At 59.6% G+C, this 54,125-nt stretch carries 62 protein-coding genes (1 of these 62 running past the window's edge); 38 read left to right on the top strand and 24 right to left on the bottom strand.

The annotated features are described in order from the left end of the window. Nucleotides 1-252 precede the first annotated feature (252 nt). The 3 genes from FHS72_RS15410 to FHS72_RS15400 form a co-directional block, all read right to left on the bottom strand. Nucleotides 253-564: a DUF2933 domain-containing protein gene (locus tag FHS72_RS15410; RefSeq protein ID WP_037953520.1), complete on the bottom strand. Its 312-nt coding sequence runs from the start codon at nucleotides 562-564 to the stop codon at nucleotides 253-255. A gap of 119 nt (nucleotides 565-683) precedes the next feature. Beyond that, nucleotides 684-1,226: a hypothetical protein gene (locus FHS72_RS15405; RefSeq protein ID WP_009824478.1), complete on the bottom strand. Its 543-nt coding sequence runs from the start codon at nucleotides 1,224-1,226 to the stop codon at nucleotides 684-686. Between the two features lie 97 nt (nucleotides 1,227-1,323). Then, nucleotides 1,324-1,770: a DUF411 domain-containing protein gene (locus FHS72_RS15400; protein WP_183530524.1), complete on the bottom strand. Its 447-nt coding sequence runs from the start codon at nucleotides 1,768-1,770 to the stop codon at nucleotides 1,324-1,326. 125 nt (nucleotides 1,771-1,895) lie between these two features. Between FHS72_RS15400 and FHS72_RS15395 the strand changes: the two genes are divergently transcribed. The 10 genes from FHS72_RS15395 to FHS72_RS15350 all read left to right on the top strand — a co-directional run bounded on the left by FHS72_RS15395 (nucleotide 1,896) and on the right by FHS72_RS15350 (nucleotide 9,939). Beyond that, the gene (locus FHS72_RS15395; protein WP_183530523.1) at nucleotides 1,896-2,615 is read left to right on the top strand and encodes a response regulator; all 720 of its coding nucleotides are present in this window, start codon (nucleotides 1,896-1,898) and stop codon (nucleotides 2,613-2,615) included. After that, nucleotides 2,612-4,054, top strand: coding sequence for an ATP-binding protein (locus tag FHS72_RS15390; protein ID WP_183530522.1), 1,443 nt, complete (start codon nucleotides 2,612-2,614; stop codon nucleotides 4,052-4,054). Before FHS72_RS15395 ends, FHS72_RS15390 begins: the two co-directional genes overlap by 4 nt. Nucleotides 4,055-4,071: 17 nt before the next feature. Further along, nucleotides 4,072-4,665, top strand: a complete 594-nt coding sequence (locus tag FHS72_RS15385; RefSeq protein ID WP_005619183.1) for a L,D-transpeptidase — start codon at nucleotides 4,072-4,074, stop codon at nucleotides 4,663-4,665. A 128-nt stretch (nucleotides 4,666-4,793) separates the two neighbouring features. Further along, a complete protein-coding gene (locus tag FHS72_RS15380) occupies nucleotides 4,794-5,366 on the top strand; it encodes a L,D-transpeptidase (RefSeq protein WP_183530521.1) in 573 nt (190 codons plus the stop codon). After that, a complete protein-coding gene (locus tag FHS72_RS15375) occupies nucleotides 5,366-5,824 on the top strand; it encodes a c-type cytochrome (RefSeq protein ID WP_183530520.1) in 459 nt (152 codons plus the stop codon). The genes FHS72_RS15380 and FHS72_RS15375 overlap by 1 nt, the downstream gene beginning before the upstream one ends. A gap of 20 nt (nucleotides 5,825-5,844) precedes the next feature. After that, nucleotides 5,845-6,429, top strand: coding sequence for a c-type cytochrome (locus FHS72_RS15370; RefSeq protein ID WP_037953571.1), 585 nt, complete (start codon nucleotides 5,845-5,847; stop codon nucleotides 6,427-6,429). 4 nt (nucleotides 6,430-6,433) lie between these two features. Beyond that, nucleotides 6,434-7,324 (top strand): c-type cytochrome, encoded by an 891-nt coding sequence (locus FHS72_RS15365; RefSeq protein WP_183530519.1) that lies wholly within the window; start codon nucleotides 6,434-6,436, stop codon nucleotides 7,322-7,324. Between the two features lie 16 nt (nucleotides 7,325-7,340). Beyond that, complete coding sequence (locus tag FHS72_RS15360) at nucleotides 7,341-8,729, top strand: multicopper oxidase family protein (RefSeq protein WP_005619171.1); 1,389 nt, start codon at nucleotides 7,341-7,343, stop codon at nucleotides 8,727-8,729. After that, the gene (locus FHS72_RS15355; protein WP_183530541.1) at nucleotides 8,726-9,220 is read left to right on the top strand and encodes a c-type cytochrome; all 495 of its coding nucleotides are present in this window, start codon (nucleotides 8,726-8,728) and stop codon (nucleotides 9,218-9,220) included. Before FHS72_RS15360 ends, FHS72_RS15355 begins: the two co-directional genes overlap by 4 nt. Next, a complete protein-coding gene (locus FHS72_RS15350; protein ID WP_183530518.1) occupies nucleotides 9,220-9,939 on the top strand; it encodes a DsbA family protein in 720 nt (239 codons plus the stop codon). Before FHS72_RS15355 ends, FHS72_RS15350 begins: the two co-directional genes overlap by 1 nt. 8 nt (nucleotides 9,940-9,947) lie before the next feature. Here the strand turns inward: FHS72_RS15350 and FHS72_RS15345 are convergent, their stop codons facing one another. After that, nucleotides 9,948-10,142 carry a heavy-metal-associated domain-containing protein gene (locus FHS72_RS15345; RefSeq protein ID WP_043847225.1) on the bottom strand — a complete coding sequence of 65 codons (195 nt, stop codon included), beginning with the start codon at nucleotides 10,140-10,142 and terminating at the stop codon, nucleotides 9,948-9,950. A 149-nt stretch (nucleotides 10,143-10,291) separates the two neighbouring features. Here FHS72_RS15345 and FHS72_RS15340 point away from each other — a divergent pair, with 149 nt between their 5' ends. From FHS72_RS15340 to FHS72_RS15325, 4 genes are all read left to right on the top strand, one after another. After that, on the top strand, nucleotides 10,292-12,802 hold the full coding sequence (locus FHS72_RS15340; RefSeq protein WP_183530517.1) for a heavy metal translocating P-type ATPase: 2,511 nt from the start codon (nucleotides 10,292-10,294) through the stop codon (nucleotides 12,800-12,802). Nucleotides 12,803-12,811: 9 nt separating this feature from the next. Beyond that, entirely contained in the window at nucleotides 12,812-13,201 is a 390-nt protein-coding gene (gene cueR / locus FHS72_RS15335) for a Cu(I)-responsive transcriptional regulator (protein ID WP_005619161.1), read from the top strand. Between the two features lie 119 nt (nucleotides 13,202-13,320). Next, nucleotides 13,321-14,271, top strand: coding sequence for a DUF305 domain-containing protein (locus tag FHS72_RS15330; RefSeq protein WP_183530516.1), 951 nt, complete (start codon nucleotides 13,321-13,323; stop codon nucleotides 14,269-14,271). Nucleotides 14,272-14,283: 12 nt separating this feature from the next. Further along, complete coding sequence (locus tag FHS72_RS15325) at nucleotides 14,284-15,051, top strand: MauE/DoxX family redox-associated membrane protein (RefSeq protein WP_183530515.1); 768 nt, start codon at nucleotides 14,284-14,286, stop codon at nucleotides 15,049-15,051. Nucleotides 15,052-15,053: 2 nt separating this feature from the next. Here the strand turns inward: FHS72_RS15325 and FHS72_RS15320 are convergent, their stop codons facing one another. Next, nucleotides 15,054-17,144 (bottom strand): protein-disulfide reductase DsbD family protein, encoded by a 2,091-nt coding sequence (locus FHS72_RS15320; protein WP_183530540.1) that lies wholly within the window; start codon nucleotides 17,142-17,144, stop codon nucleotides 15,054-15,056. A 432-nt stretch (nucleotides 17,145-17,576) separates the two neighbouring features. Between FHS72_RS15320 and FHS72_RS15315 the strand changes: the two genes are divergently transcribed. The 19 genes from FHS72_RS15315 (at nucleotide 17,577) to FHS72_RS15230 (ending at nucleotide 31,454) form a co-directional block, all read left to right on the top strand. Then, nucleotides 17,577-20,129: an NAD-dependent epimerase/dehydratase family protein gene (locus tag FHS72_RS15315; RefSeq protein ID WP_009824495.1), complete on the top strand. Its 2,553-nt coding sequence runs from the start codon at nucleotides 17,577-17,579 to the stop codon at nucleotides 20,127-20,129. Nucleotides 20,130-20,217: 88 nt separating this feature from the next. Further along, nucleotides 20,218-20,646 (top strand): Cu(I)-responsive transcriptional regulator, encoded by a 429-nt coding sequence (gene cueR, locus FHS72_RS15310; protein WP_009824496.1) that lies wholly within the window; start codon nucleotides 20,218-20,220, stop codon nucleotides 20,644-20,646. A 502-nt stretch (nucleotides 20,647-21,148) separates the two neighbouring features. Continuing rightward, the gene (locus tag FHS72_RS15305) at nucleotides 21,149-22,600 is read left to right on the top strand and encodes a multicopper oxidase family protein (protein WP_009824498.1); all 1,452 of its coding nucleotides are present in this window, start codon (nucleotides 21,149-21,151) and stop codon (nucleotides 22,598-22,600) included. Between the two features lie 20 nt (nucleotides 22,601-22,620). Then, the gene (locus tag FHS72_RS15300) at nucleotides 22,621-23,553 is read left to right on the top strand and encodes a WD40/YVTN/BNR-like repeat-containing protein (protein ID WP_246414759.1); all 933 of its coding nucleotides are present in this window, start codon (nucleotides 22,621-22,623) and stop codon (nucleotides 23,551-23,553) included. 11 nt (nucleotides 23,554-23,564) lie between these two features. Continuing rightward, nucleotides 23,565-24,062, top strand: a complete 498-nt coding sequence (locus FHS72_RS15295; protein WP_244269032.1) for a DUF411 domain-containing protein — start codon at nucleotides 23,565-23,567, stop codon at nucleotides 24,060-24,062. A gap of 4 nt (nucleotides 24,063-24,066) precedes the next feature. Further along, nucleotides 24,067-24,195: a hypothetical protein gene (locus FHS72_RS18580; protein ID WP_280137093.1), complete on the top strand. Its 129-nt coding sequence runs from the start codon at nucleotides 24,067-24,069 to the stop codon at nucleotides 24,193-24,195. Further along, entirely contained in the window at nucleotides 24,192-24,677 is a 486-nt protein-coding gene (locus FHS72_RS15290) for a c-type cytochrome (protein WP_009824502.1), read from the top strand. Before FHS72_RS18580 ends, FHS72_RS15290 begins: the two co-directional genes overlap by 4 nt. Continuing rightward, the gene (locus FHS72_RS15285; protein WP_009824503.1) at nucleotides 24,674-25,246 is read left to right on the top strand and encodes a DsbE family thiol:disulfide interchange protein; all 573 of its coding nucleotides are present in this window, start codon (nucleotides 24,674-24,676) and stop codon (nucleotides 25,244-25,246) included. Before FHS72_RS15290 ends, FHS72_RS15285 begins: the two co-directional genes overlap by 4 nt. Continuing rightward, nucleotides 25,243-25,767 (top strand): TlpA family protein disulfide reductase, encoded by a 525-nt coding sequence (locus FHS72_RS15280; RefSeq protein ID WP_037953538.1) that lies wholly within the window; start codon nucleotides 25,243-25,245, stop codon nucleotides 25,765-25,767. Before FHS72_RS15285 ends, FHS72_RS15280 begins: the two co-directional genes overlap by 4 nt. 3 nt (nucleotides 25,768-25,770) lie before the next feature. Then, the gene (locus tag FHS72_RS15275) at nucleotides 25,771-26,043 is read left to right on the top strand and encodes a hypothetical protein (protein WP_050766202.1); all 273 of its coding nucleotides are present in this window, start codon (nucleotides 25,771-25,773) and stop codon (nucleotides 26,041-26,043) included. A 35-nt stretch (nucleotides 26,044-26,078) separates the two neighbouring features. Then, nucleotides 26,079-26,360, top strand: coding sequence for a hypothetical protein (locus FHS72_RS15270; protein WP_009824506.1), 282 nt, complete (start codon nucleotides 26,079-26,081; stop codon nucleotides 26,358-26,360). A 52-nt stretch (nucleotides 26,361-26,412) separates the two neighbouring features. Further along, on the top strand, nucleotides 26,413-27,168 hold the full coding sequence (locus FHS72_RS15265) for a DsbA family protein (RefSeq protein WP_074637436.1): 756 nt from the start codon (nucleotides 26,413-26,415) through the stop codon (nucleotides 27,166-27,168). Further along, entirely contained in the window at nucleotides 27,158-27,799 is a 642-nt protein-coding gene (locus tag FHS72_RS15260) for an SCO family protein (RefSeq protein WP_027263682.1), read from the top strand. The genes FHS72_RS15265 and FHS72_RS15260 overlap by 11 nt, the downstream gene beginning before the upstream one ends. Before the next feature lie 17 nt (nucleotides 27,800-27,816). Then, a complete protein-coding gene (locus FHS72_RS15255; protein ID WP_009824510.1) occupies nucleotides 27,817-28,251 on the top strand; it encodes a copper chaperone PCu(A)C in 435 nt (144 codons plus the stop codon). A 5-nt stretch (nucleotides 28,252-28,256) separates the two neighbouring features. Then, entirely contained in the window at nucleotides 28,257-28,817 is a 561-nt protein-coding gene (locus FHS72_RS15250; RefSeq protein ID WP_009824511.1) for a TlpA family protein disulfide reductase, read from the top strand. Nucleotides 28,818-28,837: 20 nt separating this feature from the next. Beyond that, on the top strand, nucleotides 28,838-29,338 hold the full coding sequence (locus FHS72_RS15245) for a hypothetical protein (RefSeq protein ID WP_005613354.1): 501 nt from the start codon (nucleotides 28,838-28,840) through the stop codon (nucleotides 29,336-29,338). Continuing rightward, nucleotides 29,332-30,066, top strand: coding sequence for a cytochrome c biogenesis CcdA family protein (locus FHS72_RS15240; protein WP_009824512.1), 735 nt, complete (start codon nucleotides 29,332-29,334; stop codon nucleotides 30,064-30,066). Before FHS72_RS15245 ends, FHS72_RS15240 begins: the two co-directional genes overlap by 7 nt. A gap of 6 nt (nucleotides 30,067-30,072) precedes the next feature. Beyond that, entirely contained in the window at nucleotides 30,073-30,687 is a 615-nt protein-coding gene (locus tag FHS72_RS15235; protein ID WP_074837410.1) for a class I SAM-dependent methyltransferase, read from the top strand. 107 nt (nucleotides 30,688-30,794) lie between these two features. Then, nucleotides 30,795-31,454, top strand: a complete 660-nt coding sequence (locus tag FHS72_RS15230; RefSeq protein WP_009824414.1) for a cation diffusion facilitator family transporter — start codon at nucleotides 30,795-30,797, stop codon at nucleotides 31,452-31,454. Here FHS72_RS15230 and FHS72_RS15225 read toward each other — a convergent pair. The 5 genes from FHS72_RS15225 to FHS72_RS15205 all read right to left on the bottom strand — a co-directional run bounded on the left by FHS72_RS15225 (nucleotide 31,438) and on the right by FHS72_RS15205 (nucleotide 36,096). After that, nucleotides 31,438-32,685: a cytochrome P450 gene (locus FHS72_RS15225; protein ID WP_009824415.1), complete on the bottom strand. Its 1,248-nt coding sequence runs from the start codon at nucleotides 32,683-32,685 to the stop codon at nucleotides 31,438-31,440. The two genes, FHS72_RS15230 and FHS72_RS15225, sit on opposite strands and share 17 nt — an antisense overlap. Before the next feature lie 128 nt (nucleotides 32,686-32,813). Then, on the bottom strand, nucleotides 32,814-34,187 hold the full coding sequence (locus FHS72_RS15220; RefSeq protein WP_009824416.1) for a TRAP transporter large permease: 1,374 nt from the start codon (nucleotides 34,185-34,187) through the stop codon (nucleotides 32,814-32,816). After that, nucleotides 34,177-34,698, bottom strand: a complete 522-nt coding sequence (locus tag FHS72_RS15215) for a TRAP transporter small permease subunit (protein WP_232279250.1) — start codon at nucleotides 34,696-34,698, stop codon at nucleotides 34,177-34,179. Before FHS72_RS15215 ends, FHS72_RS15220 begins: the two co-directional genes overlap by 11 nt. A 37-nt stretch (nucleotides 34,699-34,735) precedes the next feature. Next, on the bottom strand, nucleotides 34,736-35,245 hold the full coding sequence (gene lspA / locus FHS72_RS15210) for a signal peptidase II (RefSeq protein ID WP_009824417.1): 510 nt from the start codon (nucleotides 35,243-35,245) through the stop codon (nucleotides 34,736-34,738). Continuing rightward, a complete protein-coding gene (locus FHS72_RS15205; protein ID WP_009824418.1) occupies nucleotides 35,242-36,096 on the bottom strand; it encodes a cation efflux transmembrane domain-containing protein in 855 nt (284 codons plus the stop codon). Before FHS72_RS15205 ends, lspA (FHS72_RS15210) begins: the two co-directional genes overlap by 4 nt. A gap of 56 nt (nucleotides 36,097-36,152) precedes the next feature. Here FHS72_RS15205 and FHS72_RS15200 point away from each other — a divergent pair, with 56 nt between their 5' ends. Further along, complete coding sequence (locus FHS72_RS15200; RefSeq protein WP_005613345.1) at nucleotides 36,153-36,503, top strand: ArsR/SmtB family transcription factor; 351 nt, start codon at nucleotides 36,153-36,155, stop codon at nucleotides 36,501-36,503. Nucleotides 36,504-36,938: 435 nt separating this feature from the next. Continuing rightward, on the top strand, nucleotides 36,939-37,604 hold the full coding sequence (locus FHS72_RS15195; RefSeq protein ID WP_005613343.1) for a L,D-transpeptidase: 666 nt from the start codon (nucleotides 36,939-36,941) through the stop codon (nucleotides 37,602-37,604). A gap of 39 nt (nucleotides 37,605-37,643) precedes the next feature. Here FHS72_RS15195 and FHS72_RS15190 read toward each other — a convergent pair whose 3' ends face one another. Next, a complete protein-coding gene (locus FHS72_RS15190; RefSeq protein ID WP_005613342.1) occupies nucleotides 37,644-37,913 on the bottom strand; it encodes a hypothetical protein in 270 nt (89 codons plus the stop codon). Between the two features lie 169 nt (nucleotides 37,914-38,082). On the opposite strand from FHS72_RS15190, the gene FHS72_RS15185 reads away from it, so the two are divergent. Both FHS72_RS15185 and FHS72_RS15180 read left to right on the top strand, forming a co-directional pair. Then, nucleotides 38,083-40,479: a heavy metal translocating P-type ATPase gene (locus FHS72_RS15185; RefSeq protein ID WP_221235443.1), complete on the top strand. Its 2,397-nt coding sequence runs from the start codon at nucleotides 38,083-38,085 to the stop codon at nucleotides 40,477-40,479. A gap of 66 nt (nucleotides 40,480-40,545) precedes the next feature. Continuing rightward, nucleotides 40,546-41,055, top strand: a complete 510-nt coding sequence (locus FHS72_RS15180) for a L,D-transpeptidase family protein (RefSeq protein ID WP_037953501.1) — start codon at nucleotides 40,546-40,548, stop codon at nucleotides 41,053-41,055. Between the two features lie 3 nt (nucleotides 41,056-41,058). On the opposite strand, the gene phnE is transcribed toward FHS72_RS15180, so the two are convergent. From phnE to FHS72_RS15160, 4 genes are read right to left on the bottom strand one after another with little or no spacing between them, the layout of a single operon-like run. Further along, entirely contained in the window at nucleotides 41,059-41,817 is a 759-nt protein-coding gene (phnE, locus tag FHS72_RS15175) for a phosphonate ABC transporter, permease protein PhnE (protein WP_009824422.1), read from the bottom strand. Further along, entirely contained in the window at nucleotides 41,817-42,599 is a 783-nt protein-coding gene (locus tag FHS72_RS15170; protein WP_009824423.1) for a phosphonate ABC transporter ATP-binding protein, read from the bottom strand. Before FHS72_RS15170 ends, phnE begins: the two co-directional genes overlap by 1 nt. After that, nucleotides 42,596-43,471, bottom strand: a complete 876-nt coding sequence (locus tag FHS72_RS15165; RefSeq protein WP_183530512.1) for a phosphate/phosphite/phosphonate ABC transporter substrate-binding protein — start codon at nucleotides 43,469-43,471, stop codon at nucleotides 42,596-42,598. Before FHS72_RS15165 ends, FHS72_RS15170 begins: the two co-directional genes overlap by 4 nt. Beyond that, entirely contained in the window at nucleotides 43,471-45,351 is a 1,881-nt protein-coding gene (locus tag FHS72_RS15160) for a cytochrome c peroxidase (protein WP_074637767.1), read from the bottom strand. The genes FHS72_RS15165 and FHS72_RS15160 overlap by 1 nt, the downstream gene beginning before the upstream one ends. Before the next feature lie 94 nt (nucleotides 45,352-45,445). Here FHS72_RS15160 and mntR point away from each other — a divergent pair, with 94 nt between their 5' ends. Then, the gene (gene mntR, locus FHS72_RS15155) at nucleotides 45,446-45,916 is read left to right on the top strand and encodes a manganese-binding transcriptional regulator MntR (RefSeq protein ID WP_009824427.1); all 471 of its coding nucleotides are present in this window, start codon (nucleotides 45,446-45,448) and stop codon (nucleotides 45,914-45,916) included. Between the two features lie 239 nt (nucleotides 45,917-46,155). Here the strand turns inward: mntR and FHS72_RS15150 are convergent, their stop codons facing one another. The 9 genes from FHS72_RS15150 to FHS72_RS15110 form a co-directional block, all read right to left on the bottom strand. After that, the gene (locus tag FHS72_RS15150; protein WP_009824428.1) at nucleotides 46,156-47,148 is read right to left on the bottom strand and encodes a cytochrome c oxidase assembly protein; all 993 of its coding nucleotides are present in this window, start codon (nucleotides 47,146-47,148) and stop codon (nucleotides 46,156-46,158) included. Continuing rightward, a complete protein-coding gene (locus FHS72_RS15145; protein ID WP_009824429.1) occupies nucleotides 47,145-49,064 on the bottom strand; it encodes a penicillin acylase family protein in 1,920 nt (639 codons plus the stop codon). Before FHS72_RS15145 ends, FHS72_RS15150 begins: the two co-directional genes overlap by 4 nt. Nucleotides 49,065-49,088: 24 nt before the next feature. Next, nucleotides 49,089-49,256: a hypothetical protein gene (locus FHS72_RS15140; protein ID WP_005641387.1), complete on the bottom strand. Its 168-nt coding sequence runs from the start codon at nucleotides 49,254-49,256 to the stop codon at nucleotides 49,089-49,091. Beyond that, nucleotides 49,256-50,758 carry an apolipoprotein N-acyltransferase gene (gene lnt / locus FHS72_RS15135; protein WP_422802553.1) on the bottom strand — a complete coding sequence of 501 codons (1,503 nt, stop codon included), beginning with the start codon at nucleotides 50,756-50,758 and terminating at the stop codon, nucleotides 49,256-49,258. Before lnt ends, FHS72_RS15140 begins: the two co-directional genes overlap by 1 nt. Nucleotides 50,759-50,823: 65 nt before the next feature. Beyond that, nucleotides 50,824-51,318: a signal peptidase II gene (gene lspA / locus FHS72_RS15130; protein ID WP_009824431.1), complete on the bottom strand. Its 495-nt coding sequence runs from the start codon at nucleotides 51,316-51,318 to the stop codon at nucleotides 50,824-50,826. Then, on the bottom strand, nucleotides 51,302-52,084 hold the full coding sequence (locus tag FHS72_RS15125; RefSeq protein WP_009824432.1) for a ZIP family metal transporter: 783 nt from the start codon (nucleotides 52,082-52,084) through the stop codon (nucleotides 51,302-51,304). The genes lspA (FHS72_RS15130) and FHS72_RS15125 overlap by 17 nt, the downstream gene beginning before the upstream one ends. A gap of 22 nt (nucleotides 52,085-52,106) precedes the next feature. Continuing rightward, a complete protein-coding gene (locus tag FHS72_RS15120; RefSeq protein ID WP_005647566.1) occupies nucleotides 52,107-52,565 on the bottom strand; it encodes a DUF411 domain-containing protein in 459 nt (152 codons plus the stop codon). A gap of 3 nt (nucleotides 52,566-52,568) precedes the next feature. Further along, on the bottom strand, nucleotides 52,569-53,942 hold the full coding sequence (locus FHS72_RS15115) for a M23 family metallopeptidase (RefSeq protein ID WP_037953506.1): 1,374 nt from the start codon (nucleotides 53,940-53,942) through the stop codon (nucleotides 52,569-52,571). Next, nucleotides 53,939-54,125: the final stretch of an SCO family protein gene (locus tag FHS72_RS15110; protein WP_183530511.1), read on the bottom strand. It continues 440 nt past the right edge of the window; only the last 187 of its 627 coding nucleotides appear in the window; its start codon lies off the right edge, out of view; the stop codon is at nucleotides 53,939-53,941. Before FHS72_RS15110 ends, FHS72_RS15115 begins: the two co-directional genes overlap by 4 nt.

Here is a 54,125-nt window from a genome sequence, read left to right as displayed (position 1 = left end):
GAATGTGAGGCAGGATCAAGGTTTGGCGCTTAATCGAAAGCCCATCCGGTCCGGCCGTCGTCACAGACTATTTCGTGGGTAGTACCTTCAGACTGACCGACCAAGCGACATCCTACGGGAAGCATGACGTCGTGTGCCGCATCCCGTGTCACGGAAGGGGGCTCAAGTGGGCAAAGCTTGCCCGAGGCCGACTGGGCACAACCGCCGAGGGCCAGAATACCTGCAATCGGAATTCCGATTGTCAGCCGCGTTCTAGCGGGCGCGTACCAGTTCTCGTTCGGGAGCTTGGCCATCTTCAAATTCTGCATCCACAGTCGCCTCGTTCGCCTGTTCAACTCTTGACCCGTGACACGACTTTCCCATCATCCTGTGCATGACGACATGCGCACCAAGACAAAGTGCGAGCGGCGCAAAAAGGCCGACGTTGCCCCACAGACCCGCGATCGTGCCGCCTGCAATAAAGAATGCGGCGACTGGAAACAACATAACGGCACAACAGGCCATCATACCATACTGCATCAGTTTCGATGAACCGGTGGATTTTTGACTTTGATTGTCAGACATGTAGCTCTCCAGAATATGCTCGTGTTCTTCTGCGACATTCCAGTGAGGCAAGGTCAAGGGTACATTCGGATACAATTTGATCAGATGACAGCCTGCGGGTCGTTGACCAAGTTGGCCCGTCAGGTTGCCAGATCCAACGCATAGGATAGGAATGTGACGAGGGGGATCGGGGTCAGGCTGAACAGCAAGGCCATGCTCATTGTCCTGAACATGGTAGGCTTCGATGCCTCGCCAGAAGGTTCTGTCAGAACCACCAGAAGCGCGATGAAGGTGCCGGGCGCCAGGGCATAGAGATATACGCCCGAGATGTTCCCAAACATGAACGACCGCTCGAGCGTTGGTCCGACCACGCTCAAAGCTGTTGCACGGCTGCCGTTGAACGAGCCGAACAGATCGGCCGACATCACATAGGCGGCAATGTGAACCCCAATGAATGCGACACTCCGCAGCGGGCCATCTAAAACCAGGTAAACAATCGGCCGATGCTGGTACTGCTTCAGCGCGACCGATGCGGAAACGAACCCCAAGTAATTCACGAGGAAAACGACCACAAACCCATTGGTAAAGACCTGCCGGAGGAAGCGCGAGAGCGCGGTCCCATTCGTCAGCAGCAGCGTCGCAAAACCAGGCGTTGCGAGGATGTAGACAAGCAGGAACGGCAATATGCTTGCCAAGCTCAGAACGGATACGTTCCAACAAAATCTGCCGAATGGTAAGGTCGGCGAAAAACTTTGTCGGAACGTATCGCGGGCAAACACGTCAGCCGTGGGTTGCGAAGACTTGCGTCGACCCATCCATCAGTACAAGCAGCACATCATAGGGATCACCTTGGGGGCCCATGCCGGGCGAACCCATGGGCATTCCCGGTGCTGTCAGTCCGCGCGCGACAGGTTTTTCGCTTAGCAACCGCCCGATGTCAGCCGCAGGCACGTGACCCTCGACGAAATATCCGCCCACGGACGTAGTGTGACATCCTGCCAGTTCCGGCGCGATGCCGTGTTTCTGCTTCAGAACCTGAAGCGTGTCGTAATCCACGTCCTCGACCGATGCCTTGAAACCGGCAGAGATCATCTCATTTACCCAAGCGCCGCAGCAGCCGCAGGTCGGTGTCTTTGTCACCTGCAACGTCGGTGCGGCGGTTTGCGACAAAGCAGGCCCGGCCAGGACCATGCTGAGTGCCGTAAGGCCAAATTCACGTCGGTTCATTTAAAACTCCTCGATGTTCTGCCTTAAATAGTTGCTCGTTATCCCGGAGTCGACTGCCCGCCCTGTTACATTTGGCTACAAACACGGGATGGGCGTCCCTTGGTGAAAATGACTATGTTGGCGGCATGAGCGATCTGCCACGCATCCTTGTCGTCGATGACCATTCAGAGATCCGGAAATCCGTCACCAGTTATCTGGAACGCAACGGCATGCGTGCTTCAGCGGCGGAAAATGCAGTAGAGATGGACGCAAGGCTCGCGGAAGCGCGGTTCGATCTGATTGTTCTCGATGTCATGATGCCGGGGGAAGACGGACTTTCTGCGTGCAGGCGATTGCGCAAGGAAGGGCACACCCCGATCCTGATGCTGACCGCATTGGGTGACGACGAAGACCGCATCGCTGGTCTCGATGGCGGCGCTGACGATTATCTCGCCAAGCCGTTCAATCCCCGGGAACTGGTGGCGCGGATCAACGCGATATTGCGTCGGACGCAGATGATCCCAAAACCGGATGATTTTGCGGGAAAAACGTTGAAGTTTGCACACCTAAAGCTGGATTTCGATGGCCGTACACTGATTGACCAAGGCGGTTCGCGCACGCAACTTACATCCGGTGAACTCAAACTCCTGACCCTGTTCCTGCAAAGGCCAAGGACGGTCATTGGCCGCGACGAACTTCTCAAACTCAGCACTGGCAGGGTCGCCGGTCCATTGGACCGAACCATCGACAATCAGGTGAGCCGGTTGCGCCGGAAGATGGAAGAGGACGTTTTGCGCCCGAAGATCATCGCGACTGTACGGCATGGGGGGTATAGTCTTTCCTGCGATGTCGAGATTTGCGAATGAAGCTGCTTCCACGGACGTTGCGTGCACAGATTGCCCTTCTGGTTCTCGGTGTCTTGATCCTCGCGCAAGCTCTGAGTCTCTGGTTCTTCGTTGATGAACGCTCTTTGGCTGTTCAGGCCGCCATCGGTGCCGAAGCCGCCGGACGCGCCGCAAATGTCGCACAGTTGATTGAAGGCGCACCCCCGGAATTGCATGCCCAGATCGTCCGCGCTGCAACGTCTCCGCTCGTACGGTTCGACCTTACAGACGAGCCGTCGGTCGCACACGGACAACACGATGACGGTGGAGCGGTCGAAGCGCGGATACGGGCACTGCTTCAGGAAAGCTACAGCCGGGATATTCGGGTTGAGGTCCATGAAATCGAGGGAGGTCTGCTGCCCCTTCCGAACCTGTCACCGGAAATGGCGCAAATGCACGCCGAAATGATGCAGGGCAGCCTTGCGGCCATCGAGATGGAGCTGTCCATTGCGCTGTCCGGTGGGAATTGGCTCAACATCGAGACGCGGTTCGAACGGCCGCCTCTGCAAAGGTCGCTGGCGTCCAACATATCCTTTGCACTGACTGCGGGACTTCTGCTGGTTGCAAGTTTCTGGTTTCTCCTGTCCCGACTGACCGGACCACTCAACGATCTCGCGACTGCGTCCGAACGTCTGGGTCGCGGCGCCGCCAAGGGCGATCTGCCGGTCGTAGGGCCGAAGGAAGTTCGGGATCTGACCCGATCATTCAACATCATGCAGGATCGCCTGACGCGATTTGTCAGTGACCGGACCCAGATGCTTGCAGCGCTTGCGCATGATCTGCGCTCGCCTTTGACGGCGCTTAGGGTGCGGGCCGAAATGGTGGACGACGAAGACACGCGCACTTCCTTGGTGGCGTCAAGTGAAGAGATGCAACGGATGGTCGATGCGACCCTCGATTTCGCGAAGGGCGTCGGACAGCATGAAGAGGTCCAATCGGTTGATCTGCACGATCTGATCACTGGTATGGGCTTGGACAAGGTTCAGGTGACCAGCCAAGGTCCACTCATCGTAACCGTGAAACCAAGCGCGATGGGGCGCGCGTTGAGAAACCTGATTGAGAACGCGATCCGCTACGGGAGTGAGGCCAGGGTTTCGTGGCAACGCATGGGCAGTGAGGTAGTGGTCGCCATCGACGATCAGGGGCCCGGTATTCCCGACAATCAGCTGGAGGCTGTTTTCGGACCCTATGTCAGGCTCGAGACGTCGCGATCACAGGATACCGGCGGTCATGGCCTGGGGCTGTCGATTGCGCGCAGCATCATCCTTGAGCACGGTGGTTCTATCGAACTGAAAAACCGCACTGATGGGGGTCTGCGCGCTGAAATCACGCTGCCCGTCAAACAAAGCGCCGAGTCAGCCCCGAAAGAGGAAGGCTCGCCACATATGGCGCGGGTTGTTCGTCACCTCAAACCCGACTAGTTTAGTGAGGCAAGTATATGAAACGAAGATATTTCCTGACTTCTGTTGCAGCTCTTTCGGTGAGTGGAAAAACAGCATTCGCGCATAGTGACGCAGAGCACGACCGGCGCGTCGGGCCATCTGTGGTGCCCCCGGAGCAGTTGCCGCGCCAGGTTCCGTTCACCGAGGCAGACAAACCGGGAGAAATACATGTCGATCCGAACCAGTTCGCTTTATTTTGGACTTTGCCGAACAATCGGGCAATCAGGTATACCGTCGGAATTGGCCGGGAGGGGCTCTATGAATCCGGCGAGTTCTATGTCGCGCGCAAGCAAAAGTGGCCGCGGTGGACGCCCACACCCGCCATGATAGCCAGAGATCCTGACCGATATCTTCGTTTTGCGGGCGGTGTGCCCGGTGGGCTGAACAATCCACTCGGTGCCCGCGCCTTGTATCTTTACCAGCCAGGGCGTGGGGACACCTACCTGAGAATTCACGGCACAACGGATCCGAAGACGATTGGTCGACGTGTCTCAAACGGCTGTGCAAGGCTTACCAATAATCAGATCATCGAACTCTATGAGAAGGTCCCGCTCGACACGCGTGTTGTCCTGAAACCCATCGAGGTTTGAGGCAGCAGCGCGAAGACGTGTCCGTTGGCCGGGATACATATCGTTACATAAAACCAGGCCCCGGACTGTTCATGAAATGCCACCAGGCGGCTAGTCTAGCGGATAGGCAGACAACAACATGAGGCCATATGATGACCCGCAAGCAAACACCTGTAACGCGACGTGCATTCACAGTAGGCGCAGCATCGGCAGCTTTGGCAACACCATCCATCTTGCGTGCGCAGGAGGATCAAACCGGTGTCCGAAGGAACATCTCATCTTTTCGCACCCATGCATGGCAGGACAGCTTTGACACCTTGGGCAAGGGCATCATCATTGCGGATACCAATACCCGCGTGATGCAACACTGGACGGCCGATGGCGAGATGCGAATTTATCCCACATCGGTTCCCCTGACCGACGAGCTAACAAGGCGCGGTTACACGACAGTCACGTTCAAGGACCCCGAACCTGACTGGACCCCTACACCCTCCATGCGCGAACGTGACCCGTCATTGCCAGCCTATATGCCGCCCGGGCCGGATAACCCGTTGGGCGCCCGTGCCCTGCACCTGAGCTGGCAATACTACAGGATCCACGGCACCCATGATACACGCAAGATCGGGAGGCGCTCTTCAAGCGGGTGTATCGGCCTGTTCAATGAGCAAATCATCGAGGTGTTCGACAGGACACCGGTCGGCACGCAGGTCCGATTGATCTGATGTCGAAGTCCGGCATTCTGATTGCGGCGTTTTTTGTCGTCGGTGGCGCGGTTGTGATCTGGCAGCAATTGCAGCCATCGTCTTCGATGCCCGGCCACACGATGACGACGCCGGATCTTTCTCAGACGGAAGATGGCGCGCCGATTGCAGACGTGGTTGTACCTGCTGAATTTTCAGCAAATGCCCAATTGGGAAAGCGCATTTTCGATGGCGCTTGCGCCGCTTGTCACGGTGCGAATGCCGCTGGGCAAAATGGTGTGGCGCCGCCGCTTGTCCACAAGATCTATGAACCGAGCCATCATGGCGACGCCGCTTTTTTGCTTGCCGCGAAACAAGGTGTCAGAGCGCACCATTGGAAGTTTGGCAATATGCCGCCAGTTGAAGGCGTAACACCCGGCGATGTGAAGATGGTTGTTGCATATGTGCGGGAACTTCAGCGTGCCAACGGGATCAACTAACAGCAATGACCAACATGAACATGAAGATATGGATCACTGCCATTGCTATTGGGACGACCGGCGTTGCTGCCTTGGCGCATTCCGGAGCAACCGGCGTGGTGCTGGAGCGGATGCAGGGCATGTCCGCGATGGCCAAAACACTCAAGACGCTATCACCCATGATGCGGGGTCAGGTACCTTATGACGCCGATGTCGTCCGCAGGGAAGCTGGCGCGATGATCGGCCATGCCGGTGAGCAAATGACGCGACTGTTTCCTGAAGGCTCGGGTGGCGGAGTGTCCAAGGCGTTGCCGTCGGTCTGGGAAAACAGCGAAGAGTTCGCGGCCCTTGCGCAAGAGTTGAGAACAGCCGCCGAAGGATTGAAGTTGAGCGCAGGCAATGGGTTGGCCGCAGCACAGGGCAACGGTAGCGAATCAATGATGGGCGGCGCCACTGACGGGATGATGGGTGGCGGGTCCGCGCCTGCAATGGGAGGGGGCATGATGGGATCGGACCTTCCCATGACGACCGAGATGTTTGCGGACATGCCGACCGACCGTGCGTTCGCGATGGTCGCCCAGACCTGTTCGGCCTGCCACCAGAAGTTCCGCAAAGAGGACAAGTGATCAGATGCGGTGGTGGCGTTGGATCATCGGTGCGGGGGTCGTCGGCGGCATCGGCGTTGTCGCGGCAACGATAGCCTGGCCGATCGGTGCGCCAGTCTCGGACCTGACCCTGCAAGGCGATGCCCAGCGGGGGTCGTATCTGGCGCGCGCCAGTGGATGCATTGCGTGCCACACCAACTTTGAAGCTGGCGGGGCGCCATTGGCAGGAGGAGCGCCGCTCCGGACCGATTTCGGTACGTTCTATCCGCCAAATCTGACCACCGATGTCGAACACGGAATGGGGGGCTGGACCGTAGAAGACTTTGCAAGGGCCGTCCGGCAGGGTGTTTCCCCGGATGGTGATCCTTATTATCCGACCTTCACCTATCCGTTTTACGCGAACTTCACGGATCAAGACATTGCCGATCTGTGGGCCGCGTTCCAGACCGTGCCAGCCGTGAGCGTGTCGGCCCCGGCGCACGAGGTGCCATTCCCGTTCGATCAGCGATGGGGAATGAAACTTTGGCGGGCGGCTTTTCTAACGAAGCCTGATACAAAACCAGTGGCGGACAAAAGCGATGCATGGAACAGGGGCAAGCTGTTGGTCAACGGGGCCGCGCATTGCTCTGCCTGCCACACGTCGCGAAACTTTGCAGGTGCGCGCATCGTGGCGGAACGGTTTTCCGGCAACGACGCCTTGCCCGGAGGCGGCAAAGCGCCTTCGATCCGGTCACGCGACCTTTTGTCAGAAGGCTGGACGGTGGACGATATGGCTTATGCTTTGCGATCTGGAATAGCGCCTTCCGGCGACGTCTTTGGTGGTTCAATGGCCGAAGTCGTGCGCTATGGCACAGGCTTTCTGAGCGATGCGGACTTGAACGCGATGGCCACCTACCTGCTGGACAACAAATCATAATCTTGGGAACCCACGAATGATCACGCTCAATCGCCGCCAGTTTCTGGCAACATCTGCTGCGTTCAGTGGTCTGTCGGCCAGCACTGGATTTGCGGGCACGCCATTCGCGACCCTGACAGCCCAGCAAAGCGACGTGCAGCTGCTGCCCGGCGACTATGGCAAGACATCGCTTTGGTGCTTTGACGGCGGCTCACCCGGTCCGGAGATTCGCGTGGCGCAGGGGGGGCGTGTCCAGCGCAGGTTGGTCAACCGGTTTTCTCAGGGAACGTCGACGCATTGGCACGGCATCCGAATCAACAATGCAATGGATGGCGTTTCCGGCCTGACCCAGGACGCGGTCCAGCCGGAGGAAACATTCGACTATGATTTTACCGTCCCGGACGCCGGGACCTATTGGTACCATGCCCATAATAGGTCGTTCGAGCAGGTGGGCAGAGGGCTTTACGGTGCACTGATCGTGGAAGAGGCCGAGCCTCTCGACATTGATCGCGAGGAAGTCCTGATCCTGGATGACTGGCTTATTGATCCCGAAACCGCGCAAATCAAGGACGACTTCGGCGCGTCTCATGATCTTAGCCACGCAGGGCGCATCGGAAACCTGCTGACGACCAATGGAACCTTCAATCTGGGCCTGCGTGCCCGAAAGAACGAAAGACTGCGTTTGCGGCTGATCAATGCTGCCAATGCGCGCAATTTCCAGCTGGGCCTGGAAGGCCTGGACGGTTGGGTGGTCGCGCTGGACGGCATGCCCTTGACGGCACCCGTGAAGGTGACAGAGGCGATGATCCTCGCTCCGGCACAACGGATTGACCTGATCGTCGATGTGGTCGCGGATGTTGGTGAAGCGGCTCATATTCTTCAGTTCGGCCGGGAAGAAGCCTTCAGCCAGGTTGCATTCGAGGTTGTTGAGGGGGGCACGACAAACCGTCGCGACGCGCCCTTGGCCTTGCCGCCGAACGACCACAGGATGGTCGACCTGAAAGAAGCCACGACGCTCAGCCTCAGCATGGAAGGCGGTGCCATGGGTCGCATGAGGTCCGCCTCCCTAGGGGGTGAGCTCAAGCCGATTGGCGAGATCGTCGAGGCCGGGTATTTCTGGTCGTTCAACGGCAGAGTGGATGGCATCAACGGTGATCCCCTTGCGCGGCTGGACCGCGGCCAGAATGTACGGTTGAAGATGGTGAACGACACGGCGTTTCCGCACGCGATGCACCTGCATGGCATTCACTTCCACGAGGTCGCCGAAAACGGCACCCTTGGGCCACTGCGTGACACGACCCTTCTTGAACGGGGTCAGACGCGCGAGATTGCCTTTGTGGCGGACAACCCGGGCCAATGGCTGCTACATTGCCACATGCTGTCGCATGCGGCTTCGGGCATGATGACCAAGATCGTCGTTGGATGACCCCGCGATCCCTCTACCTTGCGTTGGGCGTAGTTACCGTTGCGGTGGCTACCATATTCCTGTGGACCCGGTCCGGCGGAACCGACCATACGGCGGAAAACCTCATCAACTCCTCAGCCGATGTGGCCGCGGGCGAAGTTCTCTATGCCGAAAATTGCGCCGCGTGCCATGGCGCAAATTTGGAAGGTGAAGAAAACTGGCGCAGTCCGCGTGATGACGGAAGCCTGCCCGCACCGCCGCATGATGCAAGCGGCCACACTTGGCACCACGCGGACAGCATGCTGTTCGCCTACACCAAGCTGGGGGGCGCCGAGGTTCTCGCGGCGCAAGGCGTTGACTTCAACAGCGGCATGCCCGGTTTCGGCGACCAACTGAGCGACGGGGAAATCTGGGACATCCTCGCATACATCAAGTCAACATGGCCGGAGCGTGAACGCGCCACGCAAGCCGAGCGCACGGCCCAGGATATTGCCTCACAAGGAGACGGATAATGAAAAGATTCTTGGCTACCACCGCACTGTTAATGCTTCCCATCGCTGCGACGGCAGACGGCATGGACGAAGACCGGATCAAGGAACTGGTGCTGGAAGCCATCCGCGAGAATCCGGGCATCGTGTTCGAGGCCGCGCAGTTGTTCGAACAGCAACAGCAGGCGTTGCAGGCGCAAGCCGCAGCGCAGGTTCTCGATACGGAAAAAGCCACGCTTGAAAATGATCCCAATGCGCCCGTCCTGGGCAATCCGGATGGCGATGTCACGGTTGTCGAATTCTTCGACTACAACTGCCCCTATTGCCGCCAGGTTAAACCTGAAATGGAGGCCCTGCTCGCTGCTGATCCCAACGTCAGGGTCGTTTACCGGGAATGGCCCATTCTGGGGGACGGGTCGGTTTTTGCCGCCCGCGCGGCGCTGGCGTCCCGAAACCAGGGCAAATATGAAGAGTTTCATTGGGCCATGATGCAACTGAAGGAACGCGCAGAGGAAGCATCGATTCTCCGCACTGCGGAAGACATCGGCCTCGATGTTGCACAGTTGCGTCGCGACATGAACGGACCGGAAATCGAAGAACACATACAGACTTCCATGCGGCTTGCGCAATCTCTGGGGTTCAGTGGCACACCTTCATTTGTGATCGGCGACAGTCTTGCGCCGGGCCTGATCCAGGCGGACCAGATGATCGAGCTTGTCGATCAGGCACGGGCCGCCGAATAAGGACAATCCTACGCGGCTGAAGCGTCGTAGCCAGCGTCAGCGATGGCTTGCCGCACGGTCGCCTGTTCCAATGTGCTTTGGACAGTGACAAGGCGAAGGTCCAGATCGGCCGTGACAACGGCTGATGGATCCTTTGCCTTGATGCCGCTTTCGATAGCGGATGTGCAGTGTCCACAGCTCATTTTCGGGACGGAAAAAATCATGAAGGCCTCCATTTTTGGTACAACCTCAGACTTGGGCGTTCCATCGGGAGGAAGGTCAAGCAAATATCAGAAAAATAAATGAGATACTCTCTTGAGCTTCCAGCAACTGGAAGCCCTATATCAGGGTAAGTTCAACCGAGGAGTCTCTCATGACCGAACCCAATACGATACGTCTGTCCGTTTCCGGCATGAGCTGCGCGTCCTGTGTGGGCAGGGTTGAAAAGGCTCTCGGCGAGGTTCCAGGCATTTCGAACGTCAGTGTCAATCTGGTGAGTGAAACGGCACAGTTTCAGACGGATGATGCAGCCACGACGGGCGCAGCGGTTGCGGCACTGTCGCAGGCCGGCTACCCGGCAAGCACGGCGCGCGTCACGCTGAACGTAGACGCCATGTCCTGCGCGTCCTGTGTCGGTCGGGTTGAAAAGGCGCTTGTACGGACACCCGGCGTATTGAATGTGGCGGTCAATCTGGCAACCGAAACGGCTGTGGTCGAATATTTCTCAGACACCATTACCCCGGAAGAGATTGCCCGGATCAGCACGGAGGCAGGATACCCGGCCGAGATCAAGCAAAGCGATGCGCAAGCCGACCGGTCGCACCGCAAGGCCGAGGAAGCCGACGCTCTGGCGCGTCGTGTCATACTTGCCGCGATCCTGACCGTTCCGGTGTTCGTTCTGGAAATGGGAAAACACACCATACCCGGCTTTGAGGGCCTGATTGAGAGCACAATCGGCATTCAAACGTCGTGGCTGATCCAATTCGCGCTTGCCACGGTGGTTCTGTTCGGACCGGGTTGGAGGTTCTTTGCGAAGGGCATTCCGGCGTTGATCAAGCGTGCTCCGGATATGAACAGCCTTGTCGCGCTGGGAACCGGGGCGGCGTGGACTTATTCCGTAGTCGCGACCTTCCTGCCACAGGTGCTGCCTGACGGTGTGCGCGCCGTCTATTTCGAAGCAGCGGCGGTTATTGTCGTTCTGATCTTGTTGGGTCGCTGGCTTGAAGCGCGGGCCAAGGGCAAGACCGGTGCAGCCATTCAGGCCCTTCTTGGTCTGCAGGCAAAGACAGCCAGGGTCCTGCGCGAGGGGCAGGCGACCGAGGTTGACATCAAGGAACTTCGGATCGGCGATCAGATCCTCGTGCGTCCCGGTGAAAGGCTGCCTGTCGATGGCGAGGTCACAGAAGGATCAAGCAACGTCGATGAAAGCATGATCACCGGTGAACCCCTCGCCGTGCCAAAGGCTGCTGGCGAACCGGTGACCGGCGGCACGGTGAACGGCACCGGGAGCCTGACCATAACGGCGACGCGGGTCGGGGCGGATACCACGCTGGCGCAGATTATCCGCATGGTCGAAGATGCTCAGGGGGCCAAGCTGCCGATCCAAGGCCTAGTGGATCGCGTGACCATGTGGTTCGTGCCTGCCGTTCTGGTTCTGGCGCTTGCGACTGTGGTTGTCTGGCTGCTGGTCGGTCCCGATCCGGCTCTGACCTTTGCGCTTGTGGCGGGTGTCTCCGTTCTGATCATTGCGTGCCCCTGCGCCATGGGGTTGGCCACGCCCACCTCGATCATGGTGGGGACAGGACGCGCGGCCGAGATGGGGGTGTTCTTCCGCAAGGGAGATGCGCTGCAACATCTGGATGAAGTTGGCGTTGTCGCATTGGACAAGACCGGGACGGTCACGCAAGGGCAACCCAGTTTGACAGACCTCATCACGGCCGACGGCTTTGACCGGGCAGAGACACTCGCCCTCATCACATCTGTCGAGGCGCAGTCTGAGCACCCGGTGGCAGAGGCCATTGTGCAGTCCGCAAAGAGCGAAGGCCTGTCCTGGCCCGATGCGACGGAATTCCGGTCCGTGACCGGCTACGGTGTCGAGGCGCTTGTCCAGGGCCGCAAGGTTCATGTCGGTGCGGATCGCTTCATGGTGCAGCAGGGCATTGACACCAGCCCGCTGGAAGACCGCGAAAGGGCCTTGGCCGAAAAGGGACGCACCGCGCTTTATGCTGCGGTGGACGGATCCCTGGCGGCCGTGATTGCCGTGGCAGACCCGGTCAAATCCTCCAGCGCCGAAGTGATCGCAGCTCTGCATGATCGAGGGATCAAGGTCGCGATGATCACCGGAGACAAGAAGGCCACGGCAGATGCCATCGCCCGCGAGGTCGGGATCGACCATGTCATTGCAGGGGTGTTGCCGGATGGAAAAGTCGCCGCCCTGGACGAATTGCGGCAAGGGAACAGCAAGATCGCCTTTGTCGGAGACGGCATCAACGACGCGCCAGCGCTGGCCCATGCCGATGTCGGCATCGCCATCGGAACCGGCACGGATGTCGCAATCGAAAGCGCCGACGTGGTGCTGATGTCGGGCGACCTGCGCGGCGTGGTGAATGCCATCGACGTGTCGCGCAAGACCATGCGCAACATACGGCAGAACCTTATCTGGGCCTTTGGCTATAACGTCGCGCTGATCCCTGTGGCGGCGGGCGCGCTTTACCCGGCCTTTGGATTGCTCCTGTCGCCGGTGTTTGCCGCCGGGGCCATGGCGCTGTCCTCCGTGTCGGTTCTTACCAACGCGCTGCAGCTGCGACGGATCAAGGCGACGATGTCGGAACAGGATCCGCCCCACGACGCGGAGACGGAATTCGCAACGCAGCCCGCAGAATAGGAGACAGGTGTGAACATCGGAGAAGTATCAGAACGCGCGGGTTTGCCAGCGAAGACAATCCGCTACTACGAAGACATCGGCCTTGTCCGGCCTTTGCGCAGCGACAACGGCTATCGCGCCTTTCGCGACAGCGACATCCACAAGCTCGCATTTCTCGGTCGCGCCAGGACGTTCGGGTTCTCGATCGAAGACTGCCGCACGCTGCTTGATCTCTATGAAGATGAGACGCGGGAAAGCGCACAGGTCAAGGCTGTCGCTCAAGAGCATCTGGCCGCCGTTGACGAAAAAATCGCCCAGCTCAAGTCGATGCGAGAGACCCTGGCTCACCTCGTTGACGCTTGCCAGGGCGATCACCGCCCCGATTGTCCAATCCTGAAAGATCTGGCCAAAGACCCGTAACGCACGATGCCTGGGCCAGACATTTATGGGGTTTCATGCCGTTTCGATATATCGTCTTGAAACCCTCCAGCGCTGGAATGTTGTTCCTCCACAAATAGAATCCATGATGGAGGGATCAGATGTCTGAAGATGCGACCGGGAAATCTCGTGGCGGGTCCGACACCCGTTCAAGTGAAGGTGCAGCACATTCGGGGGGCCATTCAGGTTCATCCTATGGCCGGTTTCTGGCGATGGTCGGCACATCGACTGCGATCATGTTCGGCCTGATGTACATCAACTCGTACTCGATCGAACATGTCTACTGGAGCGAAACGCGCTTTTACATGATGTTCATCATGGGCGCGACGATGGCAACCGTCATGCTTCTGTTCATGTTGAACATGTACAAGAACAAGGGCGCCAACGGCGCGACCATTCTGGGTTCTGTCGTGATGTTTGCCGGCGCGCTCTGGCTCGTGAGAAGCCAAAAGACCATTCAGGACGAAAGCTGGATGAGCGCGATGATTCCGCACCACTCCATTGCGATCATGACAAGCGAACGGGCCGAGCTGACAGATCCAAGGGTCGAGGCGCTGGCTTCGGAAATTGTGACGGCGCAAAACCGCGAAATCTCCGAGATGCGCTTTCTCATGGATGACATTAAGGCAAATGGCGAAGCCGGTCCTGAATGGCCACTTGGTGAAGCGGACGGTCCGGCTGAAATGGAGGGGCTTCAGGAAGCGATTTCAACCCCGGTGATTGCCGGGATACGTCCTGCACCGCTCAAAGCCGAAGAAATAACACGCGCACTGGGGTCCGACGGACAATGCCGTTTCATTCGCGCGGTGAACGCCGATCCCATCCTTGTCACGGACGGGTCCGGGATGGGCGTCGCGAAGATATCCGGATCGCTGGTCAACTTCACGGCTCAAGGCACAGCGACGTCCGGTGGCGTCCTGTCTGCCGATGGTGGCCGATTCACGCTGGCGCCGGGTGACGCGGACGGTGAAGACGCCACCCTGCTGTTTGAATTGACGGGAGAGACGCCTCTGGCTGTCGGATTTACCGGATATTGGACCTGCAACGGTTAAAAGGAACCCATCATGACGAGAGACACAAACTCCACCCCGAAGACGGCAGTTTTGTACCGGATGGTGATGGAGGAGCATGTCTGTCCCTATGGCCTGAAATCGAAGGACCTGCTTGAGCGGGAGGGATATGCGATTGACGACCGGCCTCTGAAAACCCGCGAGGAAACAGAGGTTTTCATGGAAGAATACGGTGTCGAAACGACACCCCAAACGTTTATAGATGATGAAAGAATTGGTGGCTATGACGCGCTGAGGGAGTTTTTCGGCCAGGACGTAAAGGATGATGACGAGACGACTTATCAACCGGTCATCGCGATATTCGCGGTCGCATTCCTTATGGCGCTTGGTCTCAGCTGGGCGTTTTACGGGTCCATTCTCACGCTGCGGGCATTCGAGTGGTTCATCGCGATCTCGATGTGCTTTCTTGCTGTTCAGAAACTTCAGGACGTCGAGACGTTTTCCACGATGTTCCTGAACTACGATCTGCTTGCCCGGAAATGGGTGCGATATGGCTATGTCTACCCCTTCGGCGAAGCACTTGCCGGTATTCTCATGGTCGCCGGTGCGCTGGTCTGGATCAGCGCGCCTGTTGCGTTTTTCATCGGGACGGTCGGAGCGGTTTCTGTTTTCAAGGCCGTCTACATCGACAAGCGCGAGATCAAGTGCGCCTGCGTGGGGGGCGGTTCAAATGTGCCGCTGGGCTTCGTGTCCCTGACCGAAAACCTGATGATGATCTTTATGGGCATCTGGATGCCGGCGCGCGCGATGGGTCTCTTTTAGACCTATCCATCCGTTTTCTGGGCGGTCACAGGGTCGCCAAGCGCGGCCCTGTTCAGCGCGTCCAGAACCGCTTCGGACGTCAGAACTTCGGACAGGATGATCCCGTCGGGCGCGTTTGGTCCGTAGACGATATTGAACGGGATACCAAACCTGTTGTGGCTTTCCAGATACCGGGAAATGTCAGTGCTGGGCCTAGTCCAGTCTGCCCGCATCGCAACGACATTATCACCCCGCAGTTGGTCGACCACGGGCGCACGGTCCAGCACCAGCGTCTTGTTGGCCTTGCACGTCAGGCACCAGTCTGCGGTTACGTCGACAAAGACGGTTTTTCCCTGCGACACCAGTTTCGGTATCTCGGAGCGATCGAACGCGACCCAGTCCTGGCCCACCGCTCTCGTCTGCGGCGGGATTGTCAGCGCCGTCGGCACCAGAAGGCTGAGAACAGCAACCACCACCAGCGCTGTCGGGCGCGTCAATCTGCCCGGCAAACGTATTGTTGCGAGAAGAATGAAAAGGCTCGTCATAAGCAGCACGGTCATGGCCACCCGGCCACCCGCCACCCCTATCAGTACCCAGAGCAGCCAGATCGCGGTCCCGGCCAGAAGACCGGCAAGCACCCATTTGACGACAACCATCCAACGTCCCGGCCTGGGCAACAACCGGACCAGACCAGGCTTCCCCGCCAGAACCAGATAGGGCAGGGAGAGCCCAAGCCCCAGAGCCGTGAAAACGAGAATGACATCAATCGGGCGCCCGGACAGGGCAAAGGCAACCGCTGTCCCCAAAAACGGGGCCGAGCAGGGCGTGGCCAGCACCGCCGCGAAGGCGCCTGTTGCAAAATCTCCGCCATACCCGTCGCGACCGCTTGATCTGGCCAGCCGTGACTGCAACCCGGAGGGCAATGAAACTTCGAACACCCCGAACAGATTGGCAGAGAACACGGCAAGCACCAGAAACATGACGGTCAGGAAAACAGGGCTTTGGAATTGCAGGCCCCACCCAACGGTGACGCCGACGGATTGCAGAACCAGAATGATTGCGGCGAGGGCCCACATGAACACCAGAACGCCAAGCGCCGACATCAGGAACCCATTCCGGACCTCGTGCGCTGGCTTGTTTCCATGATTGAGAACCGATGTCAGCTTGATGGACAGGACAGGCAGAACGCAGGGCATGACATTCAGGATCAGACCGCCAAGAAAGGCAAAGGCCGCAATCGCCAGGATTTGCGTCAGATCCGGCAGGTTCGCCATAACCTCGAATGGCGCACCCGGGATGCGTTCTGACCATGCGGGCTGCGCTGTCACCGCGCGTGATCCATCGGTCACAGTCAGCTGCAGGGGCGGCGGATCCTCCCCTTGCGCGAGAAGAGGCAGTTTGGCCCAAAGGGCCGTTCCCGCATCATCCGTTCGGATGTCCGGTTTGCCAAAGGTGAATTCCGGCCCCAGTTCCGGAAAGACATCCGGCTTCACAAAGGCATTCGCACTGCGCGCTGTCACATAAAGCGCATCATCCGCGATCACCGCCGTTTCGACAATGATGTCGCTCTCTTCGGGCCCAAGCGGCACCCGCTGGGCATATTCCGAAATCAGACCCGCCGCCTGCGCGTCAATCCCGGAGCCTGCCGGAATTGTCAGGGCGAGATTGAAATCATGCGGCACACACACAGTCGAGCACGCCAGCAATGAAACACGCGCCTGCAATGTTGCGGACTGGCCCGCAGTTTCGAGAACTGCCTGAATGGGCAGGACGACACGGGTCTTGTAGCCAAAATTCTCGATGCCGAATGCCGTGAAGCGCTCAGGCGCGGGCCAGAGCATCTGTGCGCTCACCAGATTTTCCGATCCATCCCATGAAATTTCAGGCGGCAGACCCACCTCGCCGGGCGAACGCCAATAGGCCTTCCAGCCCTCGGCCAGCTCGACATCCAGGCCAAGGGAAAGGGTTCTGGAGGTTTCCGCGACGCCATTTTCAACGGAGATGAGCCGGGCCGTGATTGCTGAATTCTCGTAGGTATCGCTCGACGCAGCAAAGCCCATGGAGGCCCAAAGGCAAGCCATGAGAAGGAAGATTAGGCGCAACGTGTTTCGCATCATCTTTTGGCTCGCTTCCACCCTTGTCCCGAGATCGAAATCCGAAGCACCTCTATGGCTGCATCTCCCGGTTGGTCAACTTTACAAACGGATACAATATCGTTTGTGAAGCCATCCCGCTGCGAGAATAAAGCGACGAAGTCCGCGTTCGCAGCAGGAAGGCCAATAGAAGCTTTTTTCTTTTTAAACATTTCAATCGCAACCGCGGCCTCCAACCTTCCAGCGCTGGAAATTGAAACCAGATGCGAATGACTTAGTTGAACCGGTAGCAATTGAGAGAAGGAAGAAGATCATGATGGATGGTGGAATGATGGGCGGCGGTATGATGATTGGCATGGGACTTGTCTGGCTCCTTATCATCGTGGTGCTGATTCTCGCGGTTATTGCGCTGGTGAAGTACCTGCGCACGTAACGTAAAGCCGGAGTGTCGCCTTGGCGGATGAAAGCAAACCAGTCGTCATTGTCACGGGGTCGAGCGGATATCTCGGATCCGCGGTTGTGCGTCGGTTACACGGGTCTTACCGCGTCGTCGGACTTGACCGGTATTCGCCGCCCCATCCGCCGCATCAGGCCGAGTGCGTCTGCTTCGACATCACCGATCAGGCAAGTGTCGATACCGCGCTTGATCGTGTGCGGCTGGCTTACGGCGACAGGATTGCCGCCTGCATTCACCTTGCGGGCTATTTCGATCTCAGCGGCGAGGATGATCCGGCGTATGATGCCGTTACGGTCGAAGGCTCGAAACGGCTGCTGAAAGGCCTTCAGGAATTCAAACTGGATCAGTTTGTGTTCGCATCGACAATGCTGGCGCATGCCGCGACCGAGCCGGGCCAGCCGATAAGCGAAGATCATCCTTTCGATCCCAAATTGCCTTACCGGGCGTCGAAGGTGCGTACCGAAAGTATGCTGCGCGAAGAACGGGGTGACGAGAAACTCGTGCTGATGCGCCCCGCCGGAATCTACGATGACAACGGGCAGTCGACTTTTCTGACCCACCAGATCGCCCGCATTCACGAGAAGCGGTTCAGTGGCAAGGTCTATCCTGGCGATCTGTCGCGCGGGCAGGCGTTCCTGCATCTCGACGATTTTCTCGACGCGGTGGAACGTATCGTTGATCGGCGCGCCAAGCTGCCGGACGTCTTTCCGGTGCTTCTGGGCGAGAGCGACCCGATACCCTTCGGAGAATTGCAGCGCCTGATCGGGCGCGAGCTGCACGGTGAGGACTGGATTACCTGGAACGTGCCGCCCCAACTGGCCAAGCTCGGCACCTGGACGGAAAACAAGGTATTTGGCGAGGATGCTTTCATCCGGGCGTGGATGGTCGATATTTCCAGCGATCATTATGAGCTCGACCTGTCCGCCGCGAAGAAGCTTTTGGGCTGGGCTCCTCAGCACAGCCTGCGCGAGGACATGCCGGGCATCCTTCAGCGCCTGAAGGACGATCCCTACGAATGGTACGAAGCGAACGGGTTGAACGCGGCGCGGGTCTCGGCGGCCAAGGTCGAGAACGCCGTGGCTGAAGAGGCTGCCGAGAAGGCACCGACCGAGGCCGAAGCGAACGCGAACAGGCGCGAGCACGATCAACACATGCGGCAGATGCATTTCTCGATGCTCTGGGTGCATTGGCTGGTCATGGCGCTCGGCCTGTGGCTGGCCACCGCGCCATCGGTTTTCGGCACCTTCGATCAGGCCGAATTCAGCGCGGCGGTCCAGCGCGTGACGGAGGATCGCGGGCTCTGGGCCGCTGCCACGCGCAGTTGGCTGACCGCGTGGAACGATGTCTTCACCGGGCTTGCCATCATGGTCTTTGCCGCCCTGTCGCTGCGCCATGGTAACGGCTGGGCGCAATGGGCGAATGCCGCGCTCGGCGTCTGGCTGCTGGCCGCGCCGCTGGTGTTTTGGACGCCGGACGCGGCCGTCTATGCCAACGACACGCTGATCGGCGCGCTGGTGGTCGCGCTGACGATCCTTATCCCGATGATGCCGGGCATGTCGCGCGAAGGGATGATGGACGATACCGATATCCCGCCCGGCTGGAGCTACTGCCCTTCCACCTACGTCCAGCGCCTGCCGATCATCGCGCTCGGTGTCGTGGGCTTTATCCTGTCGCGCGTCCTGTCGGCCTACCAGCTCGGCCATGTAGACGGCGTGTGGGAGCCGTTCTTTTCATCGCCGGTCGCGCTGAATGGCACCGAATACATCATCACCTCCGATGTCTCGAAAGCCTGGCCCATTGCCGACGGCGGCCTTGGCGCAATGAGTTATATGTTTGAGATCATGATGGGCGTGATGGGCAGCCGCCTGCGCTGGCGCACGATGCCCTGGATGGTCGCACTTTTCGGCATCGTTGTCGGGCCGCTTGGCGTGATCAGCATCTATTTCATCATCATTCAGCCGATTGCCATTGGCACCTATTGCACGATCTGCCTGATGGCGGCGCTGGCCATGCTGATCATGATCCCATTCTCACTCGATGAAATCGTCGCGATGGTCCAGTTCATGGTCTGGAATACGCGCCGGGGCAGACCGTTCTGGCGCGCGTTCTTCAGGGGCGATGCTTTGCCCGGTGGCACGACGGGGGGCGAAATGAGCTTCGACGCGCAACCGATGCAGATCTTCCGGCAAAGCGCACGCGGCGTCACCGTGCCATGGACACTCGGGCTGAGTGCTGCGATCGGGGTCTTCCTGATGTTGTCGCGCGCGATCTTTGGCAATGAAGCGGCCATGGCGAACAGCGATCACCTGCTGGGCGCACTGGTCCTGACCACTGCGGTCATCGCCTGGGCCGAGGTCGCGCGCCCGTTGCGGTTCCTTAACATCCTCTTCGGCCTCTGGCTCCTCATCGCACCCTGGTTCCTGGGCGGAGGCACGGTGGCAGGCAGCCTTGTCGGTATCCTCGCCGGGATCGCTCTCATCGCGCTCAGCCTGCCGCGCGGGAAGCGCAGCGAGGAACACTATGGGAGTTGGGACAGGTTCATTATTTGAAGGGGCGTCACAAAAAGATTGCCAAGCGTCCTTGACCTTCCAGTAGGTGGAAGGACTATCTGATGTTTCAAGGAGAGGATTGCCAGCCATGAACATTGGAAATGTTTCGGAACAGAGCGGATTGCCGGCGAAAACGATCCGGTATTACGAGGATATCGGACTCGTGCAACCGTCGCGGCGTGATAACGGGTACCGCGATTTCGCTGTTCAGGATCTGCACAAGCTGGCGTTTCTCGGTCGGGCGCGGTCGTTGGGTTTCAGCATCGAGGAATGTCGCACGCTGTTATCGCTGTACGAGGATCACGAGCGTTCCAGCGCCGACGTCAAGGACATCGCACAAAGTCACCTCGCGCGGGTGGATCGGAAAATCGAGGAGTTGCAGGCGCTGAGCGCGACGCTTCGCGATCTTGTCGTTCGGTGTCATGGCGATGATCGTCCCGACTGCCCGATAATGGATGATCTGACGCGTTCCGACCTCGCGGAGATGCGAAAACATCCCGCTGGAACGACCCTCTGAACACTGGTAAATTAGCCGCATGCACTTTGTCGCCCGCCTCATCATGATAGTCGTCCTTGCCGCCTTCGCGGTAAGCTCGGTTGCGCATGCGGCCGGCTCGGCCAGGATGGCATCTGAAATGATTTCAGCCGGAGCTGAGATGGCAGGTGCCGGCTGCGAGGCATGCGATGACGATACGGCGGGAACCTTGGGCGTCGTATGTGATTTCGTCTGCAACTCAGCGGCCGCCGCCGCGATGGTGGAAGCGTCGGCGGAATTTGGTCCACTTGCAGTTTCGAGCGCTCATCGACTGCCGATCCCGCGGGATTTTTTTGGTCTGAGCAGTCCGCCTGCCAAACAGCCTCCAAGATTCCTTCTCTGATCTGACACGCGCCGCGGTTTCGCGGCCGCAGTGTCATGCCGTGACGCCGGAGCAATGCCGCTCCGCGCTGCGGGTATTCTCCAACCGCAGTTGCCGCTTTGGCTCCAGCGGAGGACCGAATTATCAGAGAGCCCCAGTCCGATGTCTTTCAAATATAAACCTACCGTCACGCGCCGCGCCTTTGTCGCGTCGTCGCTCGCGGGTGTGATGTCCACCACTCTGCCTATTCCGGGGATGGCAGAAGCCGCGACTCGGAAATTCTCGCTCCGAGCCGCTCCGGGAAGGAGACGGCTTGTTCCTGAGCCACATCCCGACACCGCGGCCTGGTGCTACAACGGTAAGATTCCGGGCCCGGAGATCCGCATCCGGCAAGGTGATCGCCTGCAGGTTGAGGTTACCAATGACCTTGCGGAGGAAACCACCGTGCATTGGCATGGCATCCGGCTTCCGAACGCGATGGACGGGGTGCCGCACCTGACACAGGCGCCGATCGCCCCTGGCGACAGGTTCGTCTACGAATTCGATGCAGTCGATGCCGGCACCTTCTGGTATCACCCGCACCAGCGCAGTTTCGAGCAGGTCGGGCGCGGTCTCTACGGCCCGCTCATCATCGAGGAGGCCAATCCACCTTGGGTCGACCGCGACGTCATCTGGGTGCTGGACGACTGGCGTCTGGCGGAAGATGCATCGATTTCGGACGACTTCGGAAATGCCCATGACCTGAGCCACGCAGGCCGCCTCGGGAACACCGTGACGATCAACGGTCATGTGCCGGAAATATTCGAGGTGGCATCGGGGGAACGGATCCGCCTCCGCCTGATCAACGCGGCGAATGCCCGGATCTTCGCGCTCGATTTCGGAGACCATACACCGCGCATCATCGCGCTCGACGGGCAGCCCGTCACGCCACATAACCCATCGGACGGTCTTGTCGTTCTTGGGCCCGCAATGCGCGTCGATGTGATCCTGGATTGCAACGGTGAACCAAGTGCACGATCGCAGCTTGTCGATCGTGCCTACCGCGGGAACGATTTTCGGGTTCTCGATTTCACCTACGCTGAAACCGCCCTGCGAGAGGCCACACCCGACTGGCCGATCGCATTGCCTGCCAACCCCATTCCGGAACCAGACCTCAGTTCTGCGCAGCGTCATGAGGTGACGTTCACCGGCGGGATGATGGGCATGATGGTGGAGCGGGAGATGGGCCTGGAGCGGCGTGGCGGCATGATGGGCGGCGGAATGATGGGCATGATGCATGACGGGCGCGGCATCTGGTTTGTTAACGGAAAAGCCGCCGAGGGTCACGTGCTGGACCCGTTCCTGACGCTGGAGCGTGGTGCGAGTCATGTCTTGGCCATGACCAACGCGACCGCATTTCACCACCCCATCCACTTTCACGGCCATTCTTTCCGAGTCGTAAAACGAGATGGCGTAAACACTGCACATCAGGAGTGGCAAGACACCGTGCTGATGGCGCCTCGCGAGCGGGTCGAGATAGCATTCGTCGCCGATAATCCCGGCGACTGGATGTTCCACTGCCACATTCTCGAGCACCAGGCCGCAGGAATGATGGGCGTGATCCGCGTCGCATGAGCCTAGGAGAAGGACAAGAGATGACAAACAGAACCTTGAATTTTGAGCCGGACAGACGCCACTTCCTGGCACTGGGTATGGGTGCAGCCGCAGTGCTCGTGTTGCCCGGCGCGGTGCTCGCGGCCGGCAGGGCGGCCGATATTCGAACGCTGGCCTTCGATGGCGACACGCTGCTGATCGCAGGCGCAACACTGAGGTCCAGCCCCGACGGCGGTCGCAGTTGGCATGATAGGCCAACACCTTCCCCGGTCTCGTCGATCGCCACGCATCCTGCGCGTCCCGGACGTCTCCTTGCCGGTTTGGCGCGGGGAGGGGTGACCGCGTCCGACGATGGCGGAACGACATGGACTGCCCGAAGCGAGGGGCTTGCCTCCGGCGAGGTCACCGCGCTGGCCGTGGCCGCCGGAAACCCCGACATGATCTATGCCGCGATCCGCGGCGACGGCCTTTGGAAAACCGAGGATGCAGGCGCAACCTGGGCGCTTGCGATGGACCGGCCCTGGCTCGACGCGGCCGAGCGTGATCCGCTGACGCTGGCATCGGTTGATCTCGAAACCGGGATGGGCGGCATCTGGATCTATGCGGGAACCGAGAAGGGCCTGGTCCGTGTTCCGGACTGTTTCTGCCGCTGGCAGGACGTTCAGCCGGGCAATGCGATGGACGCTCTAGTGGCGGGCGATGCACCGCCTGCCGAGGCACCACTGCCGGCGAACGAGCCGGTCCTGTCTTTGGCGAGTGCACCTTCCACGCCGTCGATACTTTATGCGGCGTTGCCTTCGGGGGTCTGGACGTCGCAGGACGGCGGCGTGGTCTGGACGCAGACGGCGAACGGGCAGGGCTCTGCCATCGCGGTCCACCCTTCGAACGAAAATCACGTGGCCGCCGTGCTCGATGGCACCCTGAAACTCAGCCGCGACGGCGGCGCAACCTGGACTGTGCTCGCGGTCGTATGATGGAGAACCTCATGAACAGAAGAATTTTCCTGGCTTCGCTCGGCATATTCGGTGTCGGTGGAGCGTTTGCGTTGACGACGCTGACCTCGGCGCAGAGCACCGCAGATGCAAGCGATCCCGCGGTTAACGATACGGCAGGCGGTCCGAAGCAGGTCACGATGTGGCGCGATCCGAACTGTGGTTGCTGCGATGCCTATGCCGATTATCTGGAGGAAAACGGCTATACCGTAAAGCGCATTGACGACCGGGATTTCGACAAGACCTCGATTTCAGTCGGTGTCCCCGAACAGGGGATGGGATGCCATCTGGCCAAGATAGACCGCTATTTTGTCAGTGGTCTTGTGCCGGTGGACATCATGGAGAGACTAGTGGCAGAGCAACCCGACATCACCGGCATAACTTTGCCGGGCATGCCTGCGAACGCACCGGGCATGGCACGAACAAAGACGGGTACGCTCAAGACCTATGCGTTCGGCGAGGGCGGGATCACCGTTTACTCCGATGAGTGAGTGCATGGACATGATGAACGGCCCGATGATGGGGGTGATGATGTTCGGCGGAGGGCTTTTGCTCCTGCTCGTCGCCGCGGTTCTGGTGCTCAGCCTCGTCGCACTCGTGAAATACCTCAGGAGTTCGACATGAGAAGAATCGCAATAATCGGTGCCGCCATCGTCGCACTATCCGCGATCGGCTTTGCTGTCCTTGCGCAGTCGGAAAGTGACGATGATTTGGTGGAAGGGCTTTCCTTCCTCGGCGAGCCCGTGACTGTAGCCGACATCGCAGCAGGCGAGACACTCTATGCCGAGAATTGCGCATCCTGTCACGGTGCCGAACTGGAGGGGCAGCCCGATTGGCGGCGGCGTCTGGACAATGGGCGCATGCCCGCGCCGCCACATGACGAAACCGGCCATACCTGGCATCATTCGGACCGGAATCTCTTCATCGTGACCAAAGGTGGAGTCGGTGCCATCGTGCCTGGCTACGAAAGCGATATGCCGGCGTATGAAGGCATCCTGACCGACGACGAGATTGCCGATGTTCTCTCTTACATCAAGAGCACCTGGCCTGATCGACAGCGCGAATTTCAGGCAGAAGTTACCGCGAACGACAAGGGTGACTTATGAGCGCGGGCGAGGAACCACGCCGCCGGAAGGGTCGGCTACTGGCTATGATGCCGGTCGCGGTCTTCGCCCTCATCGGCGCGGGCTTTTACTGGGGGCTGTTCAATGGTGACGATACTTTAGCGTCACCGCTTATTGGCAAGGCGGTGCCCGAGTTCGACCTGCCGCCGATAGAAGGCCTGCCGAACGGCCTGTCGACGGCCGATCTGAAGGGGCAGGTGTCCCTGGTCAACGTCTGGGCGTCTTGGTGTGTACCGTGCCGGGTCGAAATGCCGTTGCTGAACGAACTGGCGGCGCAGGGTGAAGTCCCGATCTTCGGCATAAACTTCAAGGACCGTCCCGAAGAGGCATTGGGCTTTCTCGATGAGCTTGGTGACCCTTACACCCGTATCGGTGCCGACCGGAACGGGCGCGTGTCGATCGACTGGGGCGTTTACGGCTTGCCGGAAACCTTCGTGATCGATGCCGAGGGCCAGATTGCTTACAAGCATATCGGCCCCTTCAACCGCCGTTCCCTGGAGGAAGACATCCTTCCCATTGTGCGGCACCTTCAGGAAGGAGCCGGATCATGAAACGACGCGAATTATTGGCTGGCATGGCGGCGCTCGGCGTCGCGGGGCCGGTTCACGCACGCCCCCCGATGCCGCTTCACGACAAGCCGCGACAGATGCTGTCGCCACCTTTCGTCAATGGAAAGGGCCGCGATCTGACGCTGGCGGATTTTCGGGGCAGGGTGGTCTTGCTGAATATCTGGGCGACTTGGTGCGTTCCCTGCCGCGAAGAGATGCCGACACTAGATGCTTTGCAGGAAAAGCTGGGCGGGGACGATTTCCATGTCCTGCCATTGTCCATCGACCGTGCCGGAATGGAGATCGTGCGCCGCTTCTACGACGAAATCGGCATTCGCCATCTCGATACATATCTCGCCGAAGACATTCGGGTGATGGCAGCGTTTGCCGTAGTGGGTCTTCCCACCACGATCCTGATCGACCGCGACGGTTTCGAGCGCGGACGACTCGTCGGGCCGGCCGAATGGGACAGTCCCGCAGTCATGGCCCAAATCCAGACTATCATCAACGAAAGGAGTGAATAACCAATGTCTGAAACTTTACCTCACACTGAAACACCGGTGGCACGCCCGTGGCGGCCGCAATTTGGACAGCGCGGCCTGATTCTCGCGTCAATGGCGATCATCGGTGCCGGGCTTTACCTGAACTGGGGCTGGGTGACGGCCATCGGAGCCGCCCCGCTGATCCTGGCCGTGGCACCCTGCGCCGTGATGTGCGGGCTTGGCGTCTGCGTGATGTGCAAATCGAAATCATGTGACAACAAGAGCACGGCCGCAGAGCCGGGCCTGCCGAGGGACTGAACCCGAAAACCTCAAGAAACCTTAAGGAGAAACTGATGACACTTATCAAGAAACTGAGCATGGCGACTGCCGTATCCACACTCTTGGCCACCGGCGTGGTCGCGCAGGACAATACCGATTCTTCCGGCCAGATGATGGACGGTGAGAACGGAATGGCCGGCAACATGATGGACGGCGACATGTCCGGCATGGACGGCATGATGCCCATGATGAAGATGATGCAGAAAATGGGCCCGATGATGGAGGCTTGCACGGAGATGATGGAGGCAAAGAACAACTCCATGGATGAAACCGACGCATCGACGGATGAGGGCTGAACAGCCATCGCCGGGGGCTAATGCCCCCGGCGATTTGATACGGAAAATAGACATGATACTCAAAACTACCCACCAAATGCTTGGAGTTTTGCTTTGGGCGCTGATCTCTGCGCCCACGACGTCGCTGGCCCAGCAATCGACGCCGCTCGACCAGGTTGAGCAAGAGGCCATCAAAGCCTTGATCCTGCAAACGATCCGCGAGAACCCGGAAGTTCTAGTGGATACGCTCTTGGCCTTCCAGGAAGAGGCTCAGGCACAAGCCGAGGCCGAACAACATGCTGCTATTGCGCGCGTGGGTGACCTCCTGCTTGCGGACGGAAACACCGGCGTGATGGGCAATCCTGAGGGCGACATCGTGCTTGTCGAATTCTTCGACTACAACTGCCCCTATTGCCGACGCGCGGCCCCGGTCCTTTTCGAATTGATAGAGGAGAACCCGGACTTGCGCATCATCATGCGGGAATGGCCAATTCTCGGACCCGACTCCGAACTGGCGGCTCGAGCGTCGCTGGCGGCGATAAAACAGAACAAGTTCGAAGCATTTCACGAGGCGCTGATGGCACATCCGCGCGCCAATACCGTCTTTATAAGAAGGGCCGCTGAGCAGGCGGGGCTGGACTACGACCAGTTGCAGGCAGACATGGACGCGCCTGAAGGCGATGCCCATATCGCAAAGTCTCACGATCTCGCACGGCAGCTTGGAATATCCGGCACGCCGACGTTTCTGATCGGGGAAACACTTCTTCCTGGATTGTTGGAAAAGGCCGATCTTCAGGCGCTGATTTCGGAGGCCGAAGATGTCGATTGAACCCGGTGAAACCCCTCCGAAATCGCGGCTCCTGAGATCCATATTGTGGAGCACGATAGCTGTTGCGCTCGCTGGGCTAGCGATCTTTTGGGCTTTGGATAACTATCTTGGCAACCGATCGAAGGCCGTCCGCTATTCGGGTGAGGCGGATATTCGATCCGAATTTTCACTGATAGATCACACCGGACAAGAGGTGACACAGGCTGACTACGCCGACCGCTGGCAGCTTGTTTTCTTCGGTTTCACCAACTGCCCCGATGTTTGCCCGACGACACTGGCATATATGGCCAGCGTGCTGGACCTGCTCGGCAAAGATGCGGACCAGGTGGCGCCGATCTTCATCACGGTCGATCCGGAACGCGACACAGTGCCGGTCATGGCGGAATATGTATCAGTCTTTCATCCGAGCCTGATCGGCCTGACCGGAACCGAAGCGCAGGTTGCCGAGGCCACCAGAAATTTCCGCACATGGTACGAGCGGACCGAGGACGACAGCGCGCCGGACGGTTATTTCATGGCGCATGCCGGGCACATATACCTCATGCGGCCCGGTGGCGAATTTGAGGCGGTCTATCAGGAAGGCGGCCAACCGCCCGAGGCGCTGGCGCAGGAAATCCGCAAAAAGCTATAAACAATGGAACTTGCCAAATGAAAATTACGACACTTGCAACCGCGCTAACTCTCTGGCCATTTTTCGCATCGGCCGATGTAACGATATCGGACGGTTGGGCCCGCGCGAGCATCCTCGCCTCGCGTCCGGCTGCGGCCTATCTCACGCTCACGAGCAATCAAAGTGATCAACTGGTCGCAATCACGACGCCGATCGCTGGAAACGTCACCATTCACGCCGTCGAGACCGGCGGCGATGATGTTAGCCGAATGGTTGAGGTCGTCGCCTTGGACCTGCCCTCCGGAGAACCAGTGACCCTCGCGCCCGGCAGCATGCATCTGATGCTGATGGGCCTGTCGGAAAAACTCGAAGAAGGCACCGATTTGCCATTGATCCTGACATTCGCATCGGGTGCCCGAATGGAAATCAGCGTCCCAGTTCTCGGGCCGGGCGCAATGGGACCGCAGGAGTAACAGTCATGAAAAACATACTCCTGCTGATAGCCCTCGTCGCGGGCCGCCCGGCCTACGCAGATCATCCTGGCGACCGTCTTGACGAGGTGATGGCACAAAAAGAACCTGCTTTCACTGCCGTTGACCTCAACGAATTGCCGACGTTGAATCTGGTCGACGCTGACGGAAAACCGTTGGACTTGGAAAGCCTCTCCGATCAGGTCGTCGTTCTTAGTTTCGTCCCGTCCAACTGCGGGTTGCCCTGTGCTGATCAGCAGGCACTTCTTGAAAAGGTGAGGGGCGGAGTGAATTCATCTCCCATGCTGGACATGGTGACCTTCCTTGTGGTGACCGACGCCAGTGATCCGGTTCCCGGACCGATTGCCGAGAACGTGGTCGTTGCTCGCGCAGAAAAGCCGATGGAGGATCTGGTCGAGCGGTATCGCGCGATTGCGCCTGACCATCCCGAGGCTCCGCTTGTGCATGTTATCGCGCGCGGCAACCGCCATGCCGGGATCTTTGCGGGTTCCGCTTTCGGGCACATTAACATGATCCTGTACGTCAACGGCCTGACAAACGCGCATTAATCGAAGAACGGACCCCCAGCATGACAGCAAACACAGAAACCTTTGAGACAAGCGATACCGGATGGCTGTCCGTCATCCGCCGATACATCGTTTATACCGCCGTCGGTCATCTGATCTGGGAAATGGCACATATCCCGCTCTACACGATCTGGGTCGAAGGCACCTGGGGAGAAATTGCGTTCGCGGTCGTGCACTGCACCGGCGGAGACCTGTTGATCGCCATGAGCACGCTCTTGCTTGCCTTGTTTCTTGTTGGAGGGCACGCATGGCCGTCGGAACGCGCAGGGCGCGTCCTGCTTTTGGCCGTGGCCCTGGGCGTCTCTTACACGATCTTCAGCGAGTGGCTGAACATCGTAATCCGTGCGGCCTGGGCCTATCGCGACATCATGCCGGTGGTCCCCGTCATCGACGCCGGTCTCACGCCGCTGCTGCAATGGATCATCGTTCCGACCCTGGCATATCGGGCTGCCACAAGAGTGCCCTTGCGCAAACTTTTCAGGGGTGAAGGTGATTCATGGTAGATATCTCGCTTCTGGGCCTCACCGCCGCCCTCCTGGCCGGTACAATATCGTTTCTGTCACCCTGCGTGCTGCCTCTTGTGCCAGGTTATGTCTCCTACGTGGCCGGGCGCACAGCCGCTGAAGGCGGGGCGGCTGCAGCTTCGCCGTCGCGCGCGGTCTGGCTGAGCCTCTGCTTCGTTCTCGGCTTCTCCACCATCTTCATGGGGCTTGGCGCATCCGCGACAGCATTGGGTCAGGCCCTTCTTCGGTGGCGGTATGAACTCAACCTCGTTGGGGGCGGCATCATCATTGTCTTCGGGCTTTTCATGATCGGGGCCGCGCGTGTTTCAGTGATGGAACGCGATTTCCGCTTCAATCTCAACATTCCCGGCGGCCAACCTGCCGCGTCCTACGTCCTTGGGCTTGCCTTCGGTTTCGGCTGGACGCCTTGCATCGGCCCGATCCTCGGCGCGATACTGACAGCGAGCGCCGCCAGTGCCACGATGGGCGAAGGCGTTATGCTGCTTGCCGTTTATTCCGCAGGCCTCGGTATACCGTTTCTGATCGTTGCCGGATTCACCGATCAGATTGCGGGACGGTTGCGGGCCATCGGCCGGGTTGGCCGCCGCCTCCACCAGATTGCAGGCGTCGTGATGATCCTTATGGGACTGGCGATGATGACAGGACAGCTGAGCGCGCTGTCATACTGGATGCTCGATGCGTTTCCGGTTCTTGGACGAATAGGATAACAGCTCATGCGGTTCTACGAAAAACACATCCTTCCGGGCCTCACGCATCTCACCATGGGTCAGGAACAGCTTCTTCCCTACCGAAGGCGCGCAGTCTCAGGTGCGAAGGGGCGCGTGCTGGAGATCGGGATCGGCTCGGGCCTGAACCTCGCGCTCTACCCCGACGCCGTGGATCAGATCGTCGGTGTGGACCCTTCACCAGAACTCCTTAATCAGGCCGCGGAGGCTTCTCAGGGCTTGACACCGACAACGGAGATGATCGAGGGCGTGGCCGAAGCATTGCCGCTGGAAGATCGCAGCGTTGACTGCGTGATTGCTACCTGGACGCTCTGCAGCGTGTCGGAACCGGAGAAGGTGCTGGCCGAGATCCAGCGCGTTCTCAAACCTGACGGCGTCTTCCGCTTCGTCGAGCATGGAACAGCGCCGGAACCCAGCGTCCAGCGTTGGCAGCGCTGGCTCACGCCTGCCTGGAAACGTTGTGCCGGAAACTGTCACCTTGACCGCCAGACAGACACTCTGGTCGAACAGAACGGCTTCCGCATGGAGCGGCTCGACACCGGCTACGCGAAAGGTCCGAAACCCTTTGTTTTCATGTATGAGGGGCAAGCTCGCCTTTATTGAGGCAGCTTAGAAGGAGAACAATGTCGGCTTCCAAATGGCGAGATACTGATGACAAGGTAACCAACTCTCGGCGGGAACTTATAGAATATATCAGGGGTTACCGCATCATGAGCAAGCAGAAAAATGATAGACAAACCAATCTGACACGCGGCATCCGCGTCGAGATCGCCAGCCTTGTCTACAATCTGATCGAGGTCGTCGTATCCGTCACCGTTGGACTCCTGACCGGCAGCGCCGCACTAGTGAGTTGGGGTCTCGACAGCACGGTCGAAGCCACCTCAGCCGGGACGCTGATCTGGCGCTTGAAGGCCGAGAAGGACGGTGGCGACAAGCGCACGGTCCTGCATCGCAAGAAGGTCGCGCTCTATGTGGTCGCCTGTGCTTTCTGGATCGTCGTCGCCGCGATCCTCTACGAGGCGGTGTCCGCCTTCATCTCGCAGGAGGCACCGGGCTTCAATTGGTGGGGGATCGCGATCCTGTTTGTCTCTTTAGTGGTCAATCCGCTATTGGCCTGGGGCAAGTATCGCTACGGCAAGCGGCTCGATTCACCCGCCCTGAAATACGATGCCAAGGATACCATGATCTGCGAATACCAGACCGTTGTAGTGTTGGCAGGAATTGGTCTGACACAATGGATGGGCTGGTGGTGGGCCGATCCGGTCGCGGCGCTTCTGATCGTGCCCTACGTCGCGTGGGAGGCGTTCGAGGCCACGAAGGATGCGCGGTCGGTCGATCCGGACGAGGCCGAAGTTACCGCCGACGCCTGACGTTGCGCATGATGAACCGGTTCTCGGGTAGGGGTGGCAGCTCTCCCGTGCCCAGCTCCAAATCCTGATCCTGCACATCGTATTTGACGTCGTTCACAAGATATCTGCAAAACGCCTTCATCTGGCTGATCGCGATCCATTCTCCCGGGCAGCGGTGGTTCGTGTAGTGGTCGCCGCCGCCTTGTGGAATGAAGTCATATTGGTTCTTGGCGCGGTCCCGAAACCGTTCGGGGCGGAACTCAAGCGGCGCATCCCATGAACGCGGATCGGTGTTCGTGCCATAGAGGTCGAGCAGGACCCTGCACCCTTCCGGAAAGCGATACCCTTGCCACTCGAAAGTACTTTTGACTCGTGCCGCCACCGCAGGGAAGAACGGATAGAGGCGGCGAACCTCCTGCACGAAGGGTTCGAGCAGTCCTTCGTCGTTCCGCAGTTTCTCCTGCCATTCCGGATACCGGTGCAAGGCGTGGGCCGTCTGAACAATGAAAACGGACACCGCCACGGTCGGGCGCAAGACGTTCAACAACTCCACGGCGGCGACTTTCGGGGGCAGTATCGCGCCGTCAAGATCACGCCACGTCGCGATGACATGAAGGGCGCTTTCCTGCGTCGGCTGAAGCTCGCCATCGCGGACCTGTTGAATCATCCCCGCTGCCCATTTTTCCAGGCGGTGGCGCGCCAGACGTGCAGCCCAATGTTTCGGGCCGATGGCCCCGGCGTCCTCAAAAAGCGCTGTAAGTTGCGCCGTTCGGGTCGCCACCTCCGCCTCGGGAAGCGGAACCCCACACCAGGCGCAAACGGCTCTCGTGAGCATTTCGCGCACTTTGTCGTAGAAAACGACTTCGTTCCTCGCCTCCCAATCCGGTGCATAATTGTCTAGCATGTGAAGCGACATTCCCTGAAGCGCGGCTATATGCTCGGTCCCCATCAGCGACATGAACATCTTCTTGCGGTGCTGGTGGGCAGCGCCGTCCAATCCCTGAATGCCGCCTTCACCCAACAGGGTCTTCTGTATGCGGCCTGGCATCGAGCCCGCGCGGATCAGCTTATCGTCGGAATAGAATACTTCCGCAGCCGCCGACCCGGTCATGCAGATCGTCTTTTGAAGGAGGATGCGGGTTTCAAACAGATCTGTGTCGAGCGCGCGGCAGGTCTGAGAGATGAATCCATACGGATTTCGCAGCAGGGTGAGTGTGCTGTCAAAGCCCTCTGCGGATGGTATGCTGGACATTCGTTATCCTCCTGTTTGCTTTCCTTTGCTCAGGCCCCGTTCAGCCTTTCTGTTCGCGGTGCGGAAGTGGCCCCGAAAGAGCAGTGCCGCTTCGAAGGAAATCACTGCATCCGCGCTCAAAACATCTGTCACCGCTGGATTAGCTGCGGCGCATCCACATCCCCAAGGGACATTTCAGGCAACCAAGTGATAAGCTGAGGGAACGAGATCAGGGCTGCGATCAATACGATCTCGATGGCGACAAGCGGTACCGCGCCGCGATAGATATCGGAAAGGTTGATACCCTTAGGTGCCGCCATCTTGGCAAAGAATAGGGCATAGCCGAAGGGAGGCGTCAGAAAAGACGTCTGCAAGGCCAGTGCTATCAGGCCAGCGATCCAGATTTGCGCAAAGTAGGCAGAGCCGACGTGATCTGCGAAGTCGAGTTCCGAAAAGATCGGCATCAACACTGGTACAAAGACCAGCAGCACCTCGATCCAGTCAAAAACAAACCCAAGTATGATGATCACGCCAAGGAGGATCGCCAACAGTTCCCACCGGGTGAGATCGAATGCGGATATCCACTCGAAGATGACGTCCGGTCCACCGACCAGGTGGAAACTGAGCGAGAATACCGATGCGCCCAATACGATGAAGAAGACCATCGACGTCATCGTGCTTGTCTGCACCGTGACAGAGTTCAACGATGAGAAAGACAAGCGCTTTCGCGCCAGCGCGACCAATAGCGCGCCAAAAACCCCTACTCCAGCCGCCTCTGTTAGTGTCGCAAAGCCCAGAATGATGCTGAGCGGAATGGATGCGATGACCGCGACAGACGCGAGTACAAACAAGAGGTCTGACACAAGATTGGTCTTGGGTGTGTCCAGCGGGATTTCGACCGTTTTTCTCAAGGTGACCGCAAAGTAGACCGCGAAGGCCATGACCATCAGAAGCACAGGTACGATGAGGGCCACATACATCAATCCGATGCGCAGATAGAACACGTTCGAGATGAAGAATAGCATCACGGCTGGCGGGAACACGACACCCAATGCTCCAGAAGCTGCGACAGCGCCTCCTGCGGTTCGCGGTGCGTAGCCCGACGCCATCATCGGGGCATAGGCCACCAACGCCACAGTTATGACGGAAGCACCGATCACCCCGGCGGCGGGCGCAAGAACGAGGCCGATCAGCAAAGTCGCAATGGCGTAGCGACCGGGAACGCCTGTCAGAAGACGCCCCAGCAAGCGAAACATGGTTTCGGCAATCCCGCTGGCATTCAGGATCAGGCCAAGAAAAATCAACATTGGAACGCTGGTGAATTGGACTGATTCATTGGTCAGTACACCACGGGCCCGCAGGTAGATCAGCCCCAGATGCTGAAAATCAGTGATCCCCACCCAAACCGCAGCGACAAACCCCAAGAAGCCTGTCCCCGCGAGCACCAGCGCCACCGGAAAGCCACTGAAAACCCCAATCGCCATCACGACAAGCATGGCAACCGTGAGGACCTCATTCACCATTGTGCAGGCCACTTGCTTGTTCCGGTGCACCTTGCGCACGTCTCCCTGTCAGAAAGGCGATGTTGCGAAGGGCTACGATCATCCCGGCAAGAGCCAGCAGGATGGGGCCGATGACCCCGGCAATGCGTTGTGCCCACAACTGGGTTTCCGCGTATTTCGTGGTGCGCATCAAACCGTCCCATCCGTAGTAGGTCAGGATGGCGGCGAGCGGCAGAAGGACAAAAAGGCCGCCAATCAGTTCGATCCAAGCAATGCGGCGGGCGGACCAATGTCTGCGAAGAACATCAACGCGCACGTGACCGTCGCGCAGATAGGTATACCCAAAGGTCAAGAAAATTAGGATGAACAGCAGTGACGTGGACAGGTCCGGCAAATAGCTCGACACGCCAAGTTGTAGCTTGCGATCCAGCATCTGAAGCGCGCCATAAGCAGCAATCGAAACAACTGTCAGCCACGCAGTCACGACGCCGATGCCGCGAATGCCACGGTCAATCCAATCCAAAAATCTCAAGCCGAATTCCCTCCCAAAGTTCTTTGCCTGTTAGCTGTTATCCCCCCGTGACATCTCCCTTGCGATTGTCTTGTTCCCGATTTTCCGGCCTGACTTTCGAGGTGCGAAAGCTGTCCCAGAACAGCAATGCTGCCCCACAAAAGATCGCCACGTCAGCCAAGTTGAAGGACGGCCAGTGGTATGACCCGTAATGGAAGTCGAGAAAGTCAGGGACGGCCTGATAGCGCAGACGGTCAAGGATATTGCCAAGCGCGCCTCCGATGATCAGACCGAGCGCCGCACCTGTCAGCCCGTCCGGAGCCTTCCACAGCCAGATCAGCAGCCATGCCACGACCACGGCAGCAAGTGCGACCAGACCCCACCAGGGTACGACCCCGCCGAGCATACCGAAGCTGACCCCATCGTTCAAAACCCGCACGAGGTTGAGAAAGGGCAGAACCTCGACCCCGTTCTCAAGCGCCGGGGAGTTCAGGGCAAGAGCCTTGGTGCCCTGATCAACACCAAACGCGGCGATGGCGCAAAGCCCACCGAGAACGCGGCTGTTCATGCCACCGCCTTCAGATCGGCCCGCGCGTCGCGGATGATCGCCCATGACGAGTGCAGGAACAGTCCGGCGATCCCGAACGCGACGATAAGATCGGGCCAAGCGCTGCCCAGCCAAACCACTAGCCCAGCGGCGATAACGACTGCGGCGTTGCCGATGGCGTCGTTACGCGAGAAAAGCCAGACAGCGCGCATGTTCGCATCGCCCTTGCGGTACCGCAACAACGGCAGCACGGAGATGACATTTATCACAAGAGCAATCAGGCCCAGAATCCCCATCAATGTGGCGTCTGGGGTTGTCGGCTCGAATGCCCTTATGATGGTCGTGCTAAAGACCCCAAGGCCAAGCAGGCCGAGAAAGATGCCCTGGATCAGGGCAGAGCGTGCCCGCCAGAGAAGGCTCCATCCGATGGCAAGAAGCCCCAAGAAAGTGATCGCGCCATCGCCGATGAAATCCAGCGCGTCGGCCTTCACGGCCTGTGACCCGGCGATGAACCCGCCAATCATTTCCAGAACGCCGTAACCGACATTTAGAATCACGACGATCCAGAGCGCGCGGCGGTAGCCCGGGTCCTGATGGGCCGCACTTTGCTGAAGGTCCTCGTCGCTCTCGATGCGGTCGAACCCATATCCCGTTGTCTCAACGGCTTTTTCAATCTCCGGCAGGCTTGCTTCAGGGACTTTCAGAGTCATGATATGGGTCGCCGCTGATACTTTCACTGCGTCGGGCGCGACACCCGCAGACTGCGCCGCCCGCTCGATCTGGGCGGCATCCTTGGCGCAATCCATTCCGGAAACCCGGTAACGGACGGTCGACGTATCTGCTGTCGATCCGGTGCTTTCGGTGTTGGCCATCGGTGCAATACTCCTGCTAAAGTGGATCAAGTTCAAACATATCAGCAAGGAGTGATATGATGCAAGTCTTCGCCGACCGCAATGCTGCGGCCGCTGGCATCGAGCGTAGGGCAAAGCTCTTTCGCGGTCTTGCCGACCCGAGCCGGCTGGCGATACTGGGCGTGCTGTGTGAAGGACCGTTGGTTGTTCACGAGATCGTCAAACGCACAGGGCTATCGCAGCCCAACGTGTCAAATCATTTGCGATGCCTTCTGGATTGCGGACTTGTCGCCAGCGACCGCGATGGGCGCTTCATTCGCTACCGGATCAGCAGTCCGCGCATAGCAGCTCTTTTAAATGATGTAGACGCCCTGCTTGATGTGGTCGCAGAAGGTGTTGGGGCTTGTGACAATTATCGCGAAGCGTGAACGATAATATCCCAATGCACGTCATCACGACCACTTCCGCGTGAGGCAAAATTTTATATGGGGCTTGCTGCCAAACGTGTTGAAAAGACCCATTATTGAAAGCGCTCAATTTAACTGCTCGGCATAGCGAGTTAAGGATCACAATTGAAGCGAAGATCAAGACGAGGCCCGGCATCGTGGCAGTAGCCTGGTTTCACCCCACAGATCGTGACAGCGCTTAGACTGATAAAGAAACGAACGGGCCCGAAGTATTACCGAGATCGTCTGGCATCAAAATTTCTCTTGAACCTCTAGTAGCTTTAGGAGTTAAGCCACCGACATAGAACGGCACCATGGAGCAAGTTGCCAATAACGCCTCACTCTTTCCCGGGCGAACAACACTGCGTTCGGGGTAAGGTTCGGTTTGCCGTCCAATGCGTGAACGGAGCAATCTATATGCTGACAAGACGACACTTCATCCAGACGACTGCCGCATTGTTCTCGGCGTCTATCTCGAGTCCGCTCCTCGCTGACACCTGGCCCACTGAAGCGGAAAAGGCGGCTTGGGATGCACAGATTACACCGCCGGGCTATAACCCAGCCACATCAAACCCGTGGGGCCTGCACCCGCGCTTTCTGCCGCAGCGGGTTATAACTAAAGATGGTCTTGTGGCCGGTGACATCCATGTCGATGCTGTCGCGCGCTATCTTTACCATATCGAGGAAGGCGGCACGGCGATGCGCTATGGCGTAGCGATTGCTCGTGGCAAACTTTATGAGCCAGGCGTCTACACGATCAAGCGCAAGGTCAGGTGGCCGCATTGGCAGCCAACACAGAACATGATTGACCGCGACCCGGAGCTCTACGCCGACATCGCTGACGGTATGGAACCCGGACCTGAGAACGCGCTCGGGTCACGGGCGCTTTATCTCTATGTCGGGGACCGAGACACCTATCTGCGCATCCACGGTACACCACAGCCGCGAAGCATCGGCGGCCGAGCCAGTTCCGGTTGCGTCCGGATGGTCATGGCGCACATAAACGATCTGTATCCGAATGTGGAGATTGGCTCGACGGCGTTCCTATATTCGGCCGAGGACAGCGTGACTCCGCAGAGTTGACCCAAGCCGCGCCGTCAATCCGACGCTTGGACGCGTCAATCAGGATTGGCGCGCGACGCAGATGGGATTGCCGCCTGCCGATCGCAACGGGACCAAGGTCGTTTCCACCGGCCCACTATGGGCATACCAATAGCAATTATCTTCGGGACGTAGCCGTGCCGTGATGAGATCCTGGTCGGGTGCAGCGAGGGCTGCGACAGATTCTGGAACATTGCCGATCCTGAATGGATCGTTGTCTTCCTTAGAAGGCACCGCGCAGCCAGCCAGGGCCAATGTTGCAACCATGATCACCGCATATTTTTGAAGCATATCTATCTCACTCTTTGGCAGGTCAGCCGCGTCCTCAGACTTAGCGGCGCGTTTCAAGGTTCCGCAGGTCTGTGTCCTTATTTGACCAAGTTTCTGTTTTTGCTCTTGAAGCTCTAGTTACTGTAGGGGCTATCTCAATGTGGAATGAACGAATCCCGAGGTCAATCCCATGTCTTCCAATGGCCACCGCCACGACCACAAGCACAGCTCTGACTGCAGTCACGATCATGGTGATGATCACAAACATGCGAGCGTAGTTCCCCACTCTCATGGAAAAGGTGCTGCGTGCTGCGGTGCTGGAGCCAACACGGGACCGGCACAATCCATCCCCTCGAATGGGCGAAGTTTTCAAGTTTCCGGTCTGGATTGTGCCGAAGAGGTGGCAATCCTGAATAGGGTGGTCGGTCCAAAAGTCGGCGGGACTGAGCATCTGGCGTTCGATGTAATCAATGGTCGGATGACGATTATGGATACCGCAGTCGGAATTTCGGAAAACGAGGTTTCGCAACTTGTCGCGAGTACCGGCATGAGCGCAAAACCGTGGGACGCCGACAAGGCAGCAGAGGATCAGGCCGCGCATCTGGCACGTCAGAAGCGCTTTACCTCGTTGAGCGGCGGCTTCTGGGCGGCGGGATTCCTTTTTCACATTGTCGAGACCGGCATGGGCGGCGCGCTCGGGCTCTTTGCGGGGCATGGCGAGGTGCCTATGCCTATGGTGGAAGCAGGGATCTTCGCCGTCGCGATTCTTTTTGGCGTCTGGCTTGTCGCGCCCAAGGCCTGGTCTTCGGCGCGGAGGCTTAGCCCCGACATGAACCTGCTCATGGTGGTGGCCGTCGCGGGCGCCATCGGCCTCGGCGAGTTTTTTGAGGCCGCGACGGTCGCCTTCTTCTTCTCGCTTTCGCTTTATCTTGAGAGCTGGAGCGTGGGGCGGGCGCGTAATGCGGTTTCCGCGCTCCTCGATCTGGCGCCGCCAACGGCGCGGGTTCTTTACGACGACGGATCTGAATCCGACGTTCCGGCCGCGGCCGTGGCAGTCAATGCAAGGTTTATCGTGCGCGGCGGCGACCGGATCCCCCTCGACGGTGAGGTCGTGGACGGGGCAGGGGCCGTCGATCAGGCCCCAATTACTGGGGAAAGCGCGCTAGTGCCCAAGGAACCAGGCGACGAGGTCTATGCCGGCACGATCAACGGCGAGGGCACACTGACGGTGCGGGCGACGAAGGCCGCCTCGGACACGGTGCTCGCGAAAATCATTCGCATGGTGGGCGATGCCCATGCCCGCCGCGCGCCGGTCGAACAGTGGGTGGCCAAGTTCGCGCGCATCTACACACCCATCGTGATGGCTTTGGCGATCGCCATCGCGCTGGTGCCGTCACTGCTGCTCGGCGGCGCCTGGGACTACTGGTTCTACAATGCTCTGGTCCTTCTGGTCATCGCATGTCCTTGCGCGCTGGTCATTTCTACGCCGGTCTCCATCGTGGCAGCGCTGACCGCGTCGGCACGGGCGGGGGTGCTCATCAAGGGCGGCGCCTATGTCGAGGCGCCGGGGCGGACCACGGCACTGGCGATGGACAAGACCGGGACGATCACCATGGGCGAGCCTGAGGTGGCGGCGGTTCACCCACTGGTCGGCGTTTCCGCACGCGATCTCATGGCGCTGGCAGCAAGCCTAGAGGCGCGGTCTTCACACCCGCTGGCACGCGCCATCCTCTCGCGCGCCGAAGCCGATGGTGTTTCCGTGTCTGCCGCAGAGGACACCCGTACCGTGCCCGGGCGCGGTCTGGAAGGACGCGCCGACGGGCGCGCTATCTGGCTCGGCTCGGATCGCTTCGCCGAAGAGAAGGGGTTCGGCAATGCCATTCCGGCGGATCTGCGGGATCGGATCGAAGGGGCAGGGAGCACCCTCGTTGTCGTGGGTGACGAGACCGGCGTGACCGGCGTACTGGAGCTTCGCGACCGCATCCGCCCAGATGCAAAGGGGATCGTTGCGCGTCTGCATGCGCAGGGTGTGAAGACCATCGTGATGTTGACGGGCGACAACGAACGCACCGCGCGCGCGGTGGCAGCCGAAGTCGGCATCGACGAGGTGCGCGCCGAACTTTTGCCAGAAGACAAGGTGACGGCCATTGAGGAACTCGTTGAAAGCCACGACATGGTGGCGATGATCGGCGACGGTGTGAATGACGCACCGGCCATGGCGCGGGCGCATTATGCCATCGCCATGGGCGCTGTCGGATCGGATGCCGCGATCGAGACGGCCGACATCGCGCTGATGACCGACGACATCGGCAAGGTACCCTGGCTTATCGGCCATTCGCGCCGTGCCATGACGATCATCCACCAGAATATCGGCATATCGCTGGCGACCAAGGCGCTGTTCGTCGGGCTGACCGCGTTCGGTGTGGCCTCAATGTGGGGCGCCATTGCTGCGGATGTAGGCGTGTCTCTGCTGGTGGTCGCCAACGCACTTCGGCTCCTGAACGGTCATCAGGTTGAGGCCGGGCCTTCAGGCGGAGAACCGGTGGGCGAGCAGATGGCGAAAGGAGCACTGGCGCACGGTCATTGATCCGGCGGTTTCGGTAGAGTAACGTCTGACATCAACCAGACCTCGCAAAAGGGGCGTCGAGCAGTGATGAATACCAGAATTCCACGGCGGGTCTTGCTGTTGGGCGGATTGGCCACCTTCCTGTCTGGCTGTGCCAGCAAGTTCCGGTCCTACAACGGACCCGAAGTGACCCGGCTGCGTATATACAAGGCGCAGCGGCTGCTGGTTCTTGACGGAACGGATGATGTCTTGCGGACCTATCCCATCGGATTGGGCTTCGCGCCCGAAGGCCACAAGCAGTTCGAAGGAGACGGCCGCACGCCGGAGGGCTCCTATCTGATTGACCGGCGCAACCCGGACAGCCTCTTCCACCTCTCCATCGGCATTTCATTCCCGAACGAGGCCGATATCGCGTTTGCGAAGGCGCAAGGAAAATCGCCGGGCGGCGACATTTTCATCCACGGGGGGCCGCGCAAGGGGATCGACCCGATGAACAAGCGCGACTGGACCGCAGGCTGCATCTCCGTCACAGACCGGCAAATCGAGGATATCTACGCCATGGTCAGGGACGGAACCCCCATCGACATCTATGCCTGATCGTCAGGTGAAGCGACGGCGCAGCGCAACGTTGATGGCTTCGATGGCGATGACCATGACGACGACGGCAATCGTGACGCTGGCCGCCTTATCATACTGGAAAGAGCGCACGTAGGTCTGGATGTAAAAGCCGATCCCGCCCGCGCCGACAATGCCGAGGATCAGCGACTCGCGCAGGTTCAACTCGAACCGGAAAATCGTGTCGCGGGCGACGACCGGCGCCATCTGCGGCCAGATCGCGTATCTGAGCCGCACGAGCGGCCCGGCGCCCGCGCTTTCAAGTGCTGCGATCGGCGCGCGGGACACGCCGTCGATCGCCTCGGCATAGAACTTGGCGAGCATCCCCGTTGCATGAAAGGCGACCGCGATGATGCCGGGCAGCGGCCCGAGCCCGACAGCGCCCACCATGAGCATGGCCACGAGGATCAGCGGAATCGCCCGGATGAAGGCAAGCAGCGTTCGGATCGGCCGAAACACCGCAGGCGATACCATCGTCTCAGACGCAAGAATGCCGAGGGGAACGGACAGGATCACAGCACCGAGGGTGCCGAGGATCGCGATCCTCAGCGTTTCCGCGCTGCCCTTCTTGATCTCGGCCATCACCGTCGGGTCAGGCGGAAACATGCGACCGAGGAAATCGGCGATCCGCGGACCGGCCGACATGAGACGCGACAACTCGACGTCGGTCGTTACGAAGGACCACAGGATCGCGCCGGCGATCAGGGCGCTGGTAACGAACCCGCCAAACCCGCGAAACTGCATCAGGACACCGCCCTGAGGCTGAGACCGGGCAATGGTTCGACCTCGCGGTAGAGCTCCGCCGTCGCATCATCGTTCAACTCGGAGGTCGGTACATCGAAGGCGATCCGCCCATCCCGCATGCCGATGATGCGCTGCGCGAAACGCCGCGCCAGGTCGGGCTGGTGCGAGGAAAACAGCGCCGTTGCGCCGCGCGCTTGCGCCGCCCCGGTCAGCAGCGCCAAGACCTCCCCAGCGCGGGTGGGGTCGAGGTTGCTCACCGGCTCGTCGGCGAGGATCAGCCGTGGCTCCTGCGCGAGACACCGCGCAATGGCCACGCGCTGCCGCTGGCCGCCGCTGAGACTGTCGACCCTGCGTTCGGCAAGATCGGCAATTCCGCAATCGGCAAGTGCCGTGCGCGCAATCTCCAGATCATGTTTGGTCGGTGATCCCAACAGGGCCCGCAGCGGCGACATGCGCCCCAGGCGGCCATTCAGGACGTTGCGCAGAACCGAGGAACGCTCGACCAATGCAAACTCCTGAAACACGAAACCGGTATCCGGACGGCGCGCGCTCGGCGGCGGACGGTCGGGATCGAGCGGCGCACCCAGAACCGATACCCGCCCGCTCCAGCCTTGGAGCCTGCCGTCGAGCAGTGCCAGCAGGGTCGTCTTGCCCGCCCCGGACGGGCCGAGCAAAGCGACGCTCTCACCCGCCGAAACCCGAAACGAGACCCGCTCCAGCGCCGGGAGGTCCGCGCCCGTATGGGCAAAACTCAGGTCGTCTACTTCGACAGCTGTGCTCATCGCAACAGCCCGTATTGCCGTGCCATATCGCGTACGCCGTCATAGGCGGCGCCGTCGGCCCTGACGTACCCATCCGGTCCATAAAAATAGCGCAGCTTGTTGCGGTGCTCCGGCTCGTTGAGCCGCAGCATTGCGTCGACAAAACGGTCCCGCAGAGCGGCATCGAGCCCCGGGCGAGCGATCACCAAATGGCTCGGGATCGGCGCGCTTTCCGCGATCCAGGTTACCGCTGCCTGTTGCTGCGGCGTCAGAAGCAGGTCGGCATACTGGCTGGCGCCTGCGGCATCGACCAGGCCTTCGGCCATCGCCTGCATCGCCTGCTGGTAGCCGCCCGCGAAGAAGACGCGGCCGAAGAATGCTTCCGCCTGTCCGGGGTCTTCGATCAGCCCGGCTTCTACGAATTCGGCGAGCGGGTAGAGATAGCCCGATTCCGAAATCGGATCGGCAAAAGCGATGTCGCGCCCGCGCAGGTCTGCGAGCGCGCCGATGCCGCTGTCGCGCCGCACGAAGATGCGGCCCGTATAACTCGGCGCGTCGCGGTAGACCTCGGACAGGAGCGGCACGGCACCGATCTCGGCCTCGGCCAGAACGAAGGGCAGGGCGCCCATGAAGGAGATATCCGCGTCGCCGTTGCGCAGCGCCTCGACCGCCGCTGCATGGTCGATGGTGACGAACCCCTCGACGGGGACGCCGATCTCCTCTGCCAGCCATCCGGTGATGGCCTCGATGTCCCCCAGAAGCTTGTCGGGGTTCTCTTGCGGGATGAAGGCAAGCCGCAGGGTTACGTCTTGCGCGGCGAGAGGTGTCGCCAGCGACACCGCGCCCGCGCCGACCAAGGTCAGTATCGTTCTACGGGTCAGATGGACCGGCATCAGAATGCCCTCTCTTCGATTGCGTCGGCTTCGGACTTGAACGCGGTCCAGCTTGCTTCAGCGGCCTCCCAGTCTTCCACGCGGACGGCGGCGCCGACCGCGGCCAGCCGCTCGGCCAGCGCATAGACCTCGGGCCGGGCGGGGAGGTTCGACATGGTGCTGGCGTCGGCCGAAAGGTCCGCAGCCACGGTGTCGGTCAGCAGCAGGATATGCTCTGCGTCCCGCCGCGGCAGTAGCGTATCGATTGTCGAGGCGAAGGTCGTCAGTTCGGCGAATGCCAGCCGGAAAGCGGTGTTCTCGGTGTCGAAGGCTTCATAGGGCTCGTCTGCCGCGCCAACGGTCTCGAGATAGGCGGTTAGGTCGGCGCGGTCTTCCTCGGTAAGCCCAAGCGATTTCGTCTCGTCGAACCAGTCCACGACGGCGGCCAACGTCGGCAATGACCCGTCGTGGAAATAGGGGGCGGTATAGGCCGTGCCGAGCAGCGTGGGCGTGTCCAGCGCACCGGCGCGGGCCCCCTCGTAGCCCGGCGCGACTGAGCCGATGTCGTGGGCCTGCCGGTCGAGGAAGTTCGCGTCTGGCACGTGGCAACTGGCGCAGGACCGATCGCCGAGCCGGGCGAAGGGCGTATTGAAGATCTCCTCGCCGCGCCGGGCGGCCTCTTGGGTCGTATCGGTCAGACGGCCATCAGTCGTCAGCATGGAATTCGGCAGGAAGTCGAATTCGAGCATGTAGGCGACGAGAGCGTCCAGCATGAAGGGCGTCGGTTCCTTCCCGCCGAACTCGTTGACGACCACGTTGCGGGTAAAATCGCGCAAGGAGGCGAAGCGGCCATCGCGGCCGTAGGGACCGGTAAAACGCAGGCCGCGCAGGCTGGGAATGTCGAGCGGGTCGTCGCGCCTGTCATTGAAGATCGGGTTGAAAAAGGCGCCGTCCACGTCGATCGCGCCCAGTTGGTGGCTGGCGCCGGGGATGAAGAGCCGCTGGTTGACGTCCGAGCGGTTGTGACAGGTCGAGCAGGCGATCCCGAGATCCTGCGCCGGGCTTCCAAAGAGTTGCGCGCTGTCGAACAGCATGTCGCCGTAGGCAACAAGCGGCAGATCGGTCTCGTCGATGCCCTGTTCCTCGAAGTTGAGCACGAGCAGCGGCAGCGGGTCCTGATCGAAGATGTCGGACCCAGGCGGCAGGCTTGGCGGTACCTCGATGACCTTTCCGCTGAGCACAGCTGTCTCCGGCAGGGCGCTCAGCGTCCGGCGCGGAGCGAAACTGTCCAGGAGGTAGTTCTCCGCAAGATAGCCGGAGATGACTGCACGGGCGGCTTCCATCGTGTCGCGATCCGCAGATGTGGCGCCAGCGCCGAGAACACCAACGGAACCTGTGCTGCTGTTGAGCTCCAGCCAGGCGAGGCCGATGCGTCTTGCAGCTTCGGGATCGGCCGCCGCGATACCATCCTCAAACGCACGGTAGAGTTCGCGTGCCGTCTGCACCGCCAGCTGTGCTGTCGCCGATTCTTCGGCCGCGAGAGCACGGTCCAAATTCTCCTCAATCCTGAGCGCTACAAGCCGCGTCGCCTCGGCGAAGACCGCCTGCAGGTCTTCGCGCATTATAGCGTCCAGGAGACCGTCGGGCTCGATATCGCTTTTGCGGTCCAGCCACGCCAGCGCCCCGACAGAGAATTCCGAACCCCGGTAGGGTTCCGTCCAGGCGGTCTCGATGTCGTCCCAGGGTAGAGGCTCGAGATTTCCAAGAAAGAGCGTCAGACGGTAGGCCGCTGCCTCGGGAAGCCAAGGTGCCTCCTTGGCCGGCGTCGCGGCGACAGGTCCGGACAGGACGAGCGCACTTGCGAGTGCGGCAATGAACGCTCCAAGGAATTTCTGAATCACCGTGGTCTCCCAATTTAAAAGTTAGCCATGGCTAACTTATCTACCCGAAGCAAACAAGTTGTCAATCCCGCTGTTTTGCTGCAAAGTCCCGAGTATGACAAAGCTACAATCACAAGGGCGTGAGCCATTCGAAGCGGTCGACCGGGCTCCCGAGGCGCAGGCTGAGGGCTTTGCGACCGTGCGTCAGGCACATGAAAGCGAGATGGCGGAGGATTATGTGGAACTGATCGCAGAGCTGATCGAGTTGCGGGGGGAGGCTAGGCCGGTCGAAATCGCCGAGCGGCTTGGCGTGAAATCTCCAACAGTGACCAAGAACATCTCCCGACTCAAGGCTGCTGGTTTGGTGCGGCGGGAACCTTACCGCGCGATATTCCTCACGGATGCCGGTCGGGAGTTGGCCGAGGCCTGCCGTCGGCGGCACAGGATCGTCGTCGCGTTTCTCCTCAGCCTGGGAATCGACGAAGAGACTGCGGAACGCGATGCGGAGGGGATCGAGCATCACGTCAGCACGACCACGCTGGAGGCCTTCAAGCACGCCCTCCAGAAGTTTCAGAGCGGCAAGTAGCGCAGCATCGAGTTCTCTCGAAATTCAGCAAGGCGAGACTCAGGAGGCTGCAGCGTCAGCAGTCATACGTTGGCGGGGTAGCATTTGAGTCAATGCTCAACTCTGGTCCAACCCATCGCGTCCTCTGAGTTTGGCCAGCACGAAATAGTGCGCCCAATATTCCTACCTGCGCCGACCATGCAGCGAAAATGCCGGTCGCGTGAAAAGAGGTAGGCGCAACCCTTGAGTGGGTCCTCTGTTCAAAGCGCATAGACAATTGTCACCACCGTTGTGATGACGATCAAGAACATGACCAAGGCACCTATGGCGAGCGTCCGGCCCATGTCGCGGTTTGGCTCGGCCACTTTCAGACGCAATTCTTCGGCCGTTTCCGGAAACTCGAGCGCCGCGGAGTTCGAGCCTCGCACCAACTCGTATCGTGAATTCCAGCGACGCACCTCGGCCGCGTTCCACCCGTTCAAGACCAGAATGATCGCGGCGATCATCAGCATCGAGGACGGGACCCAGATCGTGTAGCCACCCATGGTTTCGTCTGACAGGGGATCGAGCAACCCGGTTGCCGCCGTCTGGTAGGAGGCATAGAGGCTCACCTCTTTGAGTGTCGTCAAGGAACCCAGAAAAATGTTTGAAACGATCACCGCAAAACTGGAGATCAGCCTTGCGCCGCGCCTCGCGCCCTCAGGGGGATCTCTCGGGTCGAAGAGCATGCCAAAATACCAGATCCCAGCCAGCACCATCGCAAAGTGCGCGCACATCTCGATCACCGCGATGCGCTGCGCAAGTCCGTAGAGGACCGGAAACTGCCAGACGAAGAGCGCCGCGATGAGCAAGGCAGTCGCGGTTACCGGATGTGCCATGAACCGCACAACAAAAGATTTCCCAAGCGCGCCGAGGTATCGACGCCACCGTCTGTTCAAACCGACTTGCAGGAATCGCCACGGCTGCGAGACCGCGATGAGCAGTGGTCCTGCAAGGCGGAGGAGAAGATGTTCTACCTGGTGCACCGAGAAGAGGCTGTGCCCCAACGAAGCCAGAGGCGCATTCGTGGCCGCGAGAATGCAGGTCAAGCCAACGAAAAACAGGGCCGGCCGCCAAATAGAAACCGCCCCGCGAATTCGAGCGGATCGCGTGAGGCCGCGCATGTAGAACCAGCCCGCCAAGCTGACGGAAACAACCGACACTGGCGAAATCGCATATCCAAACGGGTCGAAAAGGAAGAAGTAAGTGATCATCGGCTCATGTCACCTTGTATTGTCAGCTTGTCGAAGGATACCGGTGAAAGTCGGGATGTTCCCACTGCGCCACCCCGAGCCAATGACAGATCATTGGACATCGCGAGATATTTGCCCTGCATCCACATTGGAAACAGGTTCTCATAGAAACGCGAGAGCGGGTGGCCGGACTGACCGGCGGGGGCGATGAAATAGGAACCGGCTTCTTCCGAAAACGACATGACCGCCTGAAAATTTGTGCCCGCGCTGGTCGCGAACGGGAGGTCATCGTCAGAAGCAAACAATGTTGCAATCAGTGTGTCGGGAGCGCCCGAAGATGGGGCTTCGAGAGACAGCAGATCGCTGATGATCCCGCTCGATCGGATTGACGCCCATCTCATATTCAAAGCGTGTGCTTCGCCCCAGACCCAAGCGGACGGATCGGGTCCGTTGCGGTCGACAAGCCAGCCGATGGCATCATCCAGGGCCGCACGAACCTGATCCTGGCAGGTCTCGATGCGGGTGGACGGGCGGATGTCGCACCAGATTGCGCTTCCTCCCCGATCTGAAAGCACCGCAAATAGGACATCGGCATTTAGCATGGCCCAGACCTTCGTCGCGGATGGAAATTCATCCTGAAGTATCCGTTTTTGCAACGCGCGCGCCCAGGCCCAGAACACGAGCGGCTCCGGTGAAAAGCGATCCATGTCGCCATTCCATTGGGCAAGTTGATTCAGAATAACGCCGCGAAGCTTATCTGCGCGGTTTTCTTCGAGAGCACCTGTGGAACCCACGAACCAGAGCTCTCTTGCCATTAGAGGAAGAAGCGCCCGCGCGGCAGCGCTGACCGTGTCGCGCTGCACCGCAATCGCGCCCTCGACCGAGAATATCGGCTGCCGCTCATCAAGAGCAGCCAGACGGGCGTCTCGAAACGATAAAAGGGTTTCGACCTCCCTGTCAGGCCAGCGAGCAAGGGTATCTCGGTCGATCGCAAGAATCTCCAATCCGGCTGGTGCCAGGTTCATGCTTGCGTCCATGGCATCGTTCACATCGGCGGACCGCACCACACGGTCAAGCATCACCAGAAAATTTCCGGCCTTCGCAGCGGTGGGACTCACTGGCTCTTTCAGGGCATTCAGTGACAGAGATCGGAACGCCCAAGCGACGCGTTCGCTGCGACCAACGACAATGAAGGGCACACCCGGCATTGTAGCCCCAATCGCGGCTCCGGTCGGGAGTTGAATATCCGCCAGGTACCATTCAGAAGGCAGCGATAAGGGGCCACGTATATCGGCGGTGAGAATTGGTGCTCCCATAGCTGTTCTGTCTCCAGGCAACGCCCAAGCATCGAGGCTGACCTTGGGCGAGGTCATAAACAGCTCGGGCAAAAAAGGTCGGTCTGACAAGCCGGACAGGTCACTCTGGCGACTCTCGGGTTGAAGATCGTTCAGAAACGCTTGAGCAAGTCTGAGACTATCGACGGGTCTCCAGGCTGCGATCATTCTCTCATCCGCGATCAACAGATCGGGTGAGCCTCTGCCGCGCCCGCCTTCGGATACCAGACCAAGCCACGCGTTGACACCTGCGGCATATGCGTCGAGCGCCTGGGCTGTCGAAGGCTCGACTTCGAACGTCTGGTCAAGTGGCAACAAGGCTTGCGCTGCCCGCCTTGCCCGCAATAACTGGCCAAGCCTGTCCTGAGCGTGAACGAAACCAAGCGCGAAATAGGCATCCGCAGCAGAGTCTGCAGAAATGTGCGGTATGGCCGCAGCATCTCGCAGAATATCGACTGGTCCTCCGATTCCCGCAACTCTGAAGTCCTCGTCATAGTCGGGGACGGAGGCGCGCAAAAGAAAGTAGACGACACCGGATACGGCCAGTCCTGATGCAAAAACCGCCAAGAGTAAGTACAGTAATATGTTGAACAGTCGTTTCAATTCGTTGCCGGTGCCAAAGCAATCTCAAGACGTGATGCGCAAGAGGATCACCGAGGCGAAAAAAGCGAGTAGGCCGAAAGCAATACCGAAGCCTGTCGCGTACTGAAGTATATCCAGGCGGTTCCCTTTCCGCCGTTGCGCCAGATAGCCACCCCAGAGCGCCCCTCCGACAAAGCCTGCGAGCACCAGCATCACGAGTCCTCCGATTTTGATTTTTCTGAATTGAAACGTCGTCCGGCCAATCCGACGGTAAAGGCTAGGGCCCAGACCGCACAGATGAGCGCCAGCAATGTCCAATCACCGAAACGAGCGTAAGGTGTGGGCGCAAGCGCTGTCGGCAGGCTGGCATCTATGACACCAGTTTGTCCGGTCTCGAGGCGCGCGATGATCTCTCCCTTGGCGTCGATGACCGCGGAAATCCCGGTGTTGGCCGCCCGGACCACAGGAAGCCCTTCTTCAACCGCGCGCATGCGCGCGGAGGCGAGGTGCTGCTCGGGGCCGATGGTGGTACCGAACCAGGCATCATTTGTTGCATTGAAAATCCAGTCGGGGCGAAAAAGGTCATCGACTACTTGGCCCGGAAAAATGATTTCGTAACAGATCGCCACCGCGACCAGAGGCGCACCCGGGATCGCCAGCGTGCGTGGCCCTGATCCTGGCGTGAAATCGCCCAAACCTTCGGTCAGTCGTTCAATGGGCAGCCAGCCTTTCAGGGGCACATATTCCCCGAACGGAACAAGATGATGTTTTGCATATCCCGTCAGAACCTCGCCGCTGCTGTCATAGGCCTGAACCGTGTTGAAATATCTGGTTCCCCCATCGCCCTCCACTCGGTCAGGCGCACCTGTCAGTAGGATCCTGCCGTCTGGCAAAGCTGCAGATATCCGCGCGCGTGCCGCAGCATCTTCGTCCAGAAAACCGGGAAAGGCCGTTTCCGGCCAAAGCAGCACATCGAAACGTCCGGGTTGCGCGGACAAGCCCAGGTATTTTTCCAAGGTTCGCTCGCGGCTGCCCGGTGCCCACTTCTCGACTTGTGGCACATTGCCTTGGACGATGCGCAAGGCAACGTCTGTCGGCGGCACGTCCTGCCCTGACCGAAGCGCACCGCCAACCCAGAGACCCGTCACAGCAACGGCGAAGAGCACGAGAACAGGCGCGCGTCTCTTTGGCGCCGCCACAGTCAACACACCTGGCAATATGCCGATGAAGACCGTGAGAAAGCCCAAACCGTAGCTTCCGACCCAAGCGGCGGGTTGGCGCAGGGCGGCATAGTCGACAAGGGCATAAGCGGCAAGGTTCCAGGGAAACCCCGTCAGGATATGACCCCGCAGCCATTCCGTGACCGCCCAGCAGGTTGCAAAAAGAAGGTTCGCCGCAATGCCGCCGAAAGCTCGGCGCTGCATGATGGTGGCAAAAAGCATCGCCGCCATGCCCGGGAAGATGGCAAGTCCGGCGGACAGACCCGCGACCGCCGGGATCGCCAGTGCGCCGAAACGTTCGGCATCGACGTAAAAGCTCTCGGCGATCCAGGAAATTCCAATCCCGAACTGGCCCATTCCGAAGACCCAGCCGATGAAGAAGGCAGGCACTGTCGAAACCTGCCGGAGCACGAGAAAGAGTGCTGAGAAGGCGACTGGAACAACGATGAGCCATGAGAACGGTGGAAGGGCTAAAACCGTTAAACCGCCCGCCATAAAGCTAATCCCTGATCGCAGGGGAATGTAACGGCCACGACCCGTCAGTGGTCGCAAGCCCGCCATCATGTGCCAGCCTGAAACTTGGCGCTCAACCAAGGGGCTATGAGGAGTAGGCCCACGCCGCCAACCACGAAAACATCCGCCATGTTGAAGGCGGGCCAATGTGTGGATCCGGCATGGAAATCGAGGAAGTCCGTCACACCTCGAAACCGGATGCGATCGAGGACGTTGCCGAGCGCGCCACCGATAATCGCGCCATAGGCGATAGCCTCAACCGGGTTGGCAGTGCGTACCAACATGACTGTTAACCAGCCGCAGACAGCTAGGGCCAACGCCGTAAGGCTCCACCATGGCGCTCCACCAAGCAGTCCGAACGTCACGCCATCGTTGCGCAGATAGATAAGATTGAAACCGGGAAAGACCGGAATTCCAGCGCTCAAATCTGCCGCGTTGGCGACGACAATTGCTTTTGTCACCTGATCGACAAGAAAAGCAACTCCAGCCGCTATGAAACCTTGGAAATGGCTCAGTTTCATCTCATCATCCCAGCCATACATCGAGGAACAACATGATCACGAGGCCGACTGCGAGACCGAGTGTCGCCCTGTTTTGATGGCCGGAACGGTGGGTTTCGGGAATGATTTCGTGGCTGATGACGTAGAGCATCGCCCCGGCGGCGAAGGCGAGGCCCCATGGCAACAGCGGCTGCGAGATGCTGATGATCCCAGCCCCAAGAAGCCCGCCTAACGGCTCGACAAGACCTGTCAGGGCGGCAATGCCCCACGCACGGCGCCTGGAATATCCTTCACCAAGCAATGAGACCGCTACGGCGAGACCCTCGGGAGCGTTTTGCAGCCCAATGCCAATCGCAAGTGGCAAGCCACCAGAAAGACCGTCAGCCCCGAACCCGACACCAACGGCGAGTCCTTCGGGGAAATTGTGGATCGTGATCGCAATGATGAAGAGCCAGACGCGGCGCAGCGAAGCAGAGTCTGGGCCTTCCCGCCCCGTCTTGAAATGCTCATGCGGCAGCCGTTCGTTCGTCAGAGCGACCGCGCCCATGCCAAGTAGGATCGCAACACAAACGATGGCCGCCGGGAGAGCACCGTTGTCGAACTGTCCTTCAGCTGCTTCGAGAGCCGGGATGATCAGCGAGAAGAACGAAGCCGCGAGCATGACACCCGCCGCGAAGCCAAGCAGCAGATCGCGCGAGGCCCGGGACGGGATGCGCCCAAAAAGAACGGGGACCGCCCCGACCGCGGTCAGCGATCCGGCGGCCAGGCTTCCAAGAAAGCCAAGCGCTATGGGGTAGAGGGGTTCCAATTGTTAAGGTTCTGCCGCGAGTTCAGTCAGGAGCCGAGTAGCTGGTGTAGACCTCGGTCGATCCGTCTTCGTGGATCAGGAAGACATCGTAAGCCTCCCGGTCGTCCTCCGGTCCCATGCCGGGTGACCCGTAGGGCATTCCCGGCACCGCCAGGCCTACCGCGTCTGGCCGGTCCTCCAGCAGGCGTTGGATGTCAGCCGCCGGCACGTGGCCTTCGATCACGTAGCCGTCGACCAAAGCGGTATGGCAGGAGACCATGCGCTGAGGCACGCCATTGTCGAGTTTGAAGCGCACAAGAGATCCCCCGAACATGTCCTCGCCTGTCGGCGCGAATCCGCTTTCCTCGAGGTGCTTCATCCAGGACAGACAACAGCCGCAGCCGTTTGTCTTCCGGACATCAATCTGGATCGCATCGGCGACAGCTTGCGCCGCGGGAAACAAGGCCAGCGTGACTGCAAGAGCGGGAGCCAGTCGTTTCATGGATTAAAGCCTTTCGGTTGTGGTTTGCACAAATTCGCTGGTGAGCCTCTCGGCCAGTAGCGCGCGTGCTTCAGCCAATCGCTCAAGTGCAGCCGTGTCATCAGCATCCCGCTCGGCCGCCTCTGCCAGTCGGTCGTCTGAGAGAGGATCGGTCGGGCGACCATCGACCAGAACCTCATAATGGAGATTTGGGCCGGTCGCGGTGCCGGTTGCACCGACGCGACCGATCATGTCTCCGGCCATCACGCGCTGCCCTTGTTCGAGTGTGTCCGGCACCTCGCTGAGGTGTGCGTATCGTGTCAGGGTGGCGGATCCATGCGCTATCTCCACCACCCGGCCATACCCACCACGACGTCCGATGAAGCTCACGCGTCCGGGTGCCGTTGCTTTTACAGGCGTACCGCGGGTCGCAGCAAAGTCGACGCCGGTGTGCATGCGCACATTCCCGTAGACCGGGTGTGTGCGACGGCCAAAGACAGAACTCAGCCGCGCTCCTTCCACCGGTTGGGCAAAGACACGCAGGACCTCTCCATCGACATAGATCATTGCTTTACCGCTGCCGTCATCCGGCCAGACGATCTCGTAGACCGTTTCACCAAGGTTCAGTGCGGCGAAGGCAAGTTCCGGTTGACCGATCCTCTCGTTTCCGTCGCGCGCTTCGCGCCAAAAAAGACGCATCGTCTCGCCACCGGAAAGTTCGCGTCGAAAATCTACTGTGCCGCCCAGCATCTGCGCCATGTCGACCGCAAAGCGAGCAGGGATGCCTGCCTTGTCCAAAGCCGCGAAGACAGAGCTTTCGATCACTGCCTCGGCCGCGAACGTCACCATTTCAGGGTCTGGCTTCAACACGCGGGTGGCAAGCTGTTCTCCGAAGACGGTCTCAATCCGGATACTGTCTTCGACGGCGAGTTCCACACGACGCGGCGTGCCGTCCGTTGTGGATACTACGGTAATGGCGTGACCCGGACGCAAACGGCGAAGATCATACTCCGCGCCAATAGCCAAGGCGATTTCGGCGCGATCCGAGGCATCCAGCCCCGCATCGGAAAGGACCGCATCAAGCGTCTCGCCCGACGCAATCTCGCGCGACCAAGTGACCAGCGGGGGCTCGATAGATGGCATCGGCGCATCAGCCAGGGCGACGGGCAGGGGGAGCAGGGGCGCGAACCTGAACTCGTCATCCGCCTGAACGAAAAAAGAGCGGACTGAATTGGTTTCGACGATCTGCGGCTCCGAGAGTGAATCGGGAGTCCAGAGGGTCGCTTCAGCAATCGCAGGAGGAACTGGTTCTTTAGAAAGAACGCCAGAAATGGCAATGGCGGTCAGCGAAAAAGCGCCTGCAACCACAGCGCTCGCCAAAACAATTCTAATCTTCATGTTGCCCCCTCTACGTCTTCTGTCAGTGCACGCCGGATCTTCGGCACTGCGAATTCTCTTGGCTCGTGATAGTCAATCATGGTGACGAGTTCACCCTTGGCATCGAACAGGAATACGCTTGCCGTATGGTTCATTGTATAGTCGCCGCCTTTGGTTGGGACGCGCTCATAAGAGGCACGAAAT

The organism is Yoonia ponticola, assembly GCF_014199395.1.
GTDB classification, from domain to species: domain Bacteria; phylum Pseudomonadota; class Alphaproteobacteria; order Rhodobacterales; family Rhodobacteraceae; genus Yoonia; species Yoonia ponticola.
Note: the sequence above shows the minus strand (reverse complement) of the source record. Positions and strands in the feature narration are given on the sequence as shown.

What these genes read in the sequence shown, in the direction of transcription:
- FHS72_RS15410 (WP_037953520.1), bottom strand. Translation starts at nt 564, where the DNA reads ATGTCTGACAATCAAAGTCAAAAATCCACCGGTTCATCGAAACTGATG.
- FHS72_RS15400 (WP_183530524.1), bottom strand. Translation starts at nt 1,770, where the DNA reads ATGAACCGACGTGAATTTGGCCTTACGGCACTCAGCATGGTCCTGGCC.
- FHS72_RS15395 (WP_183530523.1), top strand. Translation starts at nt 1,896, where the DNA reads ATGAGCGATCTGCCACGCATCCTTGTCGTCGATGACCATTCAGAGATC.
- FHS72_RS15390 (WP_183530522.1), top strand. Translation starts at nt 2,612, where the DNA reads ATGAAGCTGCTTCCACGGACGTTGCGTGCACAGATTGCCCTTCTGGTT.
- FHS72_RS15385 (WP_005619183.1), top strand. Translation starts at nt 4,072, where the DNA reads ATGAAACGAAGATATTTCCTGACTTCTGTTGCAGCTCTTTCGGTGAGT.
- FHS72_RS15380 (WP_183530521.1), top strand. Translation starts at nt 4,794, where the DNA reads ATGATGACCCGCAAGCAAACACCTGTAACGCGACGTGCATTCACAGTA.
- FHS72_RS15375 (WP_183530520.1), top strand. Translation starts at nt 5,366, where the DNA reads ATGTCGAAGTCCGGCATTCTGATTGCGGCGTTTTTTGTCGTCGGTGGC.
- FHS72_RS15370 (WP_037953571.1), top strand. Translation starts at nt 5,845, where the DNA reads ATGAAGATATGGATCACTGCCATTGCTATTGGGACGACCGGCGTTGCT.
- FHS72_RS15365 (WP_183530519.1), top strand. Translation starts at nt 6,434, where the DNA reads ATGCGGTGGTGGCGTTGGATCATCGGTGCGGGGGTCGTCGGCGGCATC.
- FHS72_RS15360 (WP_005619171.1), top strand. Translation starts at nt 7,341, where the DNA reads ATGATCACGCTCAATCGCCGCCAGTTTCTGGCAACATCTGCTGCGTTC.
- FHS72_RS15355 (WP_183530541.1), top strand. Translation starts at nt 8,726, where the DNA reads ATGACCCCGCGATCCCTCTACCTTGCGTTGGGCGTAGTTACCGTTGCG.
- FHS72_RS15350 (WP_183530518.1), top strand. Translation starts at nt 9,220, where the DNA reads ATGAAAAGATTCTTGGCTACCACCGCACTGTTAATGCTTCCCATCGCT.
- FHS72_RS15345 (WP_043847225.1), bottom strand. Translation starts at nt 10,142, where the DNA reads ATGATTTTTTCCGTCCCGAAAATGAGCTGTGGACACTGCACATCCGCT.
- FHS72_RS15340 (WP_183530517.1), top strand. Translation starts at nt 10,292, where the DNA reads ATGACCGAACCCAATACGATACGTCTGTCCGTTTCCGGCATGAGCTGC.
- FHS72_RS15330 (WP_183530516.1), top strand. Translation starts at nt 13,321, where the DNA reads ATGTCTGAAGATGCGACCGGGAAATCTCGTGGCGGGTCCGACACCCGT.
- FHS72_RS15325 (WP_183530515.1), top strand. Translation starts at nt 14,284, where the DNA reads ATGACGAGAGACACAAACTCCACCCCGAAGACGGCAGTTTTGTACCGG.
- FHS72_RS15320 (WP_183530540.1), bottom strand. Translation starts at nt 17,144, where the DNA reads ATGCGAAACACGTTGCGCCTAATCTTCCTTCTCATGGCTTGCCTTTGG.
- cueR (WP_009824496.1), top strand. Translation starts at nt 20,218, where the DNA reads ATGAACATTGGAAATGTTTCGGAACAGAGCGGATTGCCGGCGAAAACG.
- FHS72_RS15305 (WP_009824498.1), top strand. Translation starts at nt 21,149, where the DNA reads ATGTCTTTCAAATATAAACCTACCGTCACGCGCCGCGCCTTTGTCGCG.
- FHS72_RS15300 (WP_246414759.1), top strand. Translation starts at nt 22,621, where the DNA reads ATGACAAACAGAACCTTGAATTTTGAGCCGGACAGACGCCACTTCCTG.
- FHS72_RS15295 (WP_244269032.1), top strand. Translation starts at nt 23,565, where the DNA reads ATGAACAGAAGAATTTTCCTGGCTTCGCTCGGCATATTCGGTGTCGGT.
- FHS72_RS18580 (WP_280137093.1), top strand. Translation starts at nt 24,067, where the DNA reads ATGGACATGATGAACGGCCCGATGATGGGGGTGATGATGTTCGGCGGA.
- FHS72_RS15290 (WP_009824502.1), top strand. Translation starts at nt 24,192, where the DNA reads ATGAGAAGAATCGCAATAATCGGTGCCGCCATCGTCGCACTATCCGCG.
- FHS72_RS15285 (WP_009824503.1), top strand. Translation starts at nt 24,674, where the DNA reads ATGAGCGCGGGCGAGGAACCACGCCGCCGGAAGGGTCGGCTACTGGCT.
- FHS72_RS15280 (WP_037953538.1), top strand. Translation starts at nt 25,243, where the DNA reads ATGAAACGACGCGAATTATTGGCTGGCATGGCGGCGCTCGGCGTCGCG.
- FHS72_RS15275 (WP_050766202.1), top strand. Translation starts at nt 25,771, where the DNA reads ATGTCTGAAACTTTACCTCACACTGAAACACCGGTGGCACGCCCGTGG.
- FHS72_RS15270 (WP_009824506.1), top strand. Translation starts at nt 26,079, where the DNA reads ATGACACTTATCAAGAAACTGAGCATGGCGACTGCCGTATCCACACTC.
- FHS72_RS15265 (WP_074637436.1), top strand. Translation starts at nt 26,413, where the DNA reads ATGATACTCAAAACTACCCACCAAATGCTTGGAGTTTTGCTTTGGGCG.
- FHS72_RS15260 (WP_027263682.1), top strand. Translation starts at nt 27,158, where the DNA reads ATGTCGATTGAACCCGGTGAAACCCCTCCGAAATCGCGGCTCCTGAGA.
- FHS72_RS15255 (WP_009824510.1), top strand. Translation starts at nt 27,817, where the DNA reads ATGAAAATTACGACACTTGCAACCGCGCTAACTCTCTGGCCATTTTTC.
- FHS72_RS15250 (WP_009824511.1), top strand. Translation starts at nt 28,257, where the DNA reads ATGAAAAACATACTCCTGCTGATAGCCCTCGTCGCGGGCCGCCCGGCC.
- FHS72_RS15245 (WP_005613354.1), top strand. Translation starts at nt 28,838, where the DNA reads ATGACAGCAAACACAGAAACCTTTGAGACAAGCGATACCGGATGGCTG.
- FHS72_RS15240 (WP_009824512.1), top strand. Translation starts at nt 29,332, where the DNA reads ATGGTAGATATCTCGCTTCTGGGCCTCACCGCCGCCCTCCTGGCCGGT.
- FHS72_RS15235 (WP_074837410.1), top strand. Translation starts at nt 30,073, where the DNA reads ATGCGGTTCTACGAAAAACACATCCTTCCGGGCCTCACGCATCTCACC.
- FHS72_RS15230 (WP_009824414.1), top strand. Translation starts at nt 30,795, where the DNA reads ATGAGCAAGCAGAAAAATGATAGACAAACCAATCTGACACGCGGCATC.
- FHS72_RS15225 (WP_009824415.1), bottom strand. Translation starts at nt 32,685, where the DNA reads ATGTCCAGCATACCATCCGCAGAGGGCTTTGACAGCACACTCACCCTG.
- FHS72_RS15220 (WP_009824416.1), bottom strand. Translation starts at nt 34,187, where the DNA reads ATGGTGAATGAGGTCCTCACGGTTGCCATGCTTGTCGTGATGGCGATT.
- lspA (WP_009824417.1), bottom strand. Translation starts at nt 35,245, where the DNA reads ATGAACAGCCGCGTTCTCGGTGGGCTTTGCGCCATCGCCGCGTTTGGT.
- FHS72_RS15205 (WP_009824418.1), bottom strand. Translation starts at nt 36,096, where the DNA reads ATGGCCAACACCGAAAGCACCGGATCGACAGCAGATACGTCGACCGTC.
- FHS72_RS15200 (WP_005613345.1), top strand. Translation starts at nt 36,153, where the DNA reads ATGATGCAAGTCTTCGCCGACCGCAATGCTGCGGCCGCTGGCATCGAG.
- FHS72_RS15195 (WP_005613343.1), top strand. Translation starts at nt 36,939, where the DNA reads ATGCTGACAAGACGACACTTCATCCAGACGACTGCCGCATTGTTCTCG.
- FHS72_RS15190 (WP_005613342.1), bottom strand. Translation starts at nt 37,913, where the DNA reads ATGCTTCAAAAATATGCGGTGATCATGGTTGCAACATTGGCCCTGGCT.
- FHS72_RS15185 (WP_221235443.1), top strand. Translation starts at nt 38,083, where the DNA reads ATGTCTTCCAATGGCCACCGCCACGACCACAAGCACAGCTCTGACTGC.
- FHS72_RS15180 (WP_037953501.1), top strand. Translation starts at nt 40,546, where the DNA reads ATGAATACCAGAATTCCACGGCGGGTCTTGCTGTTGGGCGGATTGGCC.
- phnE (WP_009824422.1), bottom strand. Translation starts at nt 41,817, where the DNA reads ATGCAGTTTCGCGGGTTTGGCGGGTTCGTTACCAGCGCCCTGATCGCC.
- FHS72_RS15170 (WP_009824423.1), bottom strand. Translation starts at nt 42,599, where the DNA reads ATGAGCACAGCTGTCGAAGTAGACGACCTGAGTTTTGCCCATACGGGC.
- FHS72_RS15165 (WP_183530512.1), bottom strand. Translation starts at nt 43,471, where the DNA reads ATGCCGGTCCATCTGACCCGTAGAACGATACTGACCTTGGTCGGCGCG.
- mntR (WP_009824427.1), top strand. Translation starts at nt 45,446, where the DNA reads ATGACAAAGCTACAATCACAAGGGCGTGAGCCATTCGAAGCGGTCGAC.
- FHS72_RS15150 (WP_009824428.1), bottom strand. Translation starts at nt 47,148, where the DNA reads ATGATCACTTACTTCTTCCTTTTCGACCCGTTTGGATATGCGATTTCG.
- FHS72_RS15140 (WP_005641387.1), bottom strand. Translation starts at nt 49,256, where the DNA reads ATGCTGGTGCTCGCAGGCTTTGTCGGAGGGGCGCTCTGGGGTGGCTAT.
- lnt (WP_422802553.1), bottom strand. Translation starts at nt 50,758, where the DNA reads ATGGCGGGCGGTTTAACGGTTTTAGCCCTTCCACCGTTCTCATGGCTC.
- lspA (WP_009824431.1), bottom strand. Translation starts at nt 51,318, where the DNA reads ATGTATGGCTGGGATGATGAGATGAAACTGAGCCATTTCCAAGGTTTC.
- FHS72_RS15120 (WP_005647566.1), bottom strand. Translation starts at nt 52,565, where the DNA reads ATGAAACGACTGGCTCCCGCTCTTGCAGTCACGCTGGCCTTGTTTCCC.
- FHS72_RS15115 (WP_037953506.1), bottom strand. Translation starts at nt 53,942, where the DNA reads ATGAAGATTAGAATTGTTTTGGCGAGCGCTGTGGTTGCAGGCGCTTTT.